59 protein-coding genes, 1 rRNA gene and 1 pseudogene are annotated in these 49,977 nt (G+C 41.2%); 7 read left to right on the plus strand and 54 right to left on the minus strand.

Going from position 1 to position 49,977, the window contains the following annotated elements; translation table 11 throughout:
• Positions 1-3: 3 nt before the first annotated feature.
• Complete coding sequence (locus Q7P97_RS15595; protein WP_483315731.1) at positions 4-117, plus strand: adaptor protein MecA; 114 nt, start codon at positions 4-6, stop codon at positions 115-117.
• A gap of 197 nt (positions 118-314) precedes the next feature.
• On the opposite strand, the gene Q7P97_RS07570 is transcribed toward Q7P97_RS15595, so the two are convergent.
• The 20 genes from Q7P97_RS07570 to spoVG form a co-directional block, all read right to left on the minus strand.
• Entirely contained in the window at positions 315-518 is a 204-nt protein-coding gene (locus Q7P97_RS07570; RefSeq protein WP_303968625.1) for a hypothetical protein, read from the minus strand.
• 136 nt (positions 519-654) lie between these two features.
• Positions 655-786 carry a hypothetical protein gene (locus tag Q7P97_RS07575; protein ID WP_303968626.1) on the minus strand — a complete coding sequence of 44 codons (132 nt, stop codon included), beginning with the start codon at positions 784-786 and terminating at the stop codon, positions 655-657.
• 328 nt (positions 787-1,114) lie between these two features.
• Complete coding sequence (locus tag Q7P97_RS07580) at positions 1,115-1,240, minus strand: hypothetical protein (RefSeq protein WP_303968627.1); 126 nt, start codon at positions 1,238-1,240, stop codon at positions 1,115-1,117.
• A gap of 163 nt (positions 1,241-1,403) precedes the next feature.
• Entirely contained in the window at positions 1,404-1,829 is a 426-nt protein-coding gene (locus Q7P97_RS07585; RefSeq protein ID WP_029054887.1) for a S1 domain-containing RNA-binding protein, read from the minus strand.
• Positions 1,830-1,950: 121 nt separating this feature from the next.
• Entirely contained in the window at positions 1,951-2,364 is a 414-nt protein-coding gene (locus Q7P97_RS07590) for an FtsB family cell division protein (protein ID WP_303968628.1), read from the minus strand.
• 29 nt (positions 2,365-2,393) lie between these two features.
• A complete protein-coding gene (yabQ, locus tag Q7P97_RS07595; RefSeq protein WP_303968629.1) occupies positions 2,394-2,879 on the minus strand; it encodes a spore cortex biosynthesis protein YabQ in 486 nt (161 codons plus the stop codon).
• A complete protein-coding gene (gene yabP, locus Q7P97_RS07600) occupies positions 2,876-3,172 on the minus strand; it encodes a sporulation protein YabP (protein ID WP_029054884.1) in 297 nt (98 codons plus the stop codon). Before yabP ends, yabQ begins: the two co-directional genes overlap by 4 nt.
• A 153-nt stretch (positions 3,173-3,325) precedes the next feature.
• Positions 3,326-3,616, minus strand: coding sequence for an RNA-binding S4 domain-containing protein (locus Q7P97_RS07605; protein ID WP_303968630.1), 291 nt, complete (start codon positions 3,614-3,616; stop codon positions 3,326-3,328).
• Positions 3,613-5,073, minus strand: coding sequence for a bifunctional methyltransferase/pyrophosphohydrolase YabN (gene yabN / locus Q7P97_RS07610; protein WP_303968631.1), 1,461 nt, complete (start codon positions 5,071-5,073; stop codon positions 3,613-3,615). Before yabN ends, Q7P97_RS07605 begins: the two co-directional genes overlap by 4 nt.
• A gap of 5 nt (positions 5,074-5,078) precedes the next feature.
• A complete protein-coding gene (locus Q7P97_RS07615) occupies positions 5,079-6,671 on the minus strand; it encodes a putative polysaccharide biosynthesis protein (protein WP_303968632.1) in 1,593 nt (530 codons plus the stop codon).
• Positions 6,672-6,717: 46 nt separating this feature from the next.
• Positions 6,718-7,311 carry a sporulation membrane protein YtaF gene (gene ytaF / locus Q7P97_RS07620; RefSeq protein ID WP_303968633.1) on the minus strand — a complete coding sequence of 198 codons (594 nt, stop codon included), beginning with the start codon at positions 7,309-7,311 and terminating at the stop codon, positions 6,718-6,720.
• Between the two features lie 364 nt (positions 7,312-7,675).
• Positions 7,676-8,881 carry an NAD(P)-dependent malic enzyme gene (locus Q7P97_RS07625; protein WP_303968634.1) on the minus strand — a complete coding sequence of 402 codons (1,206 nt, stop codon included), beginning with the start codon at positions 8,879-8,881 and terminating at the stop codon, positions 7,676-7,678.
• 574 nt (positions 8,882-9,455) lie between these two features.
• Positions 9,456-9,992 (minus strand): stage V sporulation protein T, encoded by a 537-nt coding sequence (spoVT, locus tag Q7P97_RS07630; protein WP_303968635.1) that lies wholly within the window; start codon positions 9,990-9,992, stop codon positions 9,456-9,458.
• 83 nt (positions 9,993-10,075) lie between these two features.
• On the minus strand, positions 10,076-13,609 hold the full coding sequence (gene mfd, locus Q7P97_RS07635; RefSeq protein ID WP_303968636.1) for a transcription-repair coupling factor: 3,534 nt from the start codon (positions 13,607-13,609) through the stop codon (positions 10,076-10,078).
• A gap of 103 nt (positions 13,610-13,712) precedes the next feature.
• Complete coding sequence (locus Q7P97_RS07640; protein ID WP_303968637.1) at positions 13,713-13,931, minus strand: anti-sigma-F factor Fin; 219 nt, start codon at positions 13,929-13,931, stop codon at positions 13,713-13,715.
• Between the two features lie 53 nt (positions 13,932-13,984).
• Complete coding sequence (gene pth / locus Q7P97_RS07645) at positions 13,985-14,548, minus strand: aminoacyl-tRNA hydrolase (protein WP_303968638.1); 564 nt, start codon at positions 14,546-14,548, stop codon at positions 13,985-13,987.
• Positions 14,549-14,628: 80 nt separating this feature from the next.
• The gene (locus Q7P97_RS07650; protein WP_303968639.1) at positions 14,629-15,258 is read right to left on the minus strand and encodes a 50S ribosomal protein L25/general stress protein Ctc; all 630 of its coding nucleotides are present in this window, start codon (positions 15,256-15,258) and stop codon (positions 14,629-14,631) included.
• A gap of 71 nt (positions 15,259-15,329) precedes the next feature.
• Positions 15,330-16,289, minus strand: coding sequence for a ribose-phosphate diphosphokinase (locus Q7P97_RS07655; RefSeq protein ID WP_085427757.1), 960 nt, complete (start codon positions 16,287-16,289; stop codon positions 15,330-15,332).
• 27 nt (positions 16,290-16,316) lie between these two features.
• Positions 16,317-17,675, minus strand: coding sequence for a bifunctional UDP-N-acetylglucosamine diphosphorylase/glucosamine-1-phosphate N-acetyltransferase GlmU (gene glmU / locus Q7P97_RS07660; protein WP_303968640.1), 1,359 nt, complete (start codon positions 17,673-17,675; stop codon positions 16,317-16,319).
• Positions 17,676-18,393: 718 nt separating this feature from the next.
• Complete coding sequence (spoVG, locus tag Q7P97_RS07665; RefSeq protein WP_085427755.1) at positions 18,394-18,681, minus strand: septation regulator SpoVG; 288 nt, start codon at positions 18,679-18,681, stop codon at positions 18,394-18,396.
• A gap of 292 nt (positions 18,682-18,973) precedes the next feature.
• On the opposite strand from spoVG, the gene Q7P97_RS07670 reads away from it, so the two are divergent.
• Entirely contained in the window at positions 18,974-19,915 is a 942-nt protein-coding gene (locus Q7P97_RS07670; protein WP_303968641.1) for an IS30 family transposase, read from the plus strand.
• Positions 19,916-19,989: 74 nt separating this feature from the next.
• On the opposite strand, the gene Q7P97_RS07675 is transcribed toward Q7P97_RS07670, so the two are convergent.
• From Q7P97_RS07675 to Q7P97_RS07705, 7 genes are all read right to left on the minus strand, one after another.
• The gene (locus Q7P97_RS07675; protein ID WP_303968642.1) at positions 19,990-20,364 is read right to left on the minus strand and encodes a RidA family protein; all 375 of its coding nucleotides are present in this window, start codon (positions 20,362-20,364) and stop codon (positions 19,990-19,992) included.
• Entirely contained in the window at positions 20,352-21,194 is an 843-nt protein-coding gene (gene purR, locus Q7P97_RS07680; protein ID WP_303968643.1) for a pur operon repressor, read from the minus strand. The genes Q7P97_RS07675 and purR overlap by 13 nt, the downstream gene beginning before the upstream one ends.
• Positions 21,195-21,252: 58 nt before the next feature.
• Positions 21,253-22,119, minus strand: coding sequence for a 4-(cytidine 5'-diphospho)-2-C-methyl-D-erythritol kinase (ispE, locus tag Q7P97_RS07685; protein ID WP_303968644.1), 867 nt, complete (start codon positions 22,117-22,119; stop codon positions 21,253-21,255).
• A gap of 185 nt (positions 22,120-22,304) precedes the next feature.
• Positions 22,305-22,655, minus strand: a complete 351-nt coding sequence (locus Q7P97_RS07690) for a DUF2200 domain-containing protein (RefSeq protein ID WP_303968645.1) — start codon at positions 22,653-22,655, stop codon at positions 22,305-22,307.
• Positions 22,656-22,669: 14 nt separating this feature from the next.
• A complete protein-coding gene (locus tag Q7P97_RS07695; RefSeq protein ID WP_303968646.1) occupies positions 22,670-23,737 on the minus strand; it encodes an NAD(P)H-dependent flavin oxidoreductase in 1,068 nt (355 codons plus the stop codon).
• Positions 23,738-23,761: 24 nt separating this feature from the next.
• On the minus strand, positions 23,762-23,965 hold the full coding sequence (locus tag Q7P97_RS07700; RefSeq protein WP_303968647.1) for a hypothetical protein: 204 nt from the start codon (positions 23,963-23,965) through the stop codon (positions 23,762-23,764).
• 166 nt (positions 23,966-24,131) lie between these two features.
• Positions 24,132-25,178: an S-layer homology domain-containing protein gene (locus tag Q7P97_RS07705; RefSeq protein ID WP_303968648.1), complete on the minus strand. Its 1,047-nt coding sequence runs from the start codon at positions 25,176-25,178 to the stop codon at positions 24,132-24,134.
• Positions 25,179-25,502: 324 nt separating this feature from the next.
• Here Q7P97_RS07705 and Q7P97_RS07710 point away from each other — a divergent pair.
• Together Q7P97_RS07710 and Q7P97_RS07715 are read left to right on the plus strand one after the other, a co-directional pair.
• A pseudogene (locus Q7P97_RS07710) lies at positions 25,503-25,574 on the plus strand (lytic polysaccharide monooxygenase); the annotation flags it as partial.
• A gap of 3 nt (positions 25,575-25,577) precedes the next feature.
• Complete coding sequence (locus Q7P97_RS07715) at positions 25,578-25,853, plus strand: carbohydrate-binding protein (protein WP_303968649.1); 276 nt, start codon at positions 25,578-25,580, stop codon at positions 25,851-25,853.
• An 87-nt stretch (positions 25,854-25,940) separates the two neighbouring features.
• Here Q7P97_RS07715 and Q7P97_RS07720 read toward each other — a convergent pair whose 3' ends face one another.
• From Q7P97_RS07720 to metG, 7 genes are all read right to left on the minus strand, one after another.
• Complete coding sequence (locus tag Q7P97_RS07720) at positions 25,941-26,114, minus strand: small, acid-soluble spore protein, alpha/beta type (RefSeq protein WP_085427746.1); 174 nt, start codon at positions 26,112-26,114, stop codon at positions 25,941-25,943.
• A gap of 139 nt (positions 26,115-26,253) precedes the next feature.
• A complete protein-coding gene (veg, locus tag Q7P97_RS07725) occupies positions 26,254-26,520 on the minus strand; it encodes a biofilm formation stimulator Veg (protein WP_029054863.1) in 267 nt (88 codons plus the stop codon).
• A gap of 143 nt (positions 26,521-26,663) precedes the next feature.
• Positions 26,664-27,557, minus strand: coding sequence for a 16S rRNA (adenine(1518)-N(6)/adenine(1519)-N(6))-dimethyltransferase RsmA (rsmA, locus tag Q7P97_RS07730; RefSeq protein WP_303968650.1), 894 nt, complete (start codon positions 27,555-27,557; stop codon positions 26,664-26,666).
• Positions 27,550-28,116: a ribonuclease M5 gene (rnmV, locus tag Q7P97_RS07735; protein ID WP_303968651.1), complete on the minus strand. Its 567-nt coding sequence runs from the start codon at positions 28,114-28,116 to the stop codon at positions 27,550-27,552. The genes rsmA and rnmV overlap by 8 nt, the downstream gene beginning before the upstream one ends.
• A gap of 133 nt (positions 28,117-28,249) precedes the next feature.
• Positions 28,250-29,515 carry a G5 and 3D domain-containing protein gene (locus Q7P97_RS07740; RefSeq protein ID WP_303968652.1) on the minus strand — a complete coding sequence of 422 codons (1,266 nt, stop codon included), beginning with the start codon at positions 29,513-29,515 and terminating at the stop codon, positions 28,250-28,252.
• A gap of 131 nt (positions 29,516-29,646) precedes the next feature.
• The gene (locus Q7P97_RS07745) at positions 29,647-30,414 is read right to left on the minus strand and encodes a TatD family hydrolase (protein ID WP_303968653.1); all 768 of its coding nucleotides are present in this window, start codon (positions 30,412-30,414) and stop codon (positions 29,647-29,649) included.
• Positions 30,415-30,877: 463 nt separating this feature from the next.
• Entirely contained in the window at positions 30,878-32,836 is a 1,959-nt protein-coding gene (metG, locus tag Q7P97_RS07750; protein WP_483315730.1) for a methionine--tRNA ligase, read from the minus strand.
• 303 nt (positions 32,837-33,139) lie between these two features.
• Between metG and abrB the strand changes: the two genes are divergently transcribed.
• A complete protein-coding gene (abrB, locus tag Q7P97_RS07755) occupies positions 33,140-33,415 on the plus strand; it encodes a transition state genes transcriptional regulator AbrB (RefSeq protein WP_099625959.1) in 276 nt (91 codons plus the stop codon).
• A gap of 43 nt (positions 33,416-33,458) precedes the next feature.
• Here the strand turns inward: abrB and rsmI are convergent, their stop codons facing one another.
• From rsmI to Q7P97_RS07850, 19 genes are all read right to left on the minus strand, one after another.
• Positions 33,459-34,334 (minus strand): 16S rRNA (cytidine(1402)-2'-O)-methyltransferase, encoded by an 876-nt coding sequence (gene rsmI, locus Q7P97_RS07760; protein ID WP_483315732.1) that lies wholly within the window; start codon positions 34,332-34,334, stop codon positions 33,459-33,461.
• Positions 34,334-34,597 carry a GIY-YIG nuclease family protein gene (locus Q7P97_RS07765; protein WP_303968655.1) on the minus strand — a complete coding sequence of 88 codons (264 nt, stop codon included), beginning with the start codon at positions 34,595-34,597 and terminating at the stop codon, positions 34,334-34,336. Before Q7P97_RS07765 ends, rsmI begins: the two co-directional genes overlap by 1 nt.
• Positions 34,584-35,327: a tRNA1(Val) (adenine(37)-N6)-methyltransferase gene (locus Q7P97_RS07770; protein ID WP_303968673.1), complete on the minus strand. Its 744-nt coding sequence runs from the start codon at positions 35,325-35,327 to the stop codon at positions 34,584-34,586. Before Q7P97_RS07770 ends, Q7P97_RS07765 begins: the two co-directional genes overlap by 14 nt.
• A gap of 55 nt (positions 35,328-35,382) precedes the next feature.
• A complete protein-coding gene (gene yabA, locus Q7P97_RS07775; protein WP_303968656.1) occupies positions 35,383-35,742 on the minus strand; it encodes a DNA replication initiation control protein YabA in 360 nt (119 codons plus the stop codon).
• Positions 35,743-35,755: 13 nt separating this feature from the next.
• Positions 35,756-36,583, minus strand: a complete 828-nt coding sequence (locus tag Q7P97_RS07780; RefSeq protein WP_303968657.1) for a PSP1 domain-containing protein — start codon at positions 36,581-36,583, stop codon at positions 35,756-35,758.
• Positions 36,576-37,586: a DNA polymerase III subunit delta' gene (gene holB / locus Q7P97_RS07785; protein ID WP_303968658.1), complete on the minus strand. Its 1,011-nt coding sequence runs from the start codon at positions 37,584-37,586 to the stop codon at positions 36,576-36,578. Before holB ends, Q7P97_RS07780 begins: the two co-directional genes overlap by 8 nt.
• 68 nt (positions 37,587-37,654) lie before the next feature.
• Complete coding sequence (locus Q7P97_RS07790) at positions 37,655-38,095, minus strand: YaaR family protein (RefSeq protein ID WP_085427736.1); 441 nt, start codon at positions 38,093-38,095, stop codon at positions 37,655-37,657.
• 17 nt (positions 38,096-38,112) lie between these two features.
• On the minus strand, positions 38,113-38,442 hold the full coding sequence (gene darA / locus Q7P97_RS07795) for a cyclic di-AMP receptor DarA (RefSeq protein ID WP_029054849.1): 330 nt from the start codon (positions 38,440-38,442) through the stop codon (positions 38,113-38,115).
• A 53-nt stretch (positions 38,443-38,495) separates the two neighbouring features.
• Positions 38,496-39,137: a dTMP kinase gene (gene tmk, locus Q7P97_RS07800; RefSeq protein ID WP_303968659.1), complete on the minus strand. Its 642-nt coding sequence runs from the start codon at positions 39,135-39,137 to the stop codon at positions 38,496-38,498.
• A 15-nt stretch (positions 39,138-39,152) separates the two neighbouring features.
• Entirely contained in the window at positions 39,153-40,577 is a 1,425-nt protein-coding gene (locus tag Q7P97_RS07805) for an aminotransferase class I/II-fold pyridoxal phosphate-dependent enzyme (protein WP_303968660.1), read from the minus strand.
• 88 nt (positions 40,578-40,665) lie between these two features.
• Positions 40,666-43,173 carry a winged helix-turn-helix domain-containing protein gene (locus Q7P97_RS07810; RefSeq protein WP_303968661.1) on the minus strand — a complete coding sequence of 836 codons (2,508 nt, stop codon included), beginning with the start codon at positions 43,171-43,173 and terminating at the stop codon, positions 40,666-40,668.
• A gap of 29 nt (positions 43,174-43,202) precedes the next feature.
• Positions 43,203-45,761, minus strand: coding sequence for a winged helix-turn-helix domain-containing protein (locus tag Q7P97_RS07815; protein ID WP_303968662.1), 2,559 nt, complete (start codon positions 45,759-45,761; stop codon positions 43,203-43,205).
• A gap of 58 nt (positions 45,762-45,819) precedes the next feature.
• A complete protein-coding gene (locus Q7P97_RS07820; RefSeq protein WP_303968663.1) occupies positions 45,820-46,272 on the minus strand; it encodes a helix-turn-helix transcriptional regulator in 453 nt (150 codons plus the stop codon).
• Positions 46,241-46,453 (minus strand): hypothetical protein, encoded by a 213-nt coding sequence (locus Q7P97_RS07825; RefSeq protein ID WP_303968664.1) that lies wholly within the window; start codon positions 46,451-46,453, stop codon positions 46,241-46,243. Before Q7P97_RS07825 ends, Q7P97_RS07820 begins: the two co-directional genes overlap by 32 nt.
• A 108-nt stretch (positions 46,454-46,561) precedes the next feature.
• Positions 46,562-46,741, minus strand: coding sequence for a hypothetical protein (locus Q7P97_RS07830; protein WP_303968665.1), 180 nt, complete (start codon positions 46,739-46,741; stop codon positions 46,562-46,564).
• The gene (locus Q7P97_RS07835) at positions 46,738-46,923 is read right to left on the minus strand and encodes a hypothetical protein (protein ID WP_303968666.1); all 186 of its coding nucleotides are present in this window, start codon (positions 46,921-46,923) and stop codon (positions 46,738-46,740) included. Before Q7P97_RS07835 ends, Q7P97_RS07830 begins: the two co-directional genes overlap by 4 nt.
• 111 nt (positions 46,924-47,034) lie before the next feature.
• Positions 47,035-47,217, minus strand: coding sequence for a hypothetical protein (locus tag Q7P97_RS07840; protein WP_303968667.1), 183 nt, complete (start codon positions 47,215-47,217; stop codon positions 47,035-47,037).
• Positions 47,218-47,262: 45 nt separating this feature from the next.
• On the minus strand, positions 47,263-47,469 hold the full coding sequence (locus Q7P97_RS07845) for a hypothetical protein (protein WP_303968668.1): 207 nt from the start codon (positions 47,467-47,469) through the stop codon (positions 47,263-47,265).
• Between the two features lie 159 nt (positions 47,470-47,628).
• A complete protein-coding gene (locus tag Q7P97_RS07850) occupies positions 47,629-47,889 on the minus strand; it encodes a hypothetical protein (RefSeq protein WP_303968669.1) in 261 nt (86 codons plus the stop codon).
• Positions 47,890-48,670: 781 nt separating this feature from the next.
• Here Q7P97_RS07850 and Q7P97_RS07855 point away from each other — a divergent pair.
• Together Q7P97_RS07855 and Q7P97_RS07860 are read left to right on the plus strand one after the other, a co-directional pair.
• Positions 48,671-49,054 (plus strand): helix-turn-helix domain-containing protein, encoded by a 384-nt coding sequence (locus tag Q7P97_RS07855; RefSeq protein WP_303968670.1) that lies wholly within the window; start codon positions 48,671-48,673, stop codon positions 49,052-49,054.
• Positions 49,055-49,284: 230 nt separating this feature from the next.
• A complete protein-coding gene (locus Q7P97_RS07860) occupies positions 49,285-49,515 on the plus strand; it encodes a hypothetical protein (protein ID WP_303968671.1) in 231 nt (76 codons plus the stop codon).
• A gap of 374 nt (positions 49,516-49,889) precedes the next feature.
• On the opposite strand, the gene rrf is transcribed toward Q7P97_RS07860, so the two are convergent.
• A 5S ribosomal RNA gene (gene rrf, locus Q7P97_RS07865) occupies positions 49,890-49,977 on the minus strand; the annotation flags it as partial.

The raw sequence follows: 49,977 nt of genomic DNA on the forward strand, positions 1-49,977 counted from the left end.
AGTATGATTACAGAATACGGCGCGGTGTCTAAGATGTCTATTCATCGTATAGAGGAATATGGCAAAGTCGTCATGGAATCTGATGTATTTGAACAAGTAAACAAGTATTTCTCATAATACACTGAAAAGCTACCAGTAATCTGGTAGCTTTTTTTATTTTCGAGTCATTAGATTGATGTTTGACTGGTGATGTAAGTAGGGGAGGGTATAGGTCCCACTTCGGCAGTGGATGGCTACCGCGATAAGCCTACCATTCAGTCGCCTGCGTTAGAGGGTGTAGGGCAGGTCGGTTACTTGTTTTTCGAGTACACGGATTATTTGTTCGTACTAGTAAATAGGATACGATGGTAGGTAGTGGTTTTTGCACCTCCTTGCTTTTCCTTGTTTTGTGCAGAGGTAGTGGTTTGACTGGCAATGTAAGTGGGGCGGTCATTGGCCCCACTTCGGCGGTGGTGGATGGCTTCCGCAATGAGCCAGACAGGAAGTGCGCCTGACTGTCTCATTACTACGCCTACCACATGCAGCCGCCTTCGTTAGATGGGGTGTAGGGCAGTTCAGGTACTTGTTTTTCGAGTACGTGGATAATTTGTTCTTACAAGTAAGTAGGATACGATGTTGGGTAGTGGTTTTTACACCCCCTTACTCTTCCTTGTTTTATGCAGAGGTAGCGGTTTGACTAGCAAAGTAAGTGGGGCGGTCATTGGACCCACTTCGGCGGTGGTGGATGGCTTCCGCAATGAGCCAGACAGGAAGTGCGCCTGACTGTCTCATTACTACGCCTACCACATGCAGCCGCCTACGTTAGATTATGTGTAGGACAGTTCGGATACTCGTTTTACAAGAATAGGAACTAGTACTACCCGGTCACTGGTTTTCTTCTTTTATAAACCACAACCTAAATTGGTAAGTACTTAGCAGCGCAGGCACAACTGCGGGGTCGGCCGTGGCCATGAGACAGCTAGCAGAGCTCCACCGCTAGTTGGCTCATGGCTGGAGGCAATCCCCCACGTGCCTGTGCGGGTCCAAAGCATGACCCTCACTACTTTCCATGCACAAGCCAATCTAGAGCAACGATCCACTGGTCTTCATCTTTTCTAAAACACTATTTAACTTGTCAACCACTCAGTAGCCCAGGCACAACTGCGGGGTAGGCCGTGGCCATGAGACAGCTAGCAGCTCCACCGCTAGTTGGCTCATGGCTGGAGGCAATCCCCCACGTGCCTGCGTGGGTCCAAAGCATGACCCTCACTGCATTCAATGACCAAGCAAAATTCGAGCAACGACCCAACACCAGTCAATACATCCAAATATATTTTCAGACACAAAAAACGCATGCTCCATAGTGCGGAACATACGTATAGGATGTCATCTGATTTTAGTTCACAGTTGAAACAGTCAGCAAGTTATCCCCTTCTAGCTCCACGACCGCCACGTTTGGACTCTGTCGCTCTCTTTAAGGTAGTTAGACGTTCTTCGCTGTCCTTCATGAACTTTGCCATCTTCTGCTCAAAGTTCTCTGGTCGTTCAAAGCTTGGCTTGCTTCCTTGACGAGGTCTCGTTGGACGTTGTGGACGCTGTGGACGCTGTTCTGACTCAGGCTTCGCCTTACGGATGGAAAGACCGATTTTACCATCAGATCCCACATTCATTACCTTCACTTCAACCATATCACCGACTTTTAAATGATCGTTTATATCTTTGACATAATTGTCAGCTACTTCACTAATATGGACTAATCCTGTGGATCCGCTTGGCAATTCAACAAATGCCCCAAAATTTGTGATCCCGGTTACTTTACCCTCTAACTTGCTGCCTACTTCAATTGACATAAAAAAAATGCTCCTCCTTAAGTTTTAAGCGGCTCGTAAGCCTATCAACCATATTGGCAGTGCCTGTATTTTACAGACTCCTACTTATATTATAGCCAACAAAAAAAGAGTGTCAACTTGACTACTCTTTTTCGGACTCTTTTTCAGAAACTTTCTTCTTATCTGGAATGGAAAAAATGATCTCGTCGGACTCAGAAAGAAAGTATTCCTTGCGGGCAAGTTTAGCAATATATTCATCATCATCCAGACGAATTAACTGCGTATTCAGTTGGTCTTGCTGTTCTTTCAAATCCTCTAGTATAGCCGTTGCTTGTTCTTTTTCCTTATGTTTGGCAGCCAGAATTTCTTTCTGTCCAGCATTCATATTGAATAAACTTCCAGCAACCACACAGACGATAACAAAAAATACAGCTAGTCGATTACGCAGACGTTTTTGTTGTGCTTTTTTAAAATTTTCTTTTTTTTGCATGGAGCGCACATAGTCTGTATCGATTGATGTTACATTCTTCGTTGAGGGCTTCTGTGTTTTTTTCATGGCGCACACACCTTTCTGACGTAATTCTACTATTGCACTCTATTATATAGTACTCTGCATTTTTTTTGAAGGTATTTCCCTATGTTCTTTACTAATCGTGTAAATGGAGACATGATTAGTGACAAAATAGAGACTATTACATAGACAATACGGTGAATCGTCAGGTAGACAAGACGAATGATGAGCCAAATCGGCCTAAGCACCACAAGTAACAATAGTCTACCTACGAATCTGACAGGACTATGGAAGATGGCAGCGTACAATAACAAGCCACTAACCTGGGCAACGGGGTCATACATTCTCCATGCCCCGTCACGTACTATAAGTAATACCAAAAAGGCTCCAATCCCTAACATAATCCAGATGATGCACTCAAGCCAGAATGCCCATCTTCTAATGAACGAACGTTTATCGCACGCAGCGATAATCGTTCCGAATAAATCCATTACAATTCCACCAGCAATCCCTGTCCCGATCATCGCCAACAGACTGAAGAACTGGACGGATAGGCTCATCCGAATAGTTTATGGAGGAAATTGCGTGAGCCTGCTTCTTCATCGTCGTATTGCAAAGTTTGGACTGTACCTTCAAGTGTAAGCAAGCCCTTGTCCACATCTAGATGTACAATACGCAGTTCCTCCCCACGGATTTGCAGTACGCCAAGCGATGTTCTAACAAGAAATTCCTCCTGATCAAAGCGGTCGATCGTTTTCACGGATGTGAGATCCATTCTTTTGCGATTGCGCATCGTCACTACGTGGTCTCCTGATGGAATAGTATACATTGAGCTGTCTGTTTGAATCTGCATATGCGTCCCCCTTCTCTAGTACGTTCCCCATATCATATGCAGGGGCTTGGCCAAACATGACAAGCTGTTTTTAATTGAAGTACAAATCCCATTAGCTAGTCTATCTATTAAAAAAGACAACCCAACTACAGGCTGTCTCTTCGTTAATTAGTTTTAATTTTCATCATCCACAAATTCAGGCTCCACTTTGTCCAAGCGCTCTTCACTTGTGATCGTGTACATGCCTGCCGCGTCCTCTTTCTTAGTAGACGCCTTCAGCTCATTAACTGTAGCATTGACAATTTTCTGACCGAAGCGGATGGATAGCTCATCCCCCGGTTTGACGACTGAAGAGGCTTTGGCCACTTTTCCGTTAATCGTAATTCTCCCTTGGTCCGCCACTTGCTTTGCGAGTGTACGGCGTTTGATAAAGCGGGATACTTTAAGAAATTTATCTAGTCTCATTTGGATTCTCCCTTTCGTTTGGCCTGTTGCCAGAACTCTTCAAGTTCCTCTAATGTATAGTCTTCAAAACTGCCGCTTCCTTGTTTAACGGACTGCTCCACAAATTGAAAACGGGATTTGAACTTTTCATTTGTATGCCACATCGCTTCTTCTGGTGAGATCTTGAGGAATCTTGCGATGTTGACGATAGTGAATAGGACATCTCCAAGCTCGTCCAGCTGTTGCTCCACTCCGCCGTTATGCACTTCTTCCTGGAACTCTTGCCACTCTTCTTGGAACTTGTCAAAAGCTCCTTCTATAGAAGGCCAGTCGAATCCTACTTTGGCTGCGGTCTTTTGATAGTTATAAGATGTTAGCAAAGAGGATGCCAATCGCTCTTGTCCTTCTAACAATGTAGATGTTTTCGGTTTTTCTTGGTCCTTGATCGCTTGCCAGTTCGTCAGCACTTCATCTGTAGTGTCAGCTTCAGCTTGCGCAAATACATGTGGATGGCGACGAATCATTTTAGCTGCGACCGTTTCAAGTACGTCTTCCATCGTAAAGTAGCCGTTGTCTTCGCCGATTTGTGCATGAAGGAATACTTGTAGTAATACATCTCCTAGCTCTTCGACGATCGCGTCATCATCTTCTTCATCAATCGCCTGAATCAACTCAAAGGATTCTTCGATTAAATAGCGCTTCAATGATTCATGCGTTTGCTCGCGATCCCAAGGGCAACCATCCGGTCCACGTAAAATTGCAATGATCTCTCTTAATGAATTCCACTCTTTTAGCCGCTGTTCATTATCCAGTATTGGTGGTACATAAACTGTCGTCAAGTTATTCAATGTCACTGTGCGATCAAGCTCGAACAACGGGACGTCAGTCAGTTTTTCATCTTGGGAACCCGCTGATGTAACGATGGTGACAACATGATGGTCAGGGTACTTCTCCATCAAAGATAATTTCACTTCAGATGCAACGAATGCATCGTAGACTTGTCCAATTAATACGTGTTGATCCATGCGTACATCATCACGTTTCAAGTCCGTGCCATCCAGTAGCTGGAACCCTTCAATTGGATCGATACGGAGTGCCGTGAAAATCGGGTCAAGAAAGCTGCTGCCCCCCGCGATATGAAGTTCAATTTCACCTGTACGTTCTTTTTCAATTAATAATTGAACCGTACGTTCCGCCACAAGCGGGTGTCCTGGCACAGCGTATGTAATTGGCTGATGCACACTCATTTCAAAAAGTTTGTCGACGATTTGCTGATAGACGGCTTCAAATGAATCATTCGCTTCATAAATCGAATCGAAGCTTTCCATTTCTACCCCTTCTGAACGCAACTCCGCAACGACGGGATGCTCTTCCGTTCGAATGTAAAGATGGTCCGCTTCTTTCAATAGGCGATACGTGCCAAGTGATAGTTGTTCTAAATCACTTGCGCCCAATCCGATTACTGTTATTTTATTCATATCATTCACCTTCTATTTTTAGTTAGCCATAGTTGAGCAGTCGCCAATCGTTTCCCGAAAGGTAGTAAATACCACTCTTTTTCTTTCATTATACGTGATTTCAGGACGACGAAAAGGAATATGATCGCTCCAATTGCGACAGCTGATATGGCAGTTAATGTTGAGCTTATTCGTGGTGACAGGCCGGCAAATAGCCAATAATCGGCGATGAACATCCACGGAATCAGTACCCCTGTCATGGCCACACCTGCAATAAGCAACACGGTGTAAAAACGTCGCGGTACTAATGGGAACTTCCAAAACCTTTTGAAATAGAAGATCAATAACACAGCAACGATCGCAAACGCGATGGCACCTGAGGCGGCTGCACCTTCAATTCCATATCGTCGTACCATCCATGGTGTAGTCGTTAGTTTTATTGCGATGCCAAGCAACATGAGTAATAACGGCCCACGTACTTTTCCACTTCCTTGAAGAATAGCGGTTAGTGGTAAAATAATCGACAACCAGAAAATCTGGATGCAGAAGATGATCAGCGCGACAGAGCCTGTTCGCGTCTGGAATAGCATTTCATTGACGAAAGGCAGTACGAGAACCAATCCTATTGTCGCAGCCCAGCCGAATAAAATAGATGTCCTGAATGTCAGACTTATAAACGGCAATGCACCTTTTCCGCCCATTTTGGATGCGTGATGCGCAATTAAAGGAACAAGTGCTAACGCTAATGTAGAAGCGAGTAAAATACCCATTTGCGCAAGCGGCTGTCCTCGGTCATAGACGCCTTTCATTTCCATGGCAGTCTCACTCATCACACCAGCCTCGACTAATGCATTATAGATCGTGAAAGAATCCACTAATTGAAACACCAATAAAATTAATGAACTCGCACTGACACCAATGCTGATTTTGGTCAGATCTCTAATTACTTGCCACGGCTTTACAGTCGCTATCGTCATACGCTCCCGCTGTAGAAAGAACCTTGTTAGAATCAATACACCTACCGCTTCTCCTGCTACTGCAGCCCACATCGTGATTTCTCCTACTTTATAAAGTGAAGCCCCTGCACGCAACGCAATCCATGTACCTGCCAACACGATCACAACCCTGAACAGCTGCTCTGAGACGTTAGAGATGGCTACAGGTATCATTTGCCCCTCTGATTGAAAGACACCCTTTAGCACAGCAAGGAATGGCAATACGAGCACGATATACGCGCCAGTCTGCAATACAGGTGCCAAAGCAGGGTCTCCCATTAAATCAGCGAAGAACGATGATCCTGATCGTAATAACAGAAAAACCCCTACTGATAACGCGAGAAGATAGGCGAGCGATACTCGTAAAATTCCACGTGACTCTCCAGGTCCTTTACTCTCCGCGAGCATTTTAGAGACAGCGACGGCAAAACCTGAAGATGTCCATACGATAAATATTCCGATGAATGGATACACTTGCTGATAAATATAAAAACCTTTATCTCCAACTAAGTTTTGAAAAGGGACCCGATAGACCGCGCTCAGCACTTTGACAATGATGGCGGCAATCGTCAGAATCGACGCACCCTTCATAAACGACTTCATATTCCATTTAGTCAACGCCATATACGCGCCTCTTTCATTTGATGATGGTTCCTAGTATACCATTTCATTAGAATAGGCGTGTGACTGCAATTAATAAAATAATGACACCACTCATGAATGTCCCGAACTGGCCAACTGACATCTTGCCAATTCGCACACCTGCCAGTTTTGCACCCAATCCTACACCGATCGATAATGTGATGTAGCTACCCACAGCTGCCGACAGCGCGATAGCTAACGGTGATAATGTCAAAAGCCCCGCCCCTACTCCGTTCGTCAATGCATTCGCGGAAAGCGCGATCCCAAGTAACAAAGCTTCACCCAGACTAATATGCGAAGATCCGTCAAAGTCCATTTTTTCGGGTTCACTGAACACATTCGCTTGATGTTTCCTCTGTTGACGAAACGCGATCACCACGATGCGTATTCCGATGATGCTGAGCACAGCAAACGCTATGAGATCAGGTAAGATTCCTGGCAATAATACAGCTAACCATGCACCTGAGACGATGCCGATTAAACTGAAGATGAAACAAATTGCCGCAATGAGTGCATTTGAAGTGGGTGGAATTCGAACCCGCTGTACGCCGTAAGAAAGTCCGACTCCAAAGTTGTCGATACTAGATGAAATTGCAAAGCCTATGATCAGTAGCCAAGTCATTCCGCTCCCTCCAGCCGATTTGGTTTTATCATACTATACGTGCACAACGAAGCCGGCGTGTGTGCGCTAGGCGCTATAGAAGAACAAACCTTAGAGCGGTTGCACAGTGTTTATGATCGCTTAGGGAGTATGATTGAGCACTCGCTCATGTAGATAGAGCGGAAATCCGGCGCCATAGAGCGGTTGACTAGGAACTATGAGCAGTTGCAGTAATTAATGAGCGCCCCCTGTTATCAATAATTCGGAAGTCCATGATAAAGAGTTCAGCCCGAACGTCGAACATCGTTCTGTCCTCTTCGTCTACTCACTCCATAAAAAAACGTCTTTCCTATAGTTGTTAGGAAAGACGGGTCATTATTCATCTTCATCTGGGTGTAGGCAAAATCAGTTCCTTTGCAACGGATACACCTGAGCGCATGGCCGCTTTTCCTACCGCATGCGCAACAATTGTTGGAATACGATCATCAAACGGATCCGGAATGATGTAATCATCACGCAGATCTTCATCCTTGATCAAATCTGCAATCGCGTACGTTGCTGCGAGCTTCATCTCTTCATTGATTTCTGTCGCTCTAACGTCTAGAGCTCCACGGAATATGCCCGGGAATGCTAAGACGTTGTTGACTTGGTTAGGATAATCGGAACGGCCTGTCGCAATAATGCGCACACCGTATTCTTCAGCCAACTCCGGTTTCAACTCAGGCATTGGATTCGCAAGACCAAATACGATTGGATCTGTATTCATCAGCGCAATCAATTCCTTCGTTAGCAAGTTTGCAACAGATACACCAACGAATATGTCTGCACCTTTCATTGCGTCTGCTAATGAACCTTCAATCTTCTCTCGATTCGTGACGCGTGACATTTCATGCTTCACATTATTCATTGCGTTCTCTCGGCCTTCATAAATAATTCCTTTTGAATCACACATAATAATGTTTTCGAAGCCCATACTCAACAATAGTTTTGTAATCGCAACTCCAGCGGCACCGGCACCGTTCAAGACGATTTTAACTTCTTCTTTTTGTTTCCCCACTACTTTCAATGCATTAAGCAATCCAGCTCCTACTACAATTGCCGTGCCATGTTGATCGTCGTGGAAAATTGGAATACTACATTCTTCACGCAATCTACGCTCAATTTCGAAACAACGGGGAGCAGAGATATCTTCCAGATTTACCGCACCAAATGTTGGGCTAATTGCTTTTACAATATTGACGATTTCATCCACATCTTTTGTATCAAGACATATAGGGAATGCATCGATCCCTGCAAATTGCTTCAGCAATAATGCTTTTCCTTCCATTACTGGCAAAGCAGCCTCAGGACCGATATCTCCTAAACCAAGTACAGCCGTTCCATCTGTTACAACTGCAACTAAATTCCCCTTAATTGTATATTCATACGCTAGTGATGGGTCGTGAGCGATTTCTACACATGGTTCAGCCACTCCTGGCGAGTACGCCAAACTCAAATCCTCTTTATTCTCTAACGGTACTTTCGAAACGACTTCCATTTTTCCATTGTGAATTTGATGCATGTGTAAAGAAGATTTATACTTCCTGTTCATAATATCGCTCTCCCTGTCCGGTTTTTTATTGTTCCTTCGTGTTGGTAGTGATTATAAGCGCAAACGCAAACCAATTACAAGCATCAATATTCTTTCAAATCAAAAAATTGTAAATTCGTAAGCGGTTACATTCCCTTTGTCAAAGGTTTTATACTGGTTTTAAAAAAAGTAAAAAAAGTTTTGACTTTTAGTCTTTTTAGTAGTATGTGAAACGTTTCACTTTTGACTTCATGGCTTGTGAAGCCCTTCACTAAGCGGTTTTGTGAAAACCTTCACGTAAAGATTTTACACGTGAAAACGGAATTATACAGTCAGTATGTGAAGTGTTTCACTTTTTAAACGAAGAAAAAAATTGAACTTTTCGGGAGGTGTATTCGGATGATTTCGGTTTTTTATGCGAGTTTATTCAATAATTTATTAACGAATTATAAGTATTACGACTGCCCTATATGTACTATAAATCTATAAATAATGTAAAACATTCAACCAACAATAAACTGGACGATAAAAAACTCACAGCAGATACGTCTACTGTGAGTTTTCATTAAAAATTTTACATATTTATCAAACTTGCTTAGTTTTCCATTTGTTTTGCCAAGAAATTGGCTGCTGTCTCTGCAGCCTTTTGTTCAACTTCACCAACAAAGTGAACCTTTGACAGCAAATAGATCGCGCCTATTGCATCACCATTTGTAATAATTGGTGCTATACAATAGGATTTAATCTGCTCCACTTGACCCGGCACCCATTCGACCGTCTTTTCGTGTTTTTCCATGATAGTGGACCTACCATTAAGGATCTCCTCACAAACGGGTGACAATTGGCGGTTCATATAATCTTTCTTGGCAAGACCCGCCACCGCGAGCATCTCGTCACGGTCACTGATCAACGCCGGCGTACCAATTGTTTCGTAAAGTGATTCCGCATATTCCACAGCAAATTCACCAAGCTCTGATATAGGTGAATACTTCTTTAATATGACTTCCCCTTCACGATCGGTGAATATTTCCAAAGGGTCACCTTCACGAATGCGAAGTGTCCTTCTAATTTCTTTTGGTATCACAACTCTTCCCAAGTCATCAATTCTGCGGACAATACCCGTTGCTTTCATGTATAATGCCTCACTTTCTCGAAATGAAATGTATTTCTGAGAGTAGTATGCATCAACATTGGTCATTTTATGCAATCGAGGTGTTACAAGGCATCCGAAGATTCTACTTCCTTTGCCGTTTCCTGCATCGTGTGTACCATGTCTTCGACCATATCGAACTCCGTGAACTGATTGGACTTCTTTTCATTCACGGTTACAGTAATTTGTCCATTATCAATAGTTAGTCCAACTGCATGGCCAAACTTCAACGAGCGTTCCATCAGTTTTGCGCCGTCAGCACGAGCTGTTCCTTCTTCAGATAAACGAATTTCTACTATACCTTGCACATTTTTGATGGAGACCACGCCAGCATCACGTCCCCAAGCCTTCATGCGTCCAACGCGTAGCAATAGGTCAGCTTCAAATGGCATATCGCCAAAGCGGTCGATCATTTCATCGACGAGCTCCAAGTAATCCTCATCGCCCGTAATCGCTTTTACGCGTTTATACATTTGGATTTTTTGATAACCGTCTTGAATGTATGTTTCAGGCAAGTATGCATTAATAGGCAAAGAAATTTCGACATCCACTTTATCTTCTTTGACAACACCGGTCTGTCTTTCTTCTATCGCTTCTTGTAGCAATTGCGAATACAAATCGAAACCGACTGAATCAATAAATCCATGTTGCTGTGAGCCGAGTAAATTTCCTGCCCCTCGAATGGATAGATCACGCATCGCAATTTTAAAGCCAGATCCAAGTTCAGTGAACTCTTTAATCGCCTGCAAGCGATTTTCCGCGACTTCAGTCAACACTTTATCACGCTGATAGAGCATATAGCTGTATGCTACACGGTTTGAACGGCCGACCCGTCCACGCAATTGATAGAGCTGTGACAGCCCCATCCGATCCGCGTCATGAACAATCAACGTATTGACGTTCGGGATGTCGATTCCTGTTTCAATGATGGTTGTCGTAACAAGCACATCAAATTCCCCTTCAAGGAAACTCAAAATCACCGCTTCCAGGGCAGCTTCCCCCATACGACCGTGCGCAGAGGCAATACGTGCTTCAGGTACCAAGTCACGGATTTCCTGCACTTTGCGATCCATATCTTCTACTCGGTTATATAAATAGAAGACCTGTCCGCCGCGGCCCATCTCTCGCTCAATTGCTTCTCGTACCAAACCACCGTTATATTCCATGACATATGTCTGGACAGGGAAGCGATTGGCTGGTGGTGTTTCAATGACAGACAGGTCACGTACGCCCATCATTGACATATGCAAAGTTCTTGGAATCGGTGTTGCAGTCAACGTCAGCACGTCTACGTTATTTTTCAACTGCTTCAACTTTTCTTTATGTGTTACACCAAAACGTTGCTCTTCATCGACAACGAGAAGCCCAAGATCTTGATACACTACGTCTTTTGACAATAATCGATGTGTACCGATGACAATATCGACAGTTCCCGCTTTCAGTCCTTTGATCGTTTCATCTTGTTCTTTCTTCGTGCGAAAACGATTAAGTAATGAAACGGTTACAGGATAATCCGCGAAACGTTCTTTCATCGTCTCAAAATGTTGCTGTGCCAAAATAGTAGTCGGCACCAAAAAGGCCACTTGTTTACCGTTCGTTACCGCTTTAAATGCAGCACGGATCGCAACTTCCGTTTTTCCATACCCTACATCCCCACATAACAATCGATCCATTGGTCGTATACGTTCCATATCTTTTTTGATTTCATCAATGGATTGCAACTGGTCTTGCGTTTCTTCATACGGGAAAGCATTTTCAAATGAACGTTGCAAATCATCGTCTTCACCAAAAGCAAATCCTTTTTCCGCTTCTCGCCTTGCGTACAACTTGATCAAGTCATCTGCAATATCTTGTATGGCCGCTGTCACTTTGCGTTTTGTTTTAACCCAATCGGTACCGCCAAGTTTATGTAACTTCGGCTCTTTTTCACCGGAAGCGACATACTTTTGAATTAAATCAATCTGATCAGCAGGTACAAAGAGTTTATCTTCACCGCGGTAACGAATATCTAAATAGTCTTTCTGGATGCCTTTGACATCAAGCGTAACGACGCCATAATATTTCCCGATACCGTGATGAACATGGACGATATAGTCGCCCGGCTTGATTTCCGAGTAACTTTTGATCCGCTCAGCGTTCGTTAGTTTAGGGGCTCGTGCTTTACGTTTCGGCTTGCCTGTAAACAGCTCTGCATCTGTAATAACCGCAAGTTTCTGAAACGGCAATTCAAATCCCGCAGACAAATCCCCTTCTATAATCGACAATATACCTTCTTTACTAGGCTTACCATCTATCACTGCTTCTATATCATACTCTCGTAAAATCTCTTGGATCGTATGCATTCTTTCATTTGAAGAAGCCAATAGAAAGACGTTATATTTACCTTGCTTCCAACGCTCTATTTCACTTTTCAGCAGAGGCATCTGGCTATGGAATTGTTGCATCGGCTTACAAGAAATCGAAATAGACTTCTTAATAGTAAATCCAGGTACCGCACGTGTAAATAAAGATAGATAGAATCGTTGCTGCTTAATACCCTCAAGTACTTGTTCGTATTTCCACGCTAGTTTCGTATCATGTAGCATTTTCCCGTCTTCAAGCATCGAAAGCTGATACTCCTGCTCTTCTGACTCCAACGTAGCCGCCGATTCTTGTATGCGGCCCAATTCATCAAAAATGATAAGACCGTTTGTCGGCAAGTAATCCGTCAACATCGCACTTGCTTCAGAGGAAAATGACGCGTATTTCTTCATCGCTTCTGGCACAATACCATCTTTCATCATGCCTATATCTTGCATAATCGTCATCAATAATTGTTGTTGTAATTCTTCACTTTTAATTTTTGTTAAACTTTCGCCCAACGCTTGCTCCACTTTTTGTGAAACTTGTTGTAATTCATCAGGTGTCCAGATAAATTCGGTCGCTGGTAACAAAGTAATTGAATCCAATTTACCTGTAGAACGCTGATCTTCTGCCGAAAATGTCCGGATCGAATCAATTGTCGTATCGAATAACTCTATACGTACAGGTTCTGCCATCGTCAGCGGATAGACGTCTAATATTCCGCCACGCAACGCAAATTCACCCGGTGCACTCACCAGGTCTTTTCGTATATAGCCCATGGATACAAGCTTCTCTAGCCAAATACCCATATCAATCTCATCATCTGTCGTAGCCGTTACATAGTGTGCCAACCAGCGTTCCTTTGACGGCAATAACTTGCGCAAGCCCGCAACTGGCGTGATATATATACCACTACCTGTACGCGCCATGTGGTCTAGCGTGTCAATCCTGCCTGCACGCAGTTCATAACTAGCGAATGAAAAGTCTGCAGCAACCAATTCTTCCGCTGTATACAAGTGAATATGCTCATCACTAACCAATTTACTTACATCTTCATATGTTCGTTGTGCTTGAAGCATATTGGGTGAGACAATCAAGACAGGACGTGTCAGTGACTGCTGAATTAGTTTAAAGAAAATCGCTTTGGAACCACCTGAAAGACCTGTAATCAACTGCTGATCCTGTCCATCTTCTAAATCGTTCAGCAATCCTCGAATCTCTTTCTCTTCCAGAAAAAGTTGTTCTATTACTCCCACTCGGCTCCTCCTCCTTATCTATTAAATTAGTTTATCTATTTATGTCGATCAGAATACTTTATACACAAAAAGCTTTGGCAATCAGCGCCAAAGCATCTGTTACTTATTGTAACCATTTCTTTAAGGTGTAATAATCCGGGAACTTCTGCAATGATTGCTCGCAGTGTTCACAAATACATCGTATGTGCAAGCCACCATCCGGATCTACGGATAAATATGAACTTTTATCTGCGTCGTCTAACTGACTGATAGTTTCCTTGGCCGATTCAAATGGAATGGAGCCCATTTCCGTCTGGCAGTGATTGCAAGAATAACGGATCATACTCTCTTCACCTTCCTTTTTCAAAGTATAGGCAAAGAGTGGCGGTATTATGCTTATCCGTTAAATTTATTCATCACTTCGAGGAATGGTGTCTTTTTTGTCCATTCTTCACAAGCATCTGCACTTTTTTGTATCGCATCTTCAATCAACGGCTGCTCGTCCTTGCTAAATGGAGATAATACATAGTCAGCGACTTTCATGCCACCATTTGGACGGTCAACACCGATACGGATCCGATTGAATTCAGACGTGCCTAGGTGTGCAATGAGCGACTTCATACCATTGTGGCCGCCAGCACTTCCTTTTTGTCGAAGTCGAATCTTTCCTGCAGGTAAATCTAAATCATCGTATAACACAACAATTTCTTCATCATTTACTTCAAAATAATCCGCTAAAGGACGAACGCATTCTCCAGACAAGTTCATATACGTCATAGGCTTCAGTAAAATCACTTTACCTTCAGGTGTATGGACGGTTGTAAATTGCCCATTAAACTTTTGCTGGAATGCTGGTGCTTGAAAGCGTTTAGCTAATTCATCAATGACTTGAAATCCAATATTGTGACGCGTGTTTTCATAGTTCTTCCCGGGATTTCCGAGACCAATTAGTAATTTCATGTTTTTCTCTTCCTTTTCTAAACGATATATATACATAGAAAAGGAGCGCACGGTTTACACTCGTGCGCCCATTTTGTAACTTATTTTTCTTCTTTATCTTCACCGATTACTTCCGGCTCTGCTTCAGTGCTTTCAGTAGCTTCATCCAATGCTTCTAGTTCAGCTTCAGTACGTGGTGCAGAGATTGTTACTAATCCTACTTCATCTTCAGTCAGGATTTCAAACTTCACTTTGTCGCGGATATCGCCAACAAGAATCGTTTCTCCGATTTGAAGTTCAGAAACATCAACGTCGATATGATCAGGAATTTCAGAAGGTTTTACGCGGATTGTAACTTCCCATACTGGTTGTTGAACAGTTCCGCCTTCTTTTTCACCTGGAGCAGTTCCAACTAAGTTGATTGCTACGTCTACTTCAAGCTCTTCTGTCATGTTGATCGCTAAGAAGTCAGCGTGTGTAAGGAAACCAGTCAATACGTCAGACTGGTAATCGTTTAGTACAACGTTTACATCTTTATCTTCAACAGTCAGTTTGATTACGCCATTTCTTCCTGTTTCACGAAGTGTGTCTAGAAGATCGCGTTCTTTTACTGCAATTGGTGTGCTTTCCGTTTTATAACCATAAACTACGGAAGGAATCCAACCATTTTTTCGTAATTCGCTTACTGTTTTCTTGTCAGTTTCTCTTGATTTCGACTGAATTGTGCTCATTTGTCAAGTCACCTATCCTATCTTAATTTTTTTGGGATTTTTAATATCAGAAGACAAGTGTTAACTTGTCATCACTCAAATAATGTACTTACAGATTTGTTCTCAAACACACGTATAATTGCAGATGCCAATAGTGGCGCAATAGATAGCTGTTTGATCTTTGGAGATTGTTTACTTTCCGGCAATTTAATAGAATTCGTAATCACTAATTGCTTGATTTGAGAATTATTAATGCGCTCAATCGCTGGTCCGGATAAAACAGGGTGTGAACAACAAGCATACACTTCTTTGGCTCCACTTTCAATTAAGGCGCTCGCAGCAATAGTGATAGTACCGGCTGTATCGATAATATCATCGATCAATATCGCGGTCTTTCCTTCTACATTGCCAACGATATTCATGACCTCCGCTACGTTCGGACGTGGACGACGCTTATCAATAATCGCAATTGGCGCTTTCATACGATCAGCCATTTTACGCGCACGTGTTACACCGCCGTGGTCAGGTGAAACGATAACCAAGTCATCGCCGCCTAGTCCTTCGCTCTGGAAGTACTCAGTTAAGATCGGTTCTGCAATCAAGTGATCGATTGGAATGTCGAAGAAACCTTGAATTTGTGGTGCATGCAGGTCTACTGCAATTACGCGGTCAGCTCCTGCTTTTTCTAGTAAGTTCGCAACTAATTTAGCCGTGATAGGTTCACGTGAACTCGCTTTACGGTCTTGGCGTGCATAGCCGTAATATGGCATTACCACGTTAATCGTACGCGCAGAAGCACGCATTAAGGCATCTAGCATAATGAGAAGCTCCATGAGATTATCGTTGACCGGATTAGAAGTGGATTGAATAACAAATACTTCACAGCCACGGATGCTTTCATCGATATTGATTTGGATTTCTCCGTCACTAAAACGTTTGACTGAGAGTTTGCCGAGCGGAAGCCCGATTTGCTCTGCTACTTCTTGTGCAAGTGGTTCATTCGCAGTTAAAGAAAAGATTTTCAGTTTGTCGTTTGGATAATGATTTGCCATGATGGCCCTCCTGTTGGTTGGGTAAGATTAGTTTTTTACGTATCCTTCTTTATTCTCTTGCCGAACGCGTGCAATTGCAAGTGAATTTTCAGGGACATTTTTTGTGACTGTGGATCCCGCTGCCACAATCGCATTCTTTCCTATCGTCACTGGTGCGACTAAATTGGCATTGCATCCAATGAATGCATAATCTTCTATCTCTGTCTTATGTTTGTTTTTACCATCGTAATTCACTGTAATCGTACCACAGCCAACGTTAACATTCTTGCCTATTTCCGTATCTCCTATATAGCTGAGGTGTGAAACTTTACTATCGTCACCAAGTCGTGATTTTTTCACCTCGACAAAGTTTCCAACTTTCACATGATCACCGAGCTGTGTTTCAGGACGCAAGTGGGCAAATGGCCCAACTGCCGTCTCATTGCCTATAGCGCTATCACGGACAACTGAAGAATGAACTGTCGTGTGGTCGCCCACCGTACTATTTTGAATGTGACTGTTCGGACCAATGACACATTGTGAACCGATCTTCGTAGCGCCTTCAATGAGTACGCCAGGTTGAATAATCGTGTCACGTCCAATTTCAGCTTCTGAACTGATCACTGTTTGCTCAGGACTGATGATTGTGACGCCATTGCGCATATGCTTCTCCGCTATCAGTTGACGCATGCCTTTTTCAGCCTTCGCTAAAGCTACACGATCATTGACACCTAGCGTTTCATGGAAGTCTGGAGTCGTGTAAGCTGAAATTCTCTGCCCTTCAGATTTCAAGATTCCCAATACGTCTGGAAGATAATATTCGTCTTGTGCGTTATCGTTGTTCACTTTCTTCAGCGTGTCGAATAGCACACGGTTATCAAAGCAATACGTACCTGTGTTGATTTCCTTGACGAGACGTTCTCCATCATTTGTATCTTTATGTTCGACGTTCCGCACTACGTCGCCGTTCTCTGCGCGGATGATTCGACCATATCCCGTCGGATCATCTGCAATTGCAGTAAGTATCGTTGCTTTCGCTTCTGTTTCGTGATGGTGTGCAAGGAGTGCTGCCATCGTTTCCGTGCTGATTAGGGGTGTATCACCGCAGACGACGAGTGTGGTGCCGTCAAGATCTGCAAGTACGGCCTCCGCTTGTTGCACGGCATGGGCAGTGCCTAGTTGTTCTGCCTGCAGGGCGTATTCACTTTTGTCGCCCAATGTCTGCTCTACCATTTCAGCGCCGTGACCGACAATCGTGACAATCCGATCTGCTTGAAGATCACGAATATGATCGATCACATGCTCCACCATCGGCTTGCCACAGACTGGATGAAGTACTTTGTAAAGATCCGACTTCATTCGCGTGCCCTGTCCTGCTGCTAGGACGATCGCATATGTGTTTTCCATCTGTCAGCCTCCATCCTTATTTGATAAATTCATAATTGACTATATCGGAAATGACTGACTTTTTCAAGCATATCCCCTTGACAATTACATAGGTTTATTTTATGATTATTAATCTTTTTGCGAATATATCGGTATAGGAATAAAAGTTTTAACCAAAGTGTCATTGAAATGGAGAATTACGTTTTGAGTACAAGGGGATTGAAGCTCCAGCTGGGGACGCTTTCCGGTGGGCGTGGCTTGAGCCGCTTCCTCCGCTTTCAGCTCCGTCCAGGGTCTCAAGGCGCACGCTGATCCACTCGGAGTCGCCCCAGCTTCCGCTTCAATCCTACATAGATAGCGGAAGGATATAGATCACTCACTAGCGGTAATGTGTAATTTATTGTTGTCTTTTAACTTGTTTAAGTTCAAGTACATAAAAATACAAACCTAACTTCTATGGACAATAATAAGTATTATCTACTTACAATGCAGGGATTTTCGTTGCGAGCGGCGACTCCCGATGGATCAGCTCGAAAGGAGAGACAACCAAAAGGGAGCTTGCGACCTGGTTGGCTCACCGAGAGCCCATGGGAAAGCGTCCGCTCGCAACGAAAATCCCATCCCCTATCCCATTTCTAGCTTTTCCATTACTATTTCAAAACAACAAAAAGGCCATCTACTCGAATAGATGGCCTTTTTGTGGATACGACATATGGAAACGCTGTCTTACTTTATAAAATTATAGAACAGCCTCTTGCAATTCCCCTTGCTGCTCGCCTACTTGATGATATGCTGCCAGGATGGACTCCTGTACCTTTGTTCGTGCATCCGAGTTAATCGGATGCGCCACATCGCGGAACTCCCCATCCGGTGTGCGCTTGCTCGGCATGGCCACGAATAATCCGTCATTCCCCTCGATGACTCGGATATCATGGATGACAAACTGATCGTTAAGCGTAATGGAAGCAATCGCTCTCATTCTGCCTTCCGTGTCTACCTTGCGTAATCTCACATCTGTGATCTCCATTTTCCCCACTCCCTTGTTGTCTACTGACACTGAACGTATTCTAGGTTAGTTGGCATAATTACATTTTAACCATAATACTTGTGCTGATTCTATAATACTAGTTTTCCCATCAAATGAAAATAGAATTTTTGTGAATTTTTAAATTTTTGTATAATACTTCAAAAGGCAGGCTACTTTTAGCCTAATTATTATATTGTAGATTATCATATTAAGTCGAACGGTAGATAAATAAAAATAGCTCAATCGGGTACACATTAGTTAACGCCAATCAACTAATAAAGGAGTGCTCCCGATGAGCTATACACACATTTTACCACGGGAACGTGTTTTAATCGAAGAATATACGATTGCCAATAAGACTCTTGGTTATATCGCACGTCAGCTAAAGAGAAGTAAAAGTACGATTCACTATGAAATACAGCGTGTTTCTCCTTATAATGCGCTTCAAGCGAAAGTAGACTATGATAGTAAGCGTGAAAACTGCGGCTGTAAACGTCAGGTAAACCTTGAAGATATTACGCACATTCTAGATCACTTGAAGAAAGGCTGGTCACCTGAAATGATTGTAGGCCGATATGAAAAAGAGACTGGAAAGCCTTTCTCTATAAGCGTTTCAAGTATTTATCGTTACGCTGCTGCGGGATTATTTCGATTATCTCAAAAGCTTCTCATTCGTAAAGGCAAGAAACTGAAAAATAATGAACAAGAGACGCGTGGAAAGATGCCCGAGTTGAAAAAGATTCATACGCGTCAGGCCCCTAGAAATGAAATCGGACATTGGGAAGTAGATACAGTGATCGGTAAAGCGCATAAAAGCCAAATTCTTACGCTTACAGAACGAACGAGTCGTTTTACCATTGTTCAAAAGTTGGCATCCAAGACGGCAATTGAAACAGCTAAAGAGATTATATCTCTTCTGAAACACCTGCCTAAGAAGCTGGTGAAGTCCATTACAGCGGATAGAGGAAAGGAGTTTCATATGTGGGTCGAGGTGGAGAAAGGTCTAGAGCTCCCCTTCTACTTCTCAGATCCTGGTGTTCCCGGCCAGCGTGGTACCAATGAAAATACAAATGGTCGAATACGACGTACGTATCCAAAGGGTACAGACTTTAGTAAGTTGACACAAAATGAGATCATAGAGTTCTTGTTACAATTCAATCAAGTCCCTAGAAAAGTACTTAATTTCAATACGCCCTTTGAGGTATTCATGAGTTATCTGAAGCGTTCGACTTGAATTGACAATTTACATATTATAAAGAAAAAAATCCGCTATGATCTTAAGTAGATCATAGCGGATTTCAATTTCCATTATTTACAAATTGCGATAGCTTCTATTTCCACTCGTACGTCTTTCGGAAGTCGTGCTACCTCCACTGTCGAACGAGCCGGTTTATGCTCACCGAAGTGTTCTTCATAAACGGCGTTTAACGCTCCGAATTCATTCATATCCTGAATGAATACTGTCGTTTTGATGACTTGTTGTAAGCTTGAACCCGCTTCTTCAAGTACTTTTTTTAGGTTATGAAGAACTTGATTCGTTTGTTCTTCGATTCCGCCGCTTATTACTTCCCCAGCAAGAGTCAGAGGAATTTGTCCAGATGTGTACACTACTCCGTTCACTTTTACTGCTTGTGAATACGGTCCAATTGCTTGTGGAGCTTGTTCTGTTTTTACGTATTCCATAACTCATTACCACCTCTCGTGAAATAATTTCCTTCTTCCAGCTCAATCTTACGGTGTTTTTCGTCGACCGCATGCAGTTTTACCAATGAAAGATAATCATCTACTAGAACTTCTTCGAGATGTTCAGCTTCCACCAAAACAGCCACTCCACCAAGTTCACAGTTAAATTCTTCAAGCAGGCTCTTCATACCTTGCATCGTGCCGCCTACTTTCATAAAATCATCTGTCAACAACACTTTCTGACCGCTCTGCATACTTCTCTTCGATAGCACCATCGTCTGGATCCTGCGCGCAGAACCCGAAACGTAATTAATGCTGACAGTAGAACCTTCCGTCACTTTGCTATCTCTTCGAACGACGATGACAGGTACGTTCAAATGCCGTGCAATCGCGTGGGCGATAGGAATGCCCTTTGTCGCAACTGTCATAATTGCATCGATTTCTTTATCATAGAAAGCTGTCGCAATCACTTTGCCTATTCGATCGAGAAACCTGGGATTGCCCAACAGATCAGTCATATACAAATAGCCACCTGGAAGTAGTCGATCTGACTTTCCAAGTTCATTCATTAATGAGTGAATGACTTCCTTTATCTCCTCACGACTGACTAACGGTATATATTTTATACCGCCAGCAGCACCTGATATCGTGATTAAACGACCCGTACCGCTTTCTTCAAATGTCTCTTTCAAAATACCAAGATCTTCACTAATTGAGGACTTGGCGGCTGAATACCGGTTCGAAAAAAACGTCAAAGAAATGAGAGTGTGTGGATTTTCCAGCAAATGACGCGTCATATCGACAAGCCTTTCACTTCTTTTCCATTTCATATAATACCGACTCCTAAATCCGAATGATTTATAAGTAGACTATCATAATCGTCCGGTATTAATCAACTACAATACGTTCACCAAGCATACGTACGGCATGTACATCCTGGCAGAACCCTTTCAAGGCATTGACGATTCTTGGTACACGCGATTCATGCTTCACTAATCCAAAGACCGTCGGACCGCTACCGCTCATTAAAACAGCATCTGCCCCAAAACGCTCCATTTGTTCTTTAAGTATGACAACCTCTTCATGGAGGCCCATCGTTACGGGCTCCAGTACATTTCCTAGCGAAGCACACATCTTGTCATAATCACTTGCCTGCAAAGCTTCCATCATACGCTCCGTTTGGGGATGCGAAATGGAAGACAAGTCCAACTGACCATAAATATTGCCTGTCGATACGCCGATTGTCGGCTTCGCCAGCACCACCCAGCAATTAGGTGGAGCTGGTAGATGAGTGATATCTTCTCCACGTCCCCTTGCAATAGCCGTGCCACCGTATACGCAGAACGAGACGTCTGAGCCAATTTCGGAACCAAGCACTGCTAATTGATCAAGTGATAGCCCCAGATTCCACAGCCGATTCAATCCACGAAGAGCTGCAGCTGCATCTGAGCTACCACCTGCCAGTCCGGCGGCAATCGGTATATTCTTATCCAGAGTAATTTCAACTCCATAATCCAAGCTATAGCGCTTACGCAATAAATCCGCTGCCTGATACGCCAAGTTTTTGCGATCATTCGGCACAAATCGATGAGACGATTTAATTGTAATGGCATGATCCGTCGTAGGACGAAGCCATATACGGTCTGCCAAATCAACCGTTGTCATAATCATTTCGACATCATGATAGCCATCCGGTCTTTTGCTTAACACATCTAATGTTAAGTTGATTTTCGCAGGCGCCTTTTCGTAAATCATGATAAAAGCTCCCTCCCCACAGCATTGTTCTTGCTCATATATTACCACAGAATGAATAGAACATAGGAGGATTAATAAAAAAAAGAACCGCAAACAAATCCACGGTTCTTTACTCTAATTTTGATAGGACAGTCATGAGACATTTGCTTTACTACAGCTGGATTGTTCGGTTAGAACTTCAGTTCTTATTGACGCAAAATCTTTTCCATCGATTTCCCTTTTGCCAACTCGTCGATTAACTTATCCAAATAACGAATTTCTCGCATCGTCGGCTCTTCAATTTCCTCTACTCTAATACCGCATATGACACCTTTAATCAACGTCCGAGAAGGGTTCAACTGAGGAGCCTCAGAAAAGAAGGTCTCAAAGTTTGTTTGTTTTTCAATTAATGCTTCCAACTGTTGTTGGTTATATCCCGTCAACCAATGAATGATTTCATCGACCTCCGACTTTGTACGTCCTTTTCTCTCTACCTTTTTAATATACAATGGATATACACTCGCGAAACTCATTGTATAGATTTTATGTTTAACCATCTTCCACCCTCCTATCATCTATTGCGTATGATCTTCTCTACTTGGGAAACGATTTCCGTTAGTAAGTCCGCAACAGGTTGCTTCTTACTCAAACAAGGCGATTGTCCACTCCAAAGATGTATCCATTCAGGACGATTTTGCTTAGCGGCCTCATTACGAATTCCTGTCGTTAATGTATTCATTATAGGATAATCGGGCAGACTATCTTCATAAGGCTTCATTTTCGCTATAAATTCATTCTGAATGCCTCTAGCAGGCTTACCGCTAAATACCGATGTGATGACAGTTTGATCTTCCGTACTATGTAAAATGGCGTCGATGTGCTGTTGTTTTGCGCCACTTTCAATAGCCGTTACAAAAGCCGTCCCCATTTGAACAGCTTGCGCACCAAGTGTAAGGGCTGCCAAAACGCCCCTTCCGTCCATTATTCCTCCGGCTGCAATAACGGGAATTTGTACTGCGTCCGCAGCTTGCGGTACAAGCGACATCGTTCCGATCATGGAATCATCGAAACGTCCCGAAAACGTACCTCGATGCCCACCCGCTTCACTACCTTGCATGACGACCATATCCACACCCGACTGTTCATTGATAATTGCCTCTTTCACTGTCGTAGCAGTCCCTATGACGAGGATGTTATCTGCTTTTAGTCGTTCGACTATGTCGTTAGTCGGAACACCAAACGTGAAGCTACAAACTGCTATTTTTTCTTGTATAATAACTTCTACTTGCTGTTCAAAGTTTGCTGTAGATATCTTTTTCACTTCTGGCTCTGAAACATGTAACTCTTCACGATATGGTCGTAATAAATCATTAGCCTTCTTGATCTTTTCATCGGATATATCAGACGTCTCAGGAATAAATAAATTGACGCCAAAAGGCTGATCCGTTAATTTCTTAATCTGTTTAATCGTTGCTTTCATGTCTTCTGCTTTCATATAGCCCGCGCCCAGTGTACCTAAACCACCTGCATTGGACACAGCCACTACCAGTTCTGGTGTGGTCGTACCGCCAGCCATTCCTGCTTGTATGATGGGGTATGTGATACCCATCTGTTTTGTTGAGTCATTTTCATTCCACACCTTTACTAACCTCCGATCAAAAGATTATATAGTAGTTTTAGTGTTTTTCTCCTCTTCACGTCTGATCCATATTTTATTTCCCAACGAATAACCTATTAAAGCAGCGACTACCATAAGCGCAATAGATATAAACGAATTCAGTTCTGGAAAAAACAACCCTTTGATGAAGCTGATCATACCGACAAAGATCCCCGCAAATAGCGCTCGTCCTAAATTGCCTTTCTTCACCACTTCTCCTCCTACCATTTCGGGCAACTAAAACATCCCCGAGAATTCTAATACGTTTAATGACTTCTCACTCTAGCATAACGTAAATTATAAAAGTTTGAGGTTCTTTGTGTAATAGAAAAAAGTTACAAAGAGATTTCACTTTGTAACTCCAATAAACAACCGGTTACTCTAACATTGAATGCGGCAAATACACTAAATTAGCGGCGGTACTTACATCGTCATCATTCACTGTAAGAATTACTACGTATCCGGTCTTATCCCATCCTGAATTGAATGTAGTTTCATTATCTGTGTCCGAGTAATAGTCTGCACCGAACTCACGTTGCGCCTGTTCGTTTAATTCATTATATATTGCAAACATCTCATCTGAAGTATGGTAGTAGTCTTCGCCACCCATGAAGTCATAACTTATGAACTGCAACTTATTATTTTCAAAGTAGTAAATTAAATCTGTATAGAAATTATACTTTGTAGTCCGGTAGATTAATAATCGTTTATTTCCTTCACGTAAATTGGACAGCAATATCGCCGGTGACTTTGATTCGACATTCATTACTTGTGCAGGGTCCATTCCAAAATGAATACCCCTCGTTACCATGACGGGCGGTACAGGTCGGAATGCGGGATCCATAGCTCTTGCTACGAATGCAGCAATATGTGAACGAGTCAGTGTTTCATTCGGTTTAAACGTGCCGTCGGGATAGCCTGAGGTAATATTTTCAAAAGCTAGCTTACGCACCGCATTATACGCAGTCGAACCCTTCGGTACGTCCTTAAATCGAATATCTTTTTCTTTCGTCAGTTTAAACGCATTCGCAATGAATGCAGCCATATGTCCACGCGTTACTTTTTGCGTCGGTTTAAATGTACCATCGGGATAACCGTTTATAATTCCCGCTTTCACCGCAGAGTTGATATAGCCAGATGAGTATCTGCTGGCGGGAACATCTTTAAATTTCGTTTTTGTTTTCTTTCCATCAAGCCCTGTCGCTTTAGCCACCATAATTGCTACTTCTTCACGTGTCACTTTATCGTTTAACCCAAAACGCGCAGTAGGTTCAATCACTTTGTTTTCCAGCAAATACATAATAGCAGTATAGTTAGGGTGAGTTTTCGGAACATCTGTAAATACTTTAGTAGAAGCATGTGTTGTAGGAGCTGACGATAGTGTCAAAACAAGTAGTAAAATTACTATAAAAATCTTTTTCATACGTATTAGTCCCCTTTTCCCATAATATGTACTGACTATATCACGTTAATTAAGTAATAAGATAAAAATGTTAAAACATGTTGTTTTACTACACAAACGTACTAAATTCGCTACCTATATACACCTAGTTCATACACATAAATACATAAAGTACTATTCTCCAAAGACTTCAATGCTATATCACTACTGAATAAGTAACAGATAGTCAGAATAAAATATTAAATTTGTGCTGTACAACACAACGTTAAAAATATAATTAAGCATAATTTCTTATTTTGTCGTCAATTAAACGTCGGATTTCTGTATATATAGACATCTTGTAACATACCTGAACGGACCGGTTATCATGTAATTCTAGCCGTTTGGAACATTGGCGATACAAAGAATGCTTTCTACAACGTGATTGATGCTGATTTCGGAGGTAAACAAGCCCAACCAACTGAGCCCGACAATACTGTAGACATGATACCTCTAACGCCAAGTAAACCAAGCTCGGCACCTAAAACGCAGCCAAAGCCCGATCAGGACAAACCTACTCAACCCGCGGTCAAATGGGATCAAGGTATTGTCTATGTAGAGGGAGACCAGGCAAGATTTGAAGGCAGCTTATACGAAGCGAAGTGGTGGACACGTGCGAATGTTCCAAGTGACAGTGTACAGTGGAAGCGTAAGTAGTTTACTATAAAAAAAGAACCGCAAAGCAATTACGCCTTTGCAGTTCTATCTGTCAGCCTGTTTTGGATTCTACGGACATTGGTTGGATTATTTCTTTTCCTCCACTTGTCTACTTGCCATTTCAATTGCATGTTTTACCATGTTTCCTGCATCACGTGAGCGAATACCGCCCCAGCCTTCTTTCTGAACAACGTCATAGAAGCCAAGCTCTTTCGCGATTTCTACTTTCAATTGATCTGACATGACGCCTTTTCTCGCCATTTAGTTTCCTCCTTTTCGGCTGACTTACGTAATATGAGCCATTCAGAGAAAATTACACTTCATTTATACAAAACAATAAAAAATCCGCCAGAGCTTCTTGGCGGATTCACTAGGAAATAAATTAAAATAGCATGATAAATTACTTGATGATAAAAGCTGTTTGATCCGAACCATCAAGTACTGTTATTTCAACCGCTTCGGTTAAAATATCAGCATAGCTGTAAGAAACTCTTTCAAACGCATTGTCATCCTGATCCAGCTCTACTACGAAAACGGCACGATACGTATCGCGCAACACTCCAGCATGTTCGATCGTCTTCTTACGACCACCATTTGCTTTCAAGTGAAGACGTTTCCCTAAATGAGCGTCCAGTGACTTTTTAATGTCTGCTAATGTTTTTGGCATGTTACTTACACCTCACTAAATATAAGCATAACACTTTTACATGCGTTTGTCAACAAAATTTTTATTTTAACAGTTTGTCTATGCCTTTGTCAATTACTTTATGATGAAATTCACTATTTTTTCATATGAAATTGTCATTAATTTTATTCCGATTTTATCTTGCCAAAGTGAGGGTATAGTGCATTGGCCAGTTTGATGAACTCTGCAATCGATAATGTTTCCCCTCTTCTGATCGGATCTATACCAGATTGTTCAAATGCTTGTTGAATCAATTCCTTTTTTTCTTTCCCTTCAGGTAGCGACGCTTGAAGATTGTTCCACAGCGTCTTGCGGCGATGCAAGAACGATCCTTGTGTGACAGTGAACAAGAAGTCTTCATCCGCTACAGGAGCGTGTGCTTCTTCTCTGCGCGTCAAACTAAGTACAGCTGACTCCACATTCGGTTGCGGAATGAATACCGTCTTCGGGACAATCATAGACACTTCTGCGTCCATATAGTACTGAACAGCGATTGATAACGAACCATAGGCCTTCGTGCTAGGCACTGCCGTTATTCGATCAGCTACTTCTTTTTGCATCATAATAACAAGCTGACTAACACGGGCTTTTTCCATCAAGAATTTCATAATGATCGGCGTTGTAATATAATACGGTAAATTGGCGACAACTACGATGTCTTCATAATCTGCAAATTGTTCTTCAATTACTTGATGAATGTCTGCTTTTAATACGTCTTGATGAATGACCGTGACATTCGAATAAGGTGACATCGTATCTTCGAGTACAGGTAACAGTCGACCGTCTATTTCAAATGCCACAACCTTACCTGCCTGCCGCGCGAGATGCTCTGTTAACGCACCGATTCCTGGTCCCACTTCAATAACCCCTGTATCTTTCGTGATCGCTGCATGCGAGACGATGTTATGCAGTACGTTTGAATCCACTAAGAAATTTTGACCTAAACTCTTCTTGAATGAAAAACCATGCTTTTGTAAGATTTCTTTCGTTCTCGCTGGCGTTGCTATGTCTTTATACATCAGTTGTCATTTCCTCCTCGTCAAGAACTTGTATCGCTTCATTTAATGTGGCGATAGAAATTCGGAACATCTCCAGTCGTTTCTTCAATCCTTTGCCGTTTACCTGTCCTATATGCAGTAATTCTGACAAACGTTCTCTGCGCTTTCTCGAATCACTGTGACCGATCAATCTTGCCTCTAATAATACAGCCATCGGTATCTCTTCTATTGTATGCTCGCTCACTGTATAAACAGAAGCCAATGCTTGACGAATCGCATCATCATTCGCATGTTCAATCCCTAAGCCACGGCCATTTTTTGCTATAGTTTCTTTCTTCGGTAAAAACGCATGTTTAACATCAGGGATTTGTTCTTCAATTATGGCCCGAATACGTCGTCCAGGAAAGTCTGGGTCAGTGAAGACGATGACCCCACGTGTCTGTTGTGCATGACGTATCCGCTCGATCGTCTTGTCCGAGATTGCCGAACCATTCGTTTCAATCGTATCTGCTCCTGTTGCACGTTTCACAGCCACTGTGTCAGACTTTCCTTCAACTACGACTACTTCTTCTATATTCACAACATTCCTCTTTTCTCACGATATCATTCTTACTATTTTACTGCGTTTTTCTATTCTATACAACCTTACCGATAGGAAACAGAAAAAACCGATAAGAGGAAGAGTCTTTCTTCTCCTTATCGGCCAGCTTTTATTAGTTGATGACTTTGATTTTTACTTGACGGCGACCAAATGCATAAGCCGCTTCTTTTGTTGGCATGTGTAAGTCGATACGGTTTCCTTTGATAGCTCCCCCTGTATCTCCTGCAATTGCGTAACCATAGCCTTCCACCCAAACTTTAGAGCCTAGTGGAATGACTCTTGGATCTACTGCAATCAATTTCATACCCGGATTTGCGCGCAAGTTAACGCCTGTAGCTGTGATTCCTGAACATCCGTTACAATAAGCTGTATACGCACTTGCATTAGCGTAGAATTCTTTTCCGCCGCTAGGCTCTCCGCTGTTGCCACGTGATACTGCAACTTGTGCTTTCGCTGGCGTGCTTGAAGATTTTGCTGACGCACTTGTAGTCGCTTTTGCCGGCGCAGCCGCTGCTATTTCTACTTTCGGTGCTTTAGCTCCTACGTGAACTACTTTGGCTGTAGGTTCTTCTACCATTGTTTTACCAACGAACTCACGCGAAACGATTTTTCCGTTCTTTTTTGTAATTTGGAACTTCTTTTGTAACTTACCCTTTTTACCATTCGTGACGACTTTCTCTTCACCTTTAAGCATTGTCATATCTGTTTTTCTCTTTGTTTTGAAATCTGCTGATTCTACTACTACATCAGTAATTTTTTCAACACGCGCGATGTTTACCACTGCATTAGATGCTGTGAGTTTCGCACTTGTGTCACCTTCTACTTTATCCAAGTTTGAAAGACGAATGTTTTGATCTGTTAAAAACTTTCTCACTGTAGTTTGAGTAGACCAAACAGTGCTTTCTTTTCCACCATCTTTAACTGTAACAGGAAATGCTTTTGCAATCGCAATTGGTTGATTGTCTGTAATCTTCGTTTCGAGAGCAGGTTCGATTTCATCATGAGTAGTGATTTCAATTCCCGCTGTCTTCAACACATCATTTACTGTAGCATCTGTTGTCCATAGTTCTTGTGTCTTGCCATCCACATCAATCATGACTTGTTTAGCTTTTTGCCATTTGATTGCTGTGTCATTTTCAACTGGCGTATTGACTGCTGGTTCTACTATGTCATGCTTTGCTACTTTTACGTCATTCGCCGCTAATACTTCTCCAACCGTAGCTGCTGCTGTACGTAATTCTATTTGCTTTCCATTAAGATCCATTGAGACGTTTTTCTTCTTCCCGTCAATCAATACGAGTGACGTTGTTGCTACGAATAATGCCATTGCCATAAATAAAATCCCAATGCGCATAAACTTGGTATTCTTCTGAGACATGTAAAAGTTTCCCCTTTCATTACTCGGCTGAGTATATAGCGTTTATTTTTTACTGTCAAACTATTAAACTACCTATCCTTGCCAACTAGAATCATTTCGGACGTGTAAGACAAATAATTGCCATAAATCGTTCACTGAATGTTAAACAGTTGTAATGCATTTGCAGTCGTTTGTTTGGCTACTTCCTCAACCGATACTTCCTTTAAACGGGCAATTTCTTCTGCCACTAGCGGTACATAAGAAGGTTCATTACGTTTCCCTCGATAAGGATGCGGTGCTAAGTATGGTGCATCCGTTTCGATCAGTAGCTTATCGAGTGGAATCTGTGTCGCTACTTCTTTCGGCATTCTAGCATTTTTAAATGTTACAGGTCCACCTAACGAGATGAAGAAGTTCATATCTATACATTGTTTAGCTGTTTCTACGCTACCGCTGTAACAATGCATGATCCCACCGACTTTCGCCGCATTTTCTTCTTGCAGAATGCGAACTACATCACCTGTTGCGTCGCGGTTATGAATGATGATTGGCAAATCTACTTCTTTAGCCAACTGTATTTGTTTGCGAAATACTTCTTGTTGTATGTCTTTCGGCGATTTATCCCAGTGATAATCGAGACCGGTTTCTCCGATGCCGACAACCTTTGGATGGGCTGCTAATTCTTTGATCCATTGTAGATCGCTATCTGTGCAATCTATTGCATCAACAGGATGCCAGCCAATAACGCCATAGATGAATGGATATTGTTCTACTAATTCCATGGCCTTGTTGATAGTTTTTGTATCAAACCCAACTACAACCATCTTTTCTACGTTTGCATCAATTGCACGTTGAATGACTTCTTCCACGTCTTCTTCGTATTGATCTGCATTTAAGTGAACATGTGTATCAATAAACATAGTATCTCTCCTAACACTGTTTCCTATTCTATAATTTTTGTTTGTGTCTTTCATCTCATTTATATTACAGTTGTGTAACAAGTAGATTGTTAATTCCGTCTAGTAGCTACGGAATGCTTTACTAGTAGTCATGCTGAGAAGTAAGAATGTATATGGTGAATAATTAGCTTTTATAGGTTTGTTGTAACATTTATGACATAAAAATTGAGCAAGTGAGTAGAAGTCGTTGATCTACATTCCGGACGGACGCGTTCCATTCCGATCAACTAGTGCTGTATTCTCCCTTCAAGATTTTAAGAAACCGTTGTGCTGATAGCGTCCCTATTAGTTTTTCCTGACTAGTATTCAGCACTATTACCCTACGCATCTTACTCTCCACTCACTCAATTCATGTCAAAATGCAAAAAGCTGTCATCAGAAATCGTAATTCCGACTTCTGATGACAGCTTTGTATTTTACTAACTTATTTTACTTGTGCGCCGTTCTCTAATGAAGGATCGACTGTTGCAAGTTTTAACACGCCGTCTTTTTCGCCCGCCAAGATCATACCTTGTGATAATTCTCCACGTAGTTTAACCGGCTTCAAATTCGCAACAACAATTACTTTCATGCCAACTACGTCTTCAGCGCTGTAATGTTGCGCAATACCAGACACGACTTGACGTTGCTCGTAGCCCAAGTCCACTTGCAACTTCAACAACTTGTCAGCTTTTGGCATTTTTTCGCATGCTGTGACAGTTGCTACACGCATGTCTACATTCATAAATGCATCAAATGTAATTTCATTTGTTTCTTCTTTCACTTCTTCTACCTTCTCTTCTACTTCAGCTGGTGCCGTAATCGCCATTTGCTGACGAATATATTCGACTTCTACTTCTGTTTCGAGACGCGGGAAGATGGGAACACCTTTTTTGATAACTTTTGTACCTGCAGGAATAGCATAGCCTTCTTCTAATGAAGCCCAGTTTAATGAATCTTCAGTGAGACCCAGTTGATCTATCATTTGTTTAGGTGCGTTTGTCATGAATGGCTGCAAGAGTATAGCTGTATGATGAAGAGATAGTGCCAAATGATACATAACCGACGCTAGTTTCATACGATCTTCTTCTGATTTTGCCAATACCCATGGAGATGTCTCATCAATATATTTATTTGTGCGGGATATTAATGCCCACACATCAGAAAGTACGACACTAAACTGCATCTTTTCCATAGAATTCTCATATTTCTTCACTGTATGCTGAATCATGTCACGTAATGGCGCATCAAATTCGGTCGGTACAAGATCTTTTGTTAAAATTTCTCCATCAAAGTATTTATTGATCATGGAAATGGTGCGGTTTAATAAGTTTCCTAAATCATTCGCTAAGTCATAGTTAATACGCTCGACAAATGCTTCCGGTGAGAATACACCATCTTGGCCAAATGGTAATTCACGAAGCAAGAAATAACGTGTAGCATCGAGGCCATAGCGTTCAACAAGCATTTCAGGATAGACTACATTACCTTTAGACTTAGACATTTTGCCATCTTTCATCATGATGAACCCGTGTGCGAATACTTTCTTCGGCAAAGGAAGATCTAGTGCCATTAAGAATATCGGCCAATAGATTGTGTGGAAACGGACAATATCTTTTCCTACTACATGCACATCCGCTGGCCAGTATTTATTGAATAACGATTCGTCATCGGACATATAACCAAGAGCCGTAATATAATTCGTCAATGCATCGACCCATACGTAAATAACGTGCTTTGGATCTCCAGGCACTTTAATTCCCCAGTCAAATGACATGCGAGAAACGGATAAATCCTCAAGTCCTGGTTTAATGAAGTTATTGATCATTTCATTTTTGCGTGATTCTGGTTCAATAAATGTAGGATTCTCTTCATAATACGCAAGTAAACGGTCTGCATATTTCTTCATGTTGAAGAAGTATGACTCTTCTTCTACGCGGTGAACGGGGCGGCCGCAGTCCGGACAATTCCCGTCAACAAGTTGCGACTCAGTAAAGTACGATTCACATGGCACGCATTTCCATCCTTCATACTTTCCTTTATAAATGTCTCCATTATCAAGGAACTTCTTGAATATCTTTTCAACGACTGTCTTGTGACGATCTTCTGTCGTACGGATTAAGTCATCGTACGTGATATCCATCAGTTTCCATAGGTCCTTCGCAACGTCTGCAATACCGTCAACATATTTAATTGGCGATAGACCTTCTTCTTCTGCCTTTTCTTGGATCTTCTGTCCATGCTCGTCCATTCCAGTTAGGAATCTGACGTCATATCCGCGCAAACGCTTATAACGTGCCATAGCGTCAGAAGCGATTGTTGTATATGCCGTTCCTATATGAAATTTCCCACTTGGATAATAAATGGGTGTTGTAATATAAAATGTTTTAGATTGATTCTCCACGTGTAATTCCTCCAAATATTTAATGTGTACTTTCATTTTATCGGATATTGCACAAAAGTGCCATGTTATCATCCGAACCCTATATTTCCTATAACTTCTACCAGCTTGCTCACTGTCTGTAATCCTCATACATTCAACATCTCTCATTTTTTACCTGTCAAAAATTTAATAAAAAATAATAGTGTTTATTTAAGTTATGATGATTGACGGTTATTGGAAGAGTTGGTATGATGTTTAATAGACAAAAGAAATATGTCGAATTTTGACGAATGTTAAATCTATAGTGTAGGAGGAATTCTTCTCATGAAGTCTACTGGAATTGTAAGGAAAGTTGACGAGCTAGGCCGCGTTGTAATCCCGATTGAACTGCGTCGTACGCTTGGTATTGAGCAAAAAGACGCGTTAGAAATATACGTGGACGATGACAAAATTATCTTGAAAAAGTACTTGCCTAATATGACATGTTCTATTACTGGAGAAGTATCAGATGATAATCTTCGTTTGATCGACGGTAAGCTAATTTTGAGTCCTGAAGGCGCAAAACAATTGATGGATGAAATTCAAAATAAAATCAATTAATTTGCAAAAATCCTGAACGGTTATCCGCTCAGGATTTTTTGTATTATTCTATGTGATATGCTTGATAGACATCCCGTTTACTTACTTCACGTGCTTCCGCTACTTCCTTGATAGCATCCTTCGATCGAATCGCTTTTTCTTCTATTACTTGTTCTACATGCTCCTTCATAGACAAGTCTGTCCACCAGGCAGTTGCGACAGTATGTTGGACATGTTGATTTCCTTCCACAACTAAGCAGAACTCACCTCTGACTTCATTCGTTTCAGCCCACTCTACTGCTTCTGCAAGCGTCCCTCTCAACAACTCTTCAAATCGTTTCGTCAACTCTCGTGCCATAACAATCTTTCGTTCATCACCAAATTGTTCCGCTAAACCACGTAATGTTTGTTTTAAACGATGTGGAGCTTCGTAAAACAACAATGTTTCCTCATAATCTTGCAACTTTTCAAGCTGTGTCTTTAATTCCTTCTTTTGGCGTGATAGAAATCCAAAGAATAGAAATGGTTGCGGTGTAATGCCTGAGGCTACCAATGCTGTAACTGCTGCGTTCGGTCCCGGAACAGAAACAACAGCAACTCCGTGTTCAATCGCCAGTTCCACAAGATCTGCGCCTGGATCTGAAATACATGGCATTCCCGCATCACTGACAATGGCAATATCCTTCCCATCTTGAAGTAGTTCTATAATCTTTTCCCCAGCCACGCGCGTATTATGTTCATGATAGCTGATCATTTGTGTTTGAATCTCAAAATGATTACATAATTTGATCGTATTACGTGTATCTTCTGCCGCAATATAATCTACTTCTTGTAAGATCCGGACAGCACGGAATGTCATGTCTTCCAGATTACCGATGGGTGTGCCTACAATGAACAACTTCCCAAGTTCTGTAGTTTCGGCACTTTTTTGAGATGTAATCATGTGGATCGCTCCTTTTTTAGAAAGTGCTCTTTTTGTTTTCGAGTTAATTGCTTAAATTGATATTCCGCTTGCATCGCTTGTCGCTGTGTTTCAAACGATTCTTTGTAAATATATTGTACCGGTAAGCGACCTCTTGTATACTTTGCACCTTTTCCTTCATTATGTACACGCAAGCGACGCTCTAAATCATTCGTGTACCCCGCATAATACGATCCATCATTACATATCAGAACATAGAAAAAGTGTTCATTCTTCTCCATACAATAACTTCCTTACTTCTTCTGTATACTCTCCATTTTCGCGGTAGACGTACAAAGGTGGGAGGATTTTAAGGTCAGGCTTTCCGTCTTTAATAGCTTCGATTAATAATGTATTCGCTTCTTTTCCTTCTTTCGGGTAGACAAAACGAATGCGCTTTGGTTCCAGACGGTACTGTCTCATTGATGTAATGATATCGAGAAGCCTACCAGGACGGTGAACAAATGCGGCCTTCCCACCCTGCTTCAACAATTCACTTGCGGATTTGACGGCTTGATCGAGTGTCAGCTCCACTTCATGTCTAGCAATGGTATAGTACTCACTTTTATTTCTAGCACTTGCTTCATTGGCCGGGAAATAAGGTGGATTGCATGTGACTGTATCATACAACTCGTAGCCTATTTCTTTTGCAATATCGATGACATTTCTATTTTCAATCGTGATTTGCTCTTCCAAATCGTTAAGCGCTATACTTCTTTGCGCCATATCTGCTAAACGTTCTTGCAATTCAATACCGATAATCTTACCTTTCGTTCGGGCACTCATGAATAGTGGGATTACACCATTACCCGTGCACAAATCTACAATCTTTCCTCCACGAAGTGGCATGTAGGCAAAACGTGCCAATAGCACTGCGTCTAACGAAAAGGAAAAAACTGAAGGACTCTGAATGATGCGCAAGTCCTCCGCCAATAAATAGTCTAGTCGTTCATCACGTTGTAGGTTCACAATCTACACTCCTTCAATCAAAAGAAAAAGCCAATACCTAAAAATAGGAATTGACCTTTCAACCGTTCTGTTTATTTAAAAATGATAGGCAGAATAGACAATCTTCACCTTTACGGCTACTGCCGTAATGTACATTGCACACATGAAAACCTTCATTGTACAAGCGTGCCAGATTGTCTACGCCTTCGCCCACATCTAGCTTCTTTGGACGTTCATCACGCGCGGTCTCTTCTATTTCTTGTGTAATCTTATCGATTTCGTCGAGTCGCGTTCGTAGATGATGGTTTTCCAGACGAAGCGAGTGGTTTTCTTCAGTCATCTCTGCTACAAAACCAATGAGTTCCCTGAATTGCTTTTGCATAGAATCCAACTGTTGTTCAAAATCCATTACTCTGTCAAGAAAGTTCACTTCTTTCAACTGTTCCACCTCATCATTTCGTCAATTGAGCTGTTTCCTTCTGTAAATCCTCAATCTCACTCCACGCATATTCCACTACTCGTTCAAATGCCGGCATATTGACTTGTAGCACTCGCTCCAATAGGTTTAGCCCGACAACTTTTCCTACTCCATCTGGCGTTACTACTTGTTTACCGAGATCAGGCATAAGCGCTTTCGCTTCTTCGTACGCGTCATTCTCATACTTAAGACAGCACATTAAGCGACCGCAAAGACCGGAAATTTTCGATGGGTTCAACGAAAGGTTTTGATCTTTTGCCATCTTAATGGATACGGGCTCAAAATCTCCTAAAAACGTTGAACAACAAAGCATTCTACCGCATGGACCAATACCGCCAAGCATTTTCGCTTCATCCCGTACACCGATCTGGCGCAATTCAATTCTTGTCCGGAATATCGCTGCTAGATCTTTCACAAGATTACGGAAATCTACGCGTCCTTCAGCAGTGAAGTAAAAGACGATTTTATTTCGATCAAATGTATATTCTACATCTACTAAACGCATATCCAATTGATGTTCTGTGATTTTTGCTACACAGACATCAAACGCTTGGTTTGCTTCTTGCTCATTTTCTTTAACACGTTCACGATCACCGTCATCTGCTAGACGGATGATCTTTTTCAGCGGCAAGACAACATCTTCATCATCTATTTCATTACTTCGACTGGCTACTTTACCGTACTCTACGCCTCTTGCCGTTTCTACAATGACATAGTCGCCAATTTCGATTGGCATATCCAATGGATCGAAATAATATAACTTACCCGCTTTTTTAAAGCGGACGCCTACGACTTTAAACAAACAATAACCCCTCCTGCATAGTAAGCACCAATTGTTCTAGTAAAAGCGTACGATTCATGTTTTGATGCAATCGTTTTTTCGCCTGCAAGATGGCATCTATTTTAACAGTTAAACTGCTATAGGTATTTTTGACAGAATGTCCTGTGAAGAGTTCCAATTGATCGGGATAGGCAATAGTAGACGCCAATCCTGCTTTTACCGCCACAATATCACGGTATGCAAAGAGAAGCAAATCCAGCCCTTGTTCACAATCACTTTTTTCCTTCATGAGAGGCATCCAATCTGTCTGAATGAACAGTAACGACTCAACTGGAGATCGCTGTTCGATTGCCTCTACTAATTTTAACACTAATTTCCGTCTCTGTACAAAGGAATCTTCTTGAGCCATTTCATGAGCTACTTCAACATTGGCTGTCATCATCGTTACCGTCGCTGCCATTGAGGCAGTAACTCCTTTTTCAACGAGACTTTCTATGCTGTCTTGACGATTCATTGGTTGTAGAGAAATGCGCTGGCAACGTGATTGAATGGTTGGCAAAATGGCCGAATAAGAATCAGTTAATAAAATGGCTGTAACGCTACCTTCAGGTTCTTCGAGGAATTTCAGTAATGTATTAGCCGCTGAGGTATTCATTCGTTCTGCATTCGTAATCACATATACTTTTCGTCCTTCTTCATATCCTTTTTTCGTCATCTTCATAATTAATTCGGACATTTGATCCTTTTTAATGTCCTGTCCGTCCGGTCTAATCATTACTACGTTCGGATGATTACCCGACTCTATACGTTTACACGAATGACATGTTTCACATGGAACATTTTCTATTGGCTCCATGCATAACAGTAGTTTCGTAAAATATTGTGCGATTGCTTCCTTGCCAGCACCGTTCGAACCGTCAAATATATAGGCATGTCCGATACGCTGTCTTTCATGAATCCTAGTTAACTTATCAATGACTTGTTTCTGAGACTGCAATGCATGGTCGTGCGACTTCTGTGACATGCAAGCTCCTCCTTAGTTAGTAAACATGTTGCAAAAAACCCCGTGCTACATGTGAGTGCAGCACGGGATCACGTATATAAATTGATTAGAAGACCTTTGATTTCTCCTATTTTGGCGAGTAAATCAATGGATGATTCTTCTTCATCCAAAAGCGCCTCCGTCAACGCGATTAGTTTTTCATCTATTGTTTGAACAAGTTTCAATCGGCGACCTTCACCGAATTGGTTCCATGTATGGGATTGTGTTAACTCGATGCCCGAATCTACTGCTTCTTTCAAAAAGCGTTTGATCAGCATCTTGTATTTTGCCATATCACGTAAGTTTCGCGACCTGGCGAGTCGATCTCCAGCATTTGAGATATCCCCAAACAACCGTGTGATCTGTTCTCCTTGAAGACGCGCCCCTTGCTTTTCTACCATTTGTCCAAATTTGTTATTACCTTGTGCATGCCGAAGAGGATCTGGCGGTAACTTATCCATACCTGTACGGAATTCACCATTGACTTTCATCAGCATTCACCTCTATATCAAAAATGGTGGAACTGTTCAATTGGCAAGACAAATACAGTAGCTCCGCCCACTTCTACCTCAATAGGATACGGAATATATGAATCTGCATTACCACCCATCGGTGAAACGGGTGCCACCATCTGATCACGAGAGCGACAATTATCACGAATTAAATCCAATGCTTTAGAGACTAGATCATCTTCCACACCCATCAGGAACGTCGTATTCCCTGCGCGAAGAAATCCACCTGTACTGGCTAATTTTGTATTCCGAAAATCACTTTTAGTCAATGCAGAAGATAATCGGTTACTATCCTGGTCCTGTACCACTGCTACAATCAGTTTCAATGTACTCTCCCCTTTTCCGATTTCTTATGAAAATTCGTTTCCTTTTTATTATATCATGAATCCTTGTGTATGTTGACTTCAGAACTTACAATTCGCCAAACATTTTCAACTACTTGCGCTGGTGTTTGTTGTGCATCCACGACCTGAATCCGTTCGCTATCCAGTCGCATCACTTCTTGATAGCCTTTGTATACCCGCTTATGAAAATCCATTTTTTCCAAATCCAGACGATTTCGTTCACGATCTTTATCCTTCCATATTCGAGCTAGTCCTACTTCAGGTGGCACGTCGAAGAAGATTGTACAATCTGGCATATACTGCTCAATCGCAAATAAGTTGATCGCCAGTACATTTTCAATACCAAGTTCACGTGCGAACCCTTGATAAGCCAATGAACTATCAATGAAACGATCGCAAAGAACAATTTTACCCTGCTCAAGTGCCGGTATGATTTTCTCCACTAAATGTTGTCTACGCGCAGCTGCGTACAACAAAGCTTCCGTTTTACTGTCCATTGCATCATGATTCGAATCTAGGATTACTTCACGGATCTTTTCTGCAATAGGAATTCCACCCGGTTCTCGAGTCATAACGACGTCTTGTCCTTGTGCTCTCAGACGGTCTGTAATCTCTTGTAATACAGTCGTCTTTCCAGCTCCTTCTGGTCCTTCAAAACTAATGAATAATCCCGCCATCTTTTTATCCCCCATCTATTCGACTACTACTATTATTTGTTTTCTCTCAATATTGAACGCTCCCTGAAATCTACAGCCAGCCGTCAAGAGTTTATGCATTTGTTCCGCATGCTCGCGACTAATGCGCTCCCCTGCACAAACTAGAGGAATGCCTGGTGGATAGGGAATAACCGCATCTGCCGCCACATTCCCTATTGCCTTCTCAATATCTATCCACTCTGTATCCATCACATGAATTTGGTTTGCCGTATAGACTACCGATGTCGCAGTACTAATTGGCAAGAAGTTATGGATCTCTACTGACGTAGCTTCTTGAACTGTTACGCTATTCACTGCTTGCCTAAATTTGTCGATTACATCAACACATGATTCTACATGTTTCGCTTTTACTAAAGGCAGTATTAGTAGCACTTGATACAAGTCCGCCAACTCCGTATACACACCCTGTTGTTCCAATGCTTCCTGCAAGACAAACCCGGTATAACCTATTACACGTATAAGTAGCTTTAGTTCATCGTCAGTCTCCACTACTTCGACGTGGTCTATAGTGGATAAACCTCGAATTAAACTACTTCTGTATAGTTGAAAACTTCCATAGTCATCCTCATCATACATCTCTGCATAGTATCTTGCATCATCCAAAGATGCCATCAATAAATAGGATGGACTACTCGACTGCAACATTTGCAGGTAATGAGCCACTCGTTCCGACTCTACAAATTGCGAACGAATATGTAAAAAAGATGCCATCGTCATAGCAGGGAGTGTTTTATGAGCAGATTGAACGACAACATCCGCTCCTAGTTCTAGTGCGCTCTTTGGAAATTCCTTACTTGCTATAAAATGTGCACCGTGCGCTTCATCCACTAAAACTGGTATGTTATGGCTGTGACAAATTTCTATAATCGCTTTCAGATCTTTATTTACCATTCCATAATAAGTAGGTGTAGTTAAAATAGCTGCCTTGCTATTCGGATACTGCGCGAGTGCTTCTTTTATACTTCTCAACGATACCGTTCCAGCCGTTTGCGTACGCTCATGCCAATCTGGGGAAAGAAATACCGCATTGGCACCTGTTAGTTCCAGTGCATTAAATATGGATTTATGTGCATTGCGTTGCACAATAACCGAGTCACCCCGTTGAACCGTCGCATACAGCATAGCCAGATTCCCTACTGTCGAACCGTTCACCAAAAAGAAACTACGGTCACTTCTATAAAGATTGGACAACTTATCTTCAGCTTGTTTAATCGCTTCTGTCGGCTCATGCAAATCATCAAGTCCTGTCAGCTCTGTTACGTCATATGCAAGTGCTTGGCGCATAGCCTCTGGTAAATCAGATAATATCCCACTTTTATGGCCAGGCACATGGAACGAAGCAGGTTTTTGGTCGTGGAAATCCTGCAAAGCCTGCACAAGTGGCCGATCTTGATACTTCATGTATTTTTGCACTCCTTTACTTTCATTCAGTATAGCAAAAAAGCGACACTTCTGATGCAAGAAGTATCGCCTTTTATATCGTCCTATACTATTTATATGCCTTTAACATAGCCTGTGTTCTGGATTTAACACTTAGCTTTTCATATATAGAAGTCAAATAGATCCGCACGCTCCCTTCCGTCAAAGCTAGCTTTTTTGCTATTTTATAATTGGTTTCACCTAGCACGAGAAGTGAGAACACTTCCTGCTCACGTGGTGTTAGTAAATCTAGGACGGGATTCCTTTCTATTGTGGCCTGTAGTAAGCGTTCTACGTAGAAGCGTGGGACCTGATTCCATTCCTTATCACTTTGTTGATTACGTAATTTCATATATTCTTTTAGCATATCCTCCATATTGTCTTCTTCCACAAATAACTGCGTATAACCGTATTCTTTACTACAAGTCATTGCATCTTGTAAGGCCTGAGCCATTTCGGACCAATATGCCATGAGCGCGTAACAAGAACTTTCTAAGATCGCAGCTTCAATATATGTTACGACTTGCCCTTCTTCTAAAGCTTCGAACTTCACACACAATACTTTCTTCAATGCTTCTTCCCATTGCCCCATTCTCAAAAGTAGTCTTGCTTCTACAAGTGCAACAAAAGGATGTTGCTGAATACCTTCCGCGTAGTCATGTTGTATCATCGAGAGCGCCACTTCTGCATCTTCTGGATGGTCTTGTTTCAAGTGCAAGAACGCTTCAAATGCGTATAAAAATCCTTTCCAATAGCTGTCTTCGGTATATAGTAAAGCACTTTGGATCTTCTCATGTGCTTTTTCCATCTCACCATTTGCTATATGCAGTTTACAACTCAATACATACATAGGTATCAACAGACCTGGATCTTGGAAATGATGTGCTAGAAGTAGAGCTTCTACTTGTTGCTTTCTAGCTTCTTTTATTGAACCTGTTACGTACAATGTTTCCGCTTGAATCCCATGATAATAACCTGTGATGGAAAGTTTATTCGTGTGACATGACTGTAGTTCTAATTGTGTTGACTGTATGACTAGTTTTTTGGCTGAACCTAGTGGTGTACGTGATAGTATAGGCTCTATTTTATTAAACTGAAGTGGCAGGGTATATAGTTTAGAGCTTTGTTCTACATGTAAATCAAAACCTTTTTGCAACCACTGTCCCACTTCTGTCACGCCACCCATACGAATGATCGTGATGTAAGATTTGATTAAGAAATAGTCGTATGCAGCAGATCGACTTCTTTCGGTAAATGTATTCCATTCTTTCCGATTCTCTTTCGCCGTCATTTGATTCATGACGTGATCTGCTTCATCCACTCGATGCTCAGCTAGAAGAGCATAAGCAAAGAGTAATTGAAGATCAAAAGCCAATGGAATATGGGCTTCTTCAAATTCTTTACACCAGCAGATAAAAGATGTAGTTTCTTTATTTTTTATTAGATCCTCACCGTAATTCATCATCCAAGTGCTTGCAAGTGGGTATGCTTGCCCCTTTAAGGCGTGGGTGATGGCTTTCACGACGTTACCTTGCTGAAAGTATATACCTGCAGCTTTCCTATGCAAAGTAGATACAAATTCCTTTGAATGGTTTTTCTGCAAGTTTTGCCGTAGCACTACAGCAAAAAGTGGATGATAGCGATATTGTGTATCTATTTCTGAATCGCTTTCTATGAAAAACCCTTTTTCCTCTAGATTCTTCAAATGAATAAGACTCTCTTTACTCTCGAGTAAGGCATCGCATATCTGTTGATTCATCGTGTCCAAGATGGATGTCACTAAGAGGAAATGCTGTGCGGAGCTTGAGAAATTACTCCACAGATCATTTGTTAAAACATTCATAGTGAATTGTCGATGCCTGTCAGATCTCAATTGATGAGATATTTCTTGTGACTGCAAAACCTCTTGAAGTCCCGCAGGCCACCCTTCCGTTTGAATAAACTCTTGCCATACTGATCCTTGCTGTTGAGGGTGTTGTTTCAAGTAGCTTTTCATATCATCATCCGTAATGCGCAATTGCTGCATTCTAACTTCAGTGACAGTTAATAAGGATTGCCATAGTGCGAGTGTAAAGGGAGGAAGATGGCGACTGGCGAAGCAAATTTTTAATGATTCCGGTAAATTCACTACAAAGTATTGAATCATTTCCAATAGTTCTGGATCATTAATATGATGAAAATCATCAATGATCAATCGTACTGGCTTTTCTTTACCTCTGTCTAGTTCTTTATAGAAGCTCCACATGGCATCCAGTTCATTTCGGTCTGCTTTGGCTAACTTCTCATGCAATTTCTTTTTTGGTAGCAAATTGCACGCTGAATAAACAGTATAGATAATATATCTAAAAAACTGAAGTGCTTGATTGTCTTTTTCATCGACTGTTAGCCATGCAATATGTTCATTAAGTTCTTTTGACCAATTAGTCAAAAATGTTGTCTTACCATAACCTGTTGGAGCACTGATAAATAATACGTTTGACTGTACCGCCTCATGTCGGACGGCGAACATACTCTCCCTGCTAATCCACTTTTCAAAACAAACAGGTTTTTGTATTTTCGATTCTACTAATACAACCATTATAGCCATCCCCTTTGTCGATAGTAGTTCTATTGCCAATCCTTCATTTGCAATATAGCTTGAGTTCGCGAGCTGACATTAAGCTTTTTATACACCTTCGATAAATACACTCTAACAGTTCCCTCCGAAAGGAATAGTTGTTCAGCTATTTCCTTATTTGTTGAACCTGTCGCAAGTGCTTTGATCAGCTCTTCTTCTCGCGGAGTCAGCTTCGGTTTACTATGATGAGTGGTTGTGGGACGAGTGATATGATCTGTGCGTAACGACTGTGCAAAAACAAGTGGAACCGTTTTCCATTCAGCCTGTTCAAAATTCATTCGACTTTTTATATAACTGATCAGCACTGGATTTAATGCTTTTTCATCCATGAATAATCTTTTATAACCTGACTTCACTGCTAAATCGAGTGCTTGATGAAGTGTCTCTACCGCGAGTTTTCTCTTGTTGGTTTGCCACATACAGATTGATCGCAATACCTTCGCTTCTATTGAAGTTGTCATTTGAAAATCTTCTTTAGCTTCTTGCGCCACTTGATCAATGTAATAAAGAGCTCTTCGGAAATCACCTTTTTCCATATGCCATCTTGCTCGTACGAGAATCCAGAATTCCAAGCTGGGCTCTGCTTGCTTATAGGTTAGGTTCGATGATTTGTTCAATTCAAATTCTGCCCGATCTAACAACCCTTCTCGAATATAACTAAGTGCTTTCATTGTAATTAAAATGCATTGCCAGTTGGCATTCGTCGCTGAATCTATCGCGTGGTTAAGTAAAGCCTGTGCTTTGATAAACTGTTTATTAACTAGATAAATTTTCGCTTGCAAAATGTACATAGGAACGGACAACCCTGCGTCGGCATGACGGTAAGTATATTCCATTGCCTTTTCTATATATTGCTCTGATTCGGGTAGTAGATTCATTTCATAAAGAACTTCGGCTTGCAGACCATAACTATACCCGGCTAGATTGTGAGCAAGGAATTTATCACTTCGCAAAATATCATTATATATAGATAATTGTTTAAAGGAGCACAATTTACCTCTGTTACCTAAACTAGTCCGTAACAACTGTGGTTCGAAGTGGTTGTAAATGATAGAAACATGTTTCCATCGAGAATCTGTTGGAAATGGGTGATTGTGAATCTTTTTCTGTAAATACAGGACTCTCTTATCAGTCGGTCCACACTGCGTACACAACATAAAGACTTTTACGACCTCTAAAATTAATGATGCATCTTCCAATGCGGCTTCATTTTTCCACCGATCCTTTTCATGTCTACGATCAAGCTCTCTAACAATCGATCCTGCCTTTTCCATATTAAACTGCATTGCTAGATTGAATGCATATATGGTAAGCGTTTCGACATGGATTTCAAAGGAGTTTTTACGAAGCGTCTTAACCCACCACATAAACATTTCTATTTGTTTGGATAAAACGATGTTTACTAGATTCTCTTCGATCCAATGATCCGCTACGGTGAAGAGTTTTCCTTTTATCGCTAGCTCTATTGCTAGAGCATAATCGCCTTGTTCATATTCGACGTATGCTGCTTTGATATAAATTTCAGTGATAGAGTCTTTGGAAAAACGTTGCTGCATCTCGTTCTGTAAAGCAGTTGAAAATAGACTATGATATCTGTATGTCAAATGACTGTTATCTAACCGATGAATAAACAGCCCTCTTTTTTCTATATCCTTCAATATATCTTCACTATCACTACGACCCAGTACCTGATTACATTTTTCAGGTGTTAATTCATTCAACATGGATGTACGTATAAGAAAGTCTTGCATCGAAGGTTTGAGGCTCGATAAAACTTCATAGAGTAAGTGATTTGCTACCACGGGTGATAATATGGAGGAGTCTTTTGACTCCCATTGACGATCATCTTCTATTCCCGCTAAGTGGATTAATTGGATCCCTAAAGCCCAACCTTCTGTAATACGCAATACTTGCTGATAAAAAAATATAGAATGACTCATTTTAGGTGAATGCTTGCTATAAAACTCCCGAACTTCATGCAGTTGAAATTGTAGTTGTTGAATACCAATTTCATATACCCAACCTTTTGTCCGCCACTTTGAAACGGTCAGCGGTACTTCATTTTGACTCGCTATGAATAGCTTCACGTGATGTGGTAAGTAATCGATGAATCTGTTCATCATCTTATGGATGGCTGGATTCGTGATCACATTATAATCGTCCAGAACAAGCGCAATTTTACTACGCGTGTTAGTCAGTTCATTCAATAACATATCTACGATCATAGAATACGGCGGACTAGTCTTAACGAAAGATAAGAGTCTTTCTGTATTGAGCACTTTCCCCTTTTCAGCTAGTGATACAATCATGTACGTCCAAAATCGAATTGGGTCATTATCCATTTCATCCAATGTGAGCCAAGCCGTCGAATCTGTTGTTTCGGAGAATGATTTACTCAGCAGCATCGTCTTTCCATATCCTTTTGGTGCACGAATGATAGTAAGTCGAACTAATCTCGCATGAATAGGAACTTCTATATCTTTTCGGACGATTATTTCTTCGTTCGCTATAGGCATTTTGATTTTTTCATCTGCTCCATATACTTTCACGAATCTTCTCTCCCTTCGGTCGCTTACGACTCACACTAGATATCGATAGTGCAAATATCTATTTGTCATTAGAGACATCTGTGTTGAAAAATATTTCCCCAATTGGCTTATTGAGTTCATCTGAGATCTTCTTCATTGTTTTAGCACTTGGATAGTACGCACCGTTCTCTATTTTAGATAATGCTGTACGTCCGATGCCCACCCGCTCGGCCAATTCCGCCTGCGTCAGATTCATTTGTTTCCTGAGTTCTTTTATATGATTGGCAAGCATCTCGTTTTCTCCTTTCGCCTCCATTTTATAATTGATGGCTTTAATCAGGAATTCTAATGTGCATATATCCATTCTCCCCATCCGCCATAGAGAAACTTTTGTTTGCCCTTCTTCGACTGAAATCTTCATCCATTGATACAAAGTTTGCTGATCTCCATACCAAACAGTGAACTCATTCCCACGTTCATCTCGATAATCAAAGTACATACTACCAACTAAAACCGCCAGCCAATAAAGCAATAACTGGTTGTCCAGGAAGAGTGCTCAATTTCCTCACTACTTTATGGATAAACTTGTTATCTGCTTTTGGACCTGGCTCTGAATGGCCCCCGTTTAAGTTATACGCCATCATGACGTAGACTGGTCCCGTCGGAAAGTCATATTGTTCTACATCTACATTAGGTTCCAATATAATGCGCAATGATTTTCCTTGCGCCCCGAGAACGACAGACCATTCTTGATAAAATTGAATTAAATTTGGGAAATCTTCTTTGTTTATATTTTCATAGTCTATTTCAAGGCCTTCAAATTAATAGGTATCAGCATATTTCAAGATATTATCAATATGGCTTTTACGACTTTCAGGAGTTTCTACTAAACGTCCAACTAACTCAGATTCTTTGTGGATAGCTGTTCCATCAGGTAGAAACTGATCATTCACGATTGTTAAATCTAGTGGAACATTATGTTCTTTTGAAAACTTCTTCATTCCAGCAATCGCATCGTCCATTTCGTCTCAGAAGTAGAGCTGGTCTTTTCATTAAAATAGGCTGCAAAAACCTGTGCACGATCTAGACCTTGAACTTGTTGCAGATCTTCTACTCCGCTTTGCCATTGCCATTCCGTGACCCATGCTGAAAACTTCAATTCATCTGGGTCTGATAAATCCATAGTTTGCTGTAATTTCCTGACATCCACTAAAGTGAAGGCAGGAAATTACAATGAGTATCATTTTTTATTAGTCAGCATTGAAATCTCCGCCTTTTCAGCTCTTGCCAGTCATTAGAAGTGATCAACTACCCAATTCATTGCGGATTTGATAGAACCGATAAATGTATACATGAGTTGCTGCGACTTTTGTATTTCATTCGTAAATAACGTCGCTTGCCCTACATTATTATTAGCTAATGAAGTGATAGTAATATCACTGAACTGCGCATCACGGATTGGATCGTTGAAGTCCAATGTTATCCACGTAGAACCTAGTGCCAGTTTGCCAGCGTGGATATCTTAATTAATAGCTAGCTTATTAATCACTTTCTTGTCATTCAGCCATATAGATAATTTATTGTCTTGAAGTTTCATTTCTATATGTTTCTCGTTAGGTAATTTTTCTTGCTGCACTGGTTCTTCTCCTATGGAAACGGAATCCTTGTCTTCCGTTAATATAGCAAGTTCAACTATAGGTATTGACTTAGTTTCAAGTATTTCTATCACATGTCCTCTAATCTTTCTTCAATAATCAGTTGATTATTTTCAATTGCCATTTTCACATAACCATCACCATTATCACTGTGCCGCAAGAAGATGGATTGTTGGCCTTCAACAGTACCTCGACTTTGCCTGCGAACTGAATATCCTTATCGTTACTTTGTGTTAATATTTATCAGCCAATCCGTTGAAGATAAGTGATAATTCCTTTCTAGTAGTCCACACATAGGAAATAGTTTCAGTATTCTCGCCAATATAAGGATCTATCTTTTCACTGGCTAATGCGACTGCATTAGAACCACTATTGGATTTACCGCCAAATAATGGTGAACATCCTCCTACTACCAATAAAGAACTTAAAAGTAAAAGAAGTGAAGCAGACTTTAATTTTCTTTTGTTGCAAGACTCTTTATATTTATAACGCATTCTCAATACCTTCACTTTCCGTGTCACAACTTTTTTAATAAAAGTTGTTAGTATAACTTACAGAGTTTACACTAAGTATTCCGAACGACTTGTGTTAATAAGAATTTCAGACCTGTTGTTCAGACTATTTGTAAGTTCTATCGCTTTATAGTAGATGTGTTTTAACTATCATCTACTGTACAGTTGTCGTTTTGACAACGATTCAGCAAACTAGAATACATGCTTAAATAGTTATAAACTTTTGAGTAAAACAACGCTGATCTCGGCTTATATCAAAGCCACTTCTCCTTTTCATAAAGTAAATTGCTTTGTGTTGTTTAACAAAATAAAATAAAATAAATAAAAAACCGTTTGTTTAGCTTTACAACACATATTATGTCATTTTGTTCTTATTGTCAACACATTATTCAGACAATTATACTACTAATTAAAGTAGCATCTACTATTTAAGCTTCTTTACTACCTTATTGTAAAATCGTATGAGGGCATATTTTATAAAACTAAGGGGTGTAGAGTATAGAAGTTCCTGTGCTAGTAAAGTATGATAACTACATTGCTAAAGAATCAAAACTTATACTATATGCGTTTTAGCTTTATTAATTGTCTATTAATACACACGAACATTTCTAAAACGGTATTTGCAAAACACTGTATGTACTAAAAAAAGTCTTTTCACCTACTACACTTTCGACATTATTCTGTATATTTTATTATAAATAAGCTATGATAGTAGTGCAGACTTTTCACTAACGAACTGTAGGTAGATAAGGTGGAGATATTATTGAATGGATTTGGAAATCGTCTACGGAAATTACGTGAACAGCATGAAATGACGTTGCGTTATTTAGCGGACCGTGCGGACTTGAGTTACTCTTTTATCGCTTCATTAGAAAAAGGCAGATACAACCCATCACGTGAGACAGTTTGTGCACTAGCAGCGGCATTGGATACGGATAAAAATGAATTACTAATATTAGCAGGTTACTTACCCAACGATACAGTCGATCAAGCCATTTCTTCTTTGAAAAGTAATAGACAACCTAAAGAATTTGTACTTGAGAATTTGTTGCAAGAAGATGTATCTTTTAAAGGAATAACTTTATCTGATGCAGATAAAAACGCACTCTTAGCTTTCATGCAAACAATGTTTAGCTTGAGAGGGTAATTAAATTACTTTATTTCATAAAATTAACAATACTCAATAGTAATTTATATCACTCTACTATATACTAATAGTAGAGTGATTTTCGTATTCACAAATATCCTTGTCGACGTAGACTATATAATCTAAACTTTTTTTGAAGCAGGCAATGAAGTATTTGTTAGTTTGAGAAGTATTTATTTCTGTCTTTTCCCCGATCAATACTTTAACTACTTATAAAGGAGACGAGTATTATGCCAGCTTATATGGTTAATGAGTATTACATCTTTACCTCATTTGAAGAAATGTCTACTCTAATTCATGATATTATTCATTATTCTCTTCTACCTATACAAGATGTTCAACATTCATTTTCTATTCTGACTGGTCAACTGGACACTGTTGCTCTTCAGTTTCAATCAGATAAAGGACATTCCATTGCTGTTCGTTATGAAAGTGAAGATGATATTTACTATTCTGTATGAATAGTTAACGAGCAAGCAAAAATTAAATAGTATATTCATTGTCTAATCCATGTGTGTTTCTAACATGGATCTTTTTAATGTAATTATTTTTTGGGGGGGTTAATGATGGGTGCTAATTTTTTGTTGGCTATGAGCGGTCGTGGGGGATGATAGAGCGGTGTGCACGGTGGATAGAGCAGTAACGGCGAGGAATAGAGCACTCAGCGACGCCCATAGAGCGTTCAACGCAGCGGATAGAGCGTTCACGGAGGACGATTGATTATAGTGGATAGAAAGGTAACGCAATAAATTAACGAAGTCATCTCCTCATTAATGCGATAAAATTCTCCCTGAAACCACAAAAAAGCCACTCCCCAAAGGGAATGGCTTCGCGTGCCTAGCAACGTCCTACTCTCACAGGGGGAAACCCCCAACTACCATCGGCGCTGAAGAGCTTAACTTCCGTGTTCGGTATGGGAACGG

Source organism: Sporosarcina ureae (assembly GCF_029267015.1).
GTDB classification, from domain to species: Bacteria; Bacillota; Bacilli; order Bacillales_A; family Planococcaceae; genus Sporosarcina; species Sporosarcina ureae_D.

Excerpts from the sequence above, each read along its gene's own strand:
- spoVT (WP_303968635.1), bottom strand. The coding sequence starts at position 9,992 with ATGAAAGCAACGGGTATTGTCCGCAGAATTGATGACTTGGGAAGAGTT.
- holB (WP_303968658.1), bottom strand. The coding sequence starts at position 37,586 with ATGTCACAGAAGTCGCACGACCATGCATTGCAGTCTCAGAAACAAGTC.
- pth (WP_303968638.1), bottom strand. The coding sequence starts at position 14,548 with ATGAAATTACTAATTGGTCTCGGAAATCCCGGGAAGAACTATGAAAAC.
- Q7P97_RS07580 (WP_303968627.1), bottom strand. The coding sequence starts at position 1,240 with ATGCTTTGGACCCACGCAGGCACGTGGGGGATTGCCTCCAGCCATGAG.
- Q7P97_RS07790 (WP_085427736.1), bottom strand. The coding sequence starts at position 38,095 with ATGAAAGTCAATGGTGAATTCCGTACAGGTATGGATAAGTTACCGCCA.
- rsmA (WP_303968650.1), bottom strand. The coding sequence starts at position 27,557 with ATGTATAAAGACATAGCAACGCCAGCGAGAACGAAAGAAATCTTACAA.
- ytaF (WP_303968633.1), bottom strand. The coding sequence starts at position 7,311 with ATGACTTGGCTACTGATCATAGGCTTTGCAATTTCATCTAGTATCGAC.
- Q7P97_RS07705 (WP_303968648.1), bottom strand. The coding sequence starts at position 25,178 with ATGAAAAAGATTTTTATAGTAATTTTACTACTTGTTTTGACACTATCG.
- Q7P97_RS07650 (WP_303968639.1), bottom strand. The coding sequence starts at position 15,258 with ATGAGCACAATTCAGTCGAAATCAAGAGAAACTGACAAGAAAACAGTA.
- Q7P97_RS07860 (WP_303968671.1), top strand. The coding sequence starts at position 49,285 with ATGCCAGCTTATATGGTTAATGAGTATTACATCTTTACCTCATTTGAA.
- Q7P97_RS07670 (WP_303968641.1), top strand. The coding sequence starts at position 18,974 with ATGAGCTATACACACATTTTACCACGGGAACGTGTTTTAATCGAAGAA.
- spoVG (WP_085427755.1), bottom strand. The coding sequence starts at position 18,681 with ATGGAGATCACAGATGTGAGATTACGCAAGGTAGACACGGAAGGCAGA.
- Q7P97_RS07835 (WP_303968666.1), bottom strand. The coding sequence starts at position 46,923 with ATGGATTTATCAGACCCAGATGAATTGAAGTTTTCAGCATGGGTCACG.
- yabQ (WP_303968629.1), bottom strand. The coding sequence starts at position 2,879 with ATGAGCCTATCCGTCCAGTTCTTCAGTCTGTTGGCGATGATCGGGACA.
- purR (WP_303968643.1), bottom strand. The coding sequence starts at position 21,194 with ATGAAATGGAAAAGAAGTGAAAGGCTTGTCGATATGACGCGTCATTTG.
- Q7P97_RS07765 (WP_303968655.1), bottom strand. The coding sequence starts at position 34,597 with ATGGAGAAGAATGAACACTTTTTCTATGTTCTGATATGTAATGATGGA.
- Q7P97_RS07740 (WP_303968652.1), bottom strand. The coding sequence starts at position 29,515 with ATGTCTCAGAAGAATACCAAGTTTATGCGCATTGGGATTTTATTTATG.
- Q7P97_RS07585 (WP_029054887.1), bottom strand. The coding sequence starts at position 1,829 with ATGTCAATTGAAGTAGGCAGCAAGTTAGAGGGTAAAGTAACCGGGATC.
- Q7P97_RS07830 (WP_303968665.1), bottom strand. The coding sequence starts at position 46,741 with ATGAAGAAGTTTTCAAAAGAACATAATGTTCCACTAGATTTAACAATC.
- Q7P97_RS07640 (WP_303968637.1), bottom strand. The coding sequence starts at position 13,931 with ATGATCCGTTATTCTTGCAATCACTGCCAGACGGAAATGGGCTCCATT.
- Q7P97_RS07625 (WP_303968634.1), bottom strand. The coding sequence starts at position 8,881 with ATGAACAGGAAGTATAAATCTTCTTTACACATGCATCAAATTCACAAT.
- Q7P97_RS07745 (WP_303968653.1), bottom strand. The coding sequence starts at position 30,414 with ATGTTTATTGATACACATGTTCACTTAAATGCAGATCAATACGAAGAA.
- Q7P97_RS07810 (WP_303968661.1), bottom strand. The coding sequence starts at position 43,173 with ATGGTTGTATTAGTAGAATCGAAAATACAAAAACCTGTTTGTTTTGAA.
- Q7P97_RS07615 (WP_303968632.1), bottom strand. The coding sequence starts at position 6,671 with ATGGCGTTGACTAAATGGAATATGAAGTCGTTTATGAAGGGTGCGTCG.
- Q7P97_RS07655 (WP_085427757.1), bottom strand. The coding sequence starts at position 16,289 with ATGGCAAATCATTATCCAAACGACAAACTGAAAATCTTTTCTTTAACT.
- ispE (WP_303968644.1), bottom strand. The coding sequence starts at position 22,119 with ATGATTTACGAAAAGGCGCCTGCGAAAATCAACTTAACATTAGATGTG.
- Q7P97_RS07590 (WP_303968628.1), bottom strand. The coding sequence starts at position 2,364 with ATGAAAAAAACACAGAAGCCCTCAACGAAGAATGTAACATCAATCGAT.
- veg (WP_029054863.1), bottom strand. The coding sequence starts at position 26,520 with ATGCCAAAAACATTAGCAGACATTAAAAAGTCACTGGACGCTCATTTA.
- yabP (WP_029054884.1), bottom strand. The coding sequence starts at position 3,172 with ATGCAGATTCAAACAGACAGCTCAATGTATACTATTCCATCAGGAGAC.
- Q7P97_RS07605 (WP_303968630.1), bottom strand. The coding sequence starts at position 3,616 with ATGAGACTAGATAAATTTCTTAAAGTATCCCGCTTTATCAAACGCCGT.
- Q7P97_RS15595 (WP_483315731.1), top strand. The coding sequence starts at position 4 with ATGATTACAGAATACGGCGCGGTGTCTAAGATGTCTATTCATCGTATA.
- abrB (WP_099625959.1), top strand. The coding sequence starts at position 33,140 with ATGAAGTCTACTGGAATTGTAAGGAAAGTTGACGAGCTAGGCCGCGTT.
- yabN (WP_303968631.1), bottom strand. The coding sequence starts at position 5,073 with ATGAATAAAATAACAGTAATCGGATTGGGCGCAAGTGATTTAGAACAA.
- tmk (WP_303968659.1), bottom strand. The coding sequence starts at position 39,137 with ATGGCGGGATTATTCATTAGTTTTGAAGGACCAGAAGGAGCTGGAAAG.
- Q7P97_RS07720 (WP_085427746.1), bottom strand. The coding sequence starts at position 26,114 with ATGGCGAGAAAAGGCGTCATGTCAGATCAATTGAAAGTAGAAATCGCG.
- glmU (WP_303968640.1), bottom strand. The coding sequence starts at position 17,675 with ATGGAAAACACATATGCGATCGTCCTAGCAGCAGGACAGGGCACGCGA.
- Q7P97_RS07805 (WP_303968660.1), bottom strand. The coding sequence starts at position 40,577 with ATGAAGTATCAAGATCGGCCACTTGTGCAGGCTTTGCAGGATTTCCAC.
- Q7P97_RS07675 (WP_303968642.1), bottom strand. The coding sequence starts at position 20,364 with ATGGAATACGTAAAAACAGAACAAGCTCCACAAGCAATTGGACCGTAT.
- Q7P97_RS07850 (WP_303968669.1), bottom strand. The coding sequence starts at position 47,889 with ATGCGTTATAAATATAAAGAGTCTTGCAACAAAAGAAAATTAAAGTCT.
- Q7P97_RS07690 (WP_303968645.1), bottom strand. The coding sequence starts at position 22,655 with ATGGTTAAACATAAAATCTATACAATGAGTTTCGCGAGTGTATATCCA.